At 66.4% G+C, this 55043-nt stretch carries 59 protein-coding genes, 1 tRNA gene and 3 pseudogenes (1 of these 63 running past the window's edge); 28 read left to right on the top strand and 35 right to left on the bottom strand.

The genetic code is table 11. The annotated features are described in order from the left end of the window. The 8 genes from Q0319_RS16405 to flhD form a co-directional block, all read right to left on the bottom strand. Positions 1–761, bottom strand: the 5' portion of a protein-coding gene (locus Q0319_RS16405) for a chemotaxis protein CheA (RefSeq protein ID WP_299454455.1). The gene continues 1093 nt to the left of window position 1, outside the view; only the first 761 of its 1854 coding nucleotides appear in the window; the start codon lies at positions 759–761; its stop codon lies beyond the left edge, outside the window. 13 nt (positions 762–774) lie between these two features. Beyond that, positions 775–1524: a protein phosphatase CheZ gene (gene cheZ / locus Q0319_RS16400; protein WP_296469003.1), complete on the bottom strand. Its 750-nt coding sequence runs from the start codon at positions 1522–1524 to the stop codon at positions 775–777. Further along, positions 1524–1919: a chemotaxis response regulator CheY gene (cheY, locus tag Q0319_RS16395; RefSeq protein ID WP_296469001.1), complete on the bottom strand. Its 396-nt coding sequence runs from the start codon at positions 1917–1919 to the stop codon at positions 1524–1526. Before cheY ends, cheZ begins: the two co-directional genes overlap by 1 nt. Next, entirely contained in the window at positions 1909–2871 is a 963-nt protein-coding gene (locus tag Q0319_RS16390) for a chemotaxis protein (protein WP_296468997.1), read from the bottom strand. Before Q0319_RS16390 ends, cheY begins: the two co-directional genes overlap by 11 nt. 40 nt (positions 2872–2911) lie before the next feature. Continuing rightward, positions 2912–3820: a flagellar motor protein MotB gene (gene motB, locus Q0319_RS16385; protein ID WP_299454450.1), complete on the bottom strand. Its 909-nt coding sequence runs from the start codon at positions 3818–3820 to the stop codon at positions 2912–2914. Between the two features lie 22 nt (positions 3821–3842). After that, a complete protein-coding gene (motA, locus tag Q0319_RS16380) occupies positions 3843–4703 on the bottom strand; it encodes a flagellar motor stator protein MotA (RefSeq protein WP_296468993.1) in 861 nt (286 codons plus the stop codon). Between the two features lie 229 nt (positions 4704–4932). Beyond that, positions 4933–5487, bottom strand: a complete 555-nt coding sequence (flhC, locus tag Q0319_RS16375) for a flagellar transcriptional regulator FlhC (protein ID WP_296468991.1) — start codon at positions 5485–5487, stop codon at positions 4933–4935. A 43-nt stretch (positions 5488–5530) separates the two neighbouring features. Then, the gene (gene flhD / locus Q0319_RS16370; protein ID WP_296469009.1) at positions 5531–5845 is read right to left on the bottom strand and encodes a flagellar transcriptional regulator FlhD; all 315 of its coding nucleotides are present in this window, start codon (positions 5843–5845) and stop codon (positions 5531–5533) included. A gap of 280 nt (positions 5846–6125) precedes the next feature. Here flhD and Q0319_RS16365 point away from each other — a divergent pair, with 280 nt between their 5' ends. The 8 genes from Q0319_RS16365 to Q0319_RS16330 all read left to right on the top strand — a co-directional run bounded on the left by Q0319_RS16365 (position 6126) and on the right by Q0319_RS16330 (position 13616). Continuing rightward, entirely contained in the window at positions 6126–7283 is a 1158-nt protein-coding gene (locus Q0319_RS16365; RefSeq protein WP_299454445.1) for an ATP-binding protein, read from the top strand. A gap of 386 nt (positions 7284–7669) precedes the next feature. Beyond that, positions 7670–9091: a flagellin gene (locus tag Q0319_RS16360; protein ID WP_299454441.1), complete on the top strand. Its 1422-nt coding sequence runs from the start codon at positions 7670–7672 to the stop codon at positions 9089–9091. Between the two features lie 173 nt (positions 9092–9264). Continuing rightward, positions 9265–9627, top strand: coding sequence for a flagellar protein FlaG (locus Q0319_RS16355; protein WP_296465065.1), 363 nt, complete (start codon positions 9265–9267; stop codon positions 9625–9627). Between the two features lie 31 nt (positions 9628–9658). After that, entirely contained in the window at positions 9659–11119 is a 1461-nt protein-coding gene (fliD, locus tag Q0319_RS16350) for a flagellar filament capping protein FliD (protein ID WP_299454439.1), read from the top strand. 17 nt (positions 11120–11136) lie between these two features. Beyond that, on the top strand, positions 11137–11544 hold the full coding sequence (gene fliS / locus Q0319_RS16345) for a flagellar export chaperone FliS (RefSeq protein ID WP_296465060.1): 408 nt from the start codon (positions 11137–11139) through the stop codon (positions 11542–11544). Positions 11545–11565: 21 nt separating this feature from the next. Beyond that, complete coding sequence (locus Q0319_RS16340) at positions 11566–11940, top strand: flagellar protein FliT (protein WP_296465055.1); 375 nt, start codon at positions 11566–11568, stop codon at positions 11938–11940. Positions 11941–12039: 99 nt separating this feature from the next. Then, the gene (locus Q0319_RS16335) at positions 12040–13290 is read left to right on the top strand and encodes a flagellar hook-length control protein FliK (protein WP_299454436.1); all 1251 of its coding nucleotides are present in this window, start codon (positions 12040–12042) and stop codon (positions 13288–13290) included. Beyond that, a complete protein-coding gene (locus Q0319_RS16330; RefSeq protein ID WP_299454434.1) occupies positions 13287–13616 on the top strand; it encodes an EscU/YscU/HrcU family type III secretion system export apparatus switch protein in 330 nt (109 codons plus the stop codon). Before Q0319_RS16335 ends, Q0319_RS16330 begins: the two co-directional genes overlap by 4 nt. An 86-nt stretch (positions 13617–13702) precedes the next feature. Here Q0319_RS16330 and fliE read toward each other — a convergent pair whose 3' ends face one another. After that, positions 13703–14050 (bottom strand): flagellar hook-basal body complex protein FliE, encoded by a 348-nt coding sequence (gene fliE, locus Q0319_RS16325; RefSeq protein WP_296465047.1) that lies wholly within the window; start codon positions 14048–14050, stop codon positions 13703–13705. A gap of 195 nt (positions 14051–14245) precedes the next feature. Here fliE and fliF point away from each other — a divergent pair, with 195 nt between their 5' ends. The 13 genes from fliF (at position 14246) to fliR (ending at position 25365) form a co-directional block, all read left to right on the top strand. Continuing rightward, entirely contained in the window at positions 14246–15895 is a 1650-nt protein-coding gene (fliF, locus tag Q0319_RS16320; protein WP_299454432.1) for a flagellar basal-body MS-ring/collar protein FliF, read from the top strand. Between the two features lie 96 nt (positions 15896–15991). Continuing rightward, a complete protein-coding gene (fliG, locus tag Q0319_RS16315) occupies positions 15992–16990 on the top strand; it encodes a flagellar motor switch protein FliG (RefSeq protein WP_299454430.1) in 999 nt (332 codons plus the stop codon). Beyond that, the gene (locus Q0319_RS16310) at positions 16983–17807 is read left to right on the top strand and encodes a flagellar assembly protein FliH (protein WP_296465037.1); all 825 of its coding nucleotides are present in this window, start codon (positions 16983–16985) and stop codon (positions 17805–17807) included. The genes fliG and Q0319_RS16310 overlap by 8 nt, the downstream gene beginning before the upstream one ends. Beyond that, complete coding sequence (fliI, locus tag Q0319_RS16305) at positions 17800–19215, top strand: flagellar protein export ATPase FliI (protein ID WP_296465034.1); 1416 nt, start codon at positions 17800–17802, stop codon at positions 19213–19215. Before Q0319_RS16310 ends, fliI begins: the two co-directional genes overlap by 8 nt. A gap of 19 nt (positions 19216–19234) precedes the next feature. Further along, a complete protein-coding gene (fliJ, locus tag Q0319_RS16300) occupies positions 19235–19690 on the top strand; it encodes a flagellar export protein FliJ (protein WP_296465032.1) in 456 nt (151 codons plus the stop codon). Further along, positions 19687–20874, top strand: coding sequence for a flagellar hook-length control protein FliK (locus tag Q0319_RS16295; protein WP_299454426.1), 1188 nt, complete (start codon positions 19687–19689; stop codon positions 20872–20874). Before fliJ ends, Q0319_RS16295 begins: the two co-directional genes overlap by 4 nt. A gap of 184 nt (positions 20875–21058) precedes the next feature. Further along, the gene (locus Q0319_RS16290) at positions 21059–21583 is read left to right on the top strand and encodes a flagellar basal body-associated FliL family protein (protein ID WP_296465025.1); all 525 of its coding nucleotides are present in this window, start codon (positions 21059–21061) and stop codon (positions 21581–21583) included. Positions 21584–21641: 58 nt separating this feature from the next. Next, positions 21642–22655: a flagellar motor switch protein FliM gene (gene fliM, locus Q0319_RS16285; RefSeq protein WP_296465022.1), complete on the top strand. Its 1014-nt coding sequence runs from the start codon at positions 21642–21644 to the stop codon at positions 22653–22655. Next, complete coding sequence (fliN, locus tag Q0319_RS16280; protein WP_296465019.1) at positions 22639–23067, top strand: flagellar motor switch protein FliN; 429 nt, start codon at positions 22639–22641, stop codon at positions 23065–23067. Before fliM ends, fliN begins: the two co-directional genes overlap by 17 nt. A 6-nt stretch (positions 23068–23073) precedes the next feature. Then, the gene (gene fliO, locus Q0319_RS16275) at positions 23074–23412 is read left to right on the top strand and encodes a flagellar biosynthetic protein FliO (RefSeq protein ID WP_296465016.1); all 339 of its coding nucleotides are present in this window, start codon (positions 23074–23076) and stop codon (positions 23410–23412) included. A gap of 83 nt (positions 23413–23495) precedes the next feature. Continuing rightward, entirely contained in the window at positions 23496–24248 is a 753-nt protein-coding gene (gene fliP / locus Q0319_RS16270) for a flagellar type III secretion system pore protein FliP (RefSeq protein ID WP_296465071.1), read from the top strand. Between the two features lie 49 nt (positions 24249–24297). After that, complete coding sequence (fliQ, locus tag Q0319_RS16265) at positions 24298–24570, top strand: flagellar biosynthesis protein FliQ (protein WP_296465013.1); 273 nt, start codon at positions 24298–24300, stop codon at positions 24568–24570. 21 nt (positions 24571–24591) lie between these two features. Beyond that, positions 24592–25365, top strand: a complete 774-nt coding sequence (gene fliR, locus Q0319_RS16260) for a flagellar biosynthetic protein FliR (protein ID WP_296465009.1) — start codon at positions 24592–24594, stop codon at positions 25363–25365. 16 nt (positions 25366–25381) lie between these two features. Here the strand turns inward: fliR and Q0319_RS16255 are convergent. From Q0319_RS16255 to Q0319_RS16205, 11 genes and pseudogenes are all read right to left on the bottom strand, one after another. After that, positions 25382–26320 (bottom strand): annotated as a pseudogene (locus Q0319_RS16255) (HAMP domain-containing sensor histidine kinase); the annotation flags it as partial. 21 nt (positions 26321–26341) lie between these two features. Continuing rightward, a pseudogene (locus tag Q0319_RS16250) lies at positions 26342–26899 on the bottom strand (sensor histidine kinase N-terminal domain-containing protein); the annotation flags it as partial. After that, on the bottom strand, positions 26883–27560 hold the full coding sequence (locus Q0319_RS16245; protein ID WP_296465007.1) for a response regulator transcription factor: 678 nt from the start codon (positions 27558–27560) through the stop codon (positions 26883–26885). The gene Q0319_RS16245 and the pseudogene Q0319_RS16250, both read right to left, overlap by 17 nt. A 157-nt stretch (positions 27561–27717) precedes the next feature. After that, on the bottom strand, positions 27718–28158 hold the full coding sequence (locus tag Q0319_RS16240; RefSeq protein WP_296465004.1) for a biopolymer transporter ExbD: 441 nt from the start codon (positions 28156–28158) through the stop codon (positions 27718–27720). A 12-nt stretch (positions 28159–28170) separates the two neighbouring features. Further along, positions 28171–28914 carry a MotA/TolQ/ExbB proton channel family protein gene (locus tag Q0319_RS16235; RefSeq protein ID WP_296465001.1) on the bottom strand — a complete coding sequence of 248 codons (744 nt, stop codon included), beginning with the start codon at positions 28912–28914 and terminating at the stop codon, positions 28171–28173. A gap of 1 nt (position 28915) precedes the next feature. After that, a complete protein-coding gene (locus Q0319_RS16230) occupies positions 28916–29725 on the bottom strand; it encodes an energy transducer TonB (protein WP_296464995.1) in 810 nt (269 codons plus the stop codon). A 95-nt stretch (positions 29726–29820) separates the two neighbouring features. Next, the gene (locus tag Q0319_RS16225; protein WP_299454417.1) at positions 29821–30678 is read right to left on the bottom strand and encodes a universal stress protein; all 858 of its coding nucleotides are present in this window, start codon (positions 30676–30678) and stop codon (positions 29821–29823) included. Between the two features lie 160 nt (positions 30679–30838). Then, positions 30839–30914: transfer RNA gene (locus Q0319_RS16220), tRNA-Thr, on the bottom strand. 112 nt (positions 30915–31026) lie between these two features. Next, positions 31027–31668 (bottom strand): maleylacetoacetate isomerase, encoded by a 642-nt coding sequence (gene maiA, locus Q0319_RS16215; protein ID WP_296471260.1) that lies wholly within the window; start codon positions 31666–31668, stop codon positions 31027–31029. A gap of 15 nt (positions 31669–31683) precedes the next feature. Continuing rightward, positions 31684–32634 (bottom strand): 4-hydroxy-3-methylbut-2-enyl diphosphate reductase, encoded by a 951-nt coding sequence (ispH, locus tag Q0319_RS16210; protein ID WP_296471257.1) that lies wholly within the window; start codon positions 32632–32634, stop codon positions 31684–31686. After that, a complete protein-coding gene (locus tag Q0319_RS16205; protein WP_296471255.1) occupies positions 32634–33107 on the bottom strand; it encodes an FKBP-type peptidyl-prolyl cis-trans isomerase in 474 nt (157 codons plus the stop codon). Before Q0319_RS16205 ends, ispH begins: the two co-directional genes overlap by 1 nt. Positions 33108–33165: 58 nt before the next feature. Between Q0319_RS16205 and radC the strand changes: the two genes are divergently transcribed. The 3 genes from radC (at position 33166) to rpmG (ending at position 34749) form a co-directional block, all read left to right on the top strand. Beyond that, a complete protein-coding gene (gene radC / locus Q0319_RS16200; protein WP_299454412.1) occupies positions 33166–33876 on the top strand; it encodes a DNA repair protein RadC in 711 nt (236 codons plus the stop codon). 444 nt (positions 33877–34320) lie between these two features. After that, positions 34321–34557 (top strand): 50S ribosomal protein L28, encoded by a 237-nt coding sequence (gene rpmB, locus Q0319_RS16195; protein WP_299454410.1) that lies wholly within the window; start codon positions 34321–34323, stop codon positions 34555–34557. A gap of 24 nt (positions 34558–34581) precedes the next feature. Next, positions 34582–34749: a 50S ribosomal protein L33 gene (gene rpmG, locus Q0319_RS16190; RefSeq protein WP_087783408.1), complete on the top strand. Its 168-nt coding sequence runs from the start codon at positions 34582–34584 to the stop codon at positions 34747–34749. A gap of 147 nt (positions 34750–34896) precedes the next feature. Here the strand turns inward: rpmG and Q0319_RS16185 are convergent, their stop codons facing one another. Next, positions 34897–35505 (bottom strand): OmpW family protein, encoded by a 609-nt coding sequence (locus Q0319_RS16185; RefSeq protein WP_299454405.1) that lies wholly within the window; start codon positions 35503–35505, stop codon positions 34897–34899. Between the two features lie 267 nt (positions 35506–35772). On the opposite strand from Q0319_RS16185, the gene Q0319_RS16180 reads away from it, so the two are divergent. The 3 genes from Q0319_RS16180 to Q0319_RS16170 all read left to right on the top strand — a co-directional run bounded on the left by Q0319_RS16180 (position 35773) and on the right by Q0319_RS16170 (position 38662). Beyond that, on the top strand, positions 35773–36510 hold the full coding sequence (locus Q0319_RS16180) for a FadR/GntR family transcriptional regulator (RefSeq protein ID WP_296468413.1): 738 nt from the start codon (positions 35773–35775) through the stop codon (positions 36508–36510). Between the two features lie 94 nt (positions 36511–36604). Next, on the top strand, positions 36605–37612 hold the full coding sequence (locus Q0319_RS16175) for an amidohydrolase family protein (RefSeq protein WP_296468411.1): 1008 nt from the start codon (positions 36605–36607) through the stop codon (positions 37610–37612). A 15-nt stretch (positions 37613–37627) separates the two neighbouring features. Next, on the top strand, positions 37628–38662 hold the full coding sequence (locus Q0319_RS16170; protein WP_299454400.1) for a GTP-binding protein: 1035 nt from the start codon (positions 37628–37630) through the stop codon (positions 38660–38662). A gap of 86 nt (positions 38663–38748) precedes the next feature. On the opposite strand, the gene Q0319_RS16165 is transcribed toward Q0319_RS16170, so the two are convergent. From Q0319_RS16165 to Q0319_RS16125, 9 genes and pseudogenes are all read right to left on the bottom strand, one after another. Next, positions 38749–39720, bottom strand: coding sequence for a tripartite tricarboxylate transporter substrate binding protein (locus tag Q0319_RS16165; RefSeq protein WP_296468407.1), 972 nt, complete (start codon positions 39718–39720; stop codon positions 38749–38751). A gap of 153 nt (positions 39721–39873) precedes the next feature. Further along, complete coding sequence (locus tag Q0319_RS16160) at positions 39874–40839, bottom strand: protocatechuate 3,4-dioxygenase (RefSeq protein WP_296468405.1); 966 nt, start codon at positions 40837–40839, stop codon at positions 39874–39876. Between the two features lie 53 nt (positions 40840–40892). After that, complete coding sequence (locus tag Q0319_RS16155) at positions 40893–42176, bottom strand: aromatic ring-hydroxylating dioxygenase subunit alpha (RefSeq protein WP_296468403.1); 1284 nt, start codon at positions 42174–42176, stop codon at positions 40893–40895. Between the two features lie 27 nt (positions 42177–42203). Continuing rightward, the gene (locus Q0319_RS16150; protein WP_296468401.1) at positions 42204–42872 is read right to left on the bottom strand and encodes a 4-carboxy-4-hydroxy-2-oxoadipate aldolase/oxaloacetate decarboxylase; all 669 of its coding nucleotides are present in this window, start codon (positions 42870–42872) and stop codon (positions 42204–42206) included. After that, complete coding sequence (locus Q0319_RS16145; protein ID WP_296468400.1) at positions 42869–43525, bottom strand: RraA family protein; 657 nt, start codon at positions 43523–43525, stop codon at positions 42869–42871. The genes Q0319_RS16150 and Q0319_RS16145 overlap by 4 nt, the downstream gene beginning before the upstream one ends. After that, complete coding sequence (locus tag Q0319_RS16140) at positions 43522–44205, bottom strand: RraA family protein (protein ID WP_299454393.1); 684 nt, start codon at positions 44203–44205, stop codon at positions 43522–43524. Before Q0319_RS16140 ends, Q0319_RS16145 begins: the two co-directional genes overlap by 4 nt. A 180-nt stretch (positions 44206–44385) precedes the next feature. Next, on the bottom strand, positions 44386–45561 hold the full coding sequence (locus Q0319_RS16135; RefSeq protein ID WP_299454390.1) for a CaiB/BaiF CoA-transferase family protein: 1176 nt from the start codon (positions 45559–45561) through the stop codon (positions 44386–44388). Next, positions 45539–46567 (bottom strand): annotated as a pseudogene (locus tag Q0319_RS16130) (acyl-CoA dehydrogenase family protein); the annotation flags it as partial. The gene Q0319_RS16135 and the pseudogene Q0319_RS16130, both read right to left, overlap by 23 nt. Positions 46568–46593: 26 nt before the next feature. Next, positions 46594–47436 carry a MaoC family dehydratase N-terminal domain-containing protein gene (locus Q0319_RS16125; RefSeq protein WP_296467705.1) on the bottom strand — a complete coding sequence of 281 codons (843 nt, stop codon included), beginning with the start codon at positions 47434–47436 and terminating at the stop codon, positions 46594–46596. 223 nt (positions 47437–47659) lie between these two features. Here Q0319_RS16125 and Q0319_RS16120 point away from each other — a divergent pair, with 223 nt between their 5' ends. Beyond that, entirely contained in the window at positions 47660–49087 is a 1428-nt protein-coding gene (locus Q0319_RS16120) for an MFS transporter (RefSeq protein WP_299454387.1), read from the top strand. A 92-nt stretch (positions 49088–49179) separates the two neighbouring features. On the opposite strand, the gene Q0319_RS16115 is transcribed toward Q0319_RS16120, so the two are convergent. From Q0319_RS16115 to Q0319_RS16095, 5 genes are all read right to left on the bottom strand, one after another. Continuing rightward, positions 49180–50382, bottom strand: coding sequence for an acyl-CoA desaturase (locus tag Q0319_RS16115; RefSeq protein WP_296467702.1), 1203 nt, complete (start codon positions 50380–50382; stop codon positions 49180–49182). A 276-nt stretch (positions 50383–50658) separates the two neighbouring features. Beyond that, positions 50659–51969 carry an RsmB/NOP family class I SAM-dependent RNA methyltransferase gene (locus Q0319_RS16110; protein WP_299454656.1) on the bottom strand — a complete coding sequence of 437 codons (1311 nt, stop codon included), beginning with the start codon at positions 51967–51969 and terminating at the stop codon, positions 50659–50661. Positions 51970–52058: 89 nt separating this feature from the next. Further along, positions 52059–52751, bottom strand: coding sequence for a phosphoribosylglycinamide formyltransferase (gene purN, locus Q0319_RS16105; protein ID WP_299454383.1), 693 nt, complete (start codon positions 52749–52751; stop codon positions 52059–52061). 21 nt (positions 52752–52772) lie between these two features. Continuing rightward, the gene (locus Q0319_RS16100; RefSeq protein ID WP_299454380.1) at positions 52773–54155 is read right to left on the bottom strand and encodes an MmgE/PrpD family protein; all 1383 of its coding nucleotides are present in this window, start codon (positions 54153–54155) and stop codon (positions 52773–52775) included. A 13-nt stretch (positions 54156–54168) separates the two neighbouring features. Then, positions 54169–55043 (bottom strand): MmgE/PrpD family protein (locus Q0319_RS16095; protein ID WP_299454377.1); only part of this gene is annotated, 875 nt, incomplete at its 5' end.

Raw genomic sequence — 55043 nt, 5'->3', positions numbered from 1 at the left:
GTCAGGCCGATTTCGCCCGAAAGATTCAGGATCTGGTCGAAGCGCGCGGTATCCACGCGTATGGTGGAGTCCTTGGCCGCTGCGCCCTGCGCGCCGCCGGACGGCGACAACATTTCGGGCCGATACGGCTTGGAAGCCGGAGCCCCGCTTTCCCGTGGTGCCTGCGCCTGCTCCTGCGCCGGGGCGGTGGTGGCGCTGGATAAGCCGGGCGGCTCGCCGAACGCCGCGCGGTAATAGCCCAGCCAATCGGGCTCGCCAGCGGCCTGCCCCGGCGGCTGCGGCTTGGCGGGTGCCGCCGTTTCGACTTCCGCGGTCCCCTCTTGCCCGCGGCCCGCCTCGGTGCCGCGCAGGCTCCGCGCGTCGAAGGATTCGCCCTTGGCCGCCGCCTCCAAGGCCCGCAGCAAAGCTTCGGGTGCCGGCTCCGGCATCGCGCCGCGCTCCATCTCCGCGAACATGCGGCGCACTTCGCCGGTCGCTGCAAGGATCACGTCCATGATCTCGGGCGTGACGCGCAGGGCGCCGCTGCGAAGCTGGTCCAGCAGGTTCTCGCCGCGATGGCACAGTTCCACGAGCGGCGTCGCCTCGAGGAATCCCGCGCCCCCCTTGACGGTGTGGAACCCGCGGAAGACCTGGTTCAGCAGGCCGGTGTCGTGGGGGCGCTGCTCCAACTCCACCAGGCCGATGTCGACGTCGTCGAGGAGATCCGCCGCCTCGGTCAGGAAGTCGGCCAGCAGATCCTGCATGTCGGAAAAGGCAGACACTCGTTATTCCCGCTCAAAAACCCAGACTCTCGAGCAAGTCGTCGACCTGCGCCTGACTGGTCACCACGTCGTCCCGGCTGGTGGGATCGATGACCGGCCCGTTCATCCACTCGGAATGCGCCGCGCTCCGCTTCTCGGGCGGCGTGCTTTCGATCAGCAGCTTGACCAGCTCATTTTCGAAGTCCTGCGCCAGCTTGACGACCTTCTGGATCACCTGCCCCGTCAAGTCGTGGAAGTCTTGGGCCATCATGATGTCGGTGAGCAAAGCCTGCGTGGCGCGCGCATCTTCCTGCGCGCGCTGCAGGAAAGCGTTGGTATCGGCGGCGACCTGCTTGAATTCCTCCACGCCCAGCTCGCAGGCGTAGAGCTGCTGCCACCGGGTGCTGAGCCGCGCACCCTCGCGCTCGACGGCTTCCTGGATGGCCTGGCCTTTCTCGACGTTGGACAGCGCGCGCTCGGCCGCCTGCCCGGTCAGCCGCGCGATGTAGTCGAGCCGCTGGCGCGTGTCGGGCAACGACTGCACGGCCATCTCGACTTTCTGGTGGTAGCCGAGCTCGCGCAGCGCATCGTGCAGCTGGCGCGTGAGCATGCCCACGCGTTGGTAGAACTCGGGCGATTCCTTCTTCTCTTCGCCGGCGCACGCCGCTTCCGGCGACGCCGGCGCGATCTCGGCATCCGGGGCAGCGTTGATACGCGCCAGCGTCTCGGAGGAGATCTGATCGAACAGCGCTTCGAGGTCTTCGGTATCGCCGGTATGGGCCATTACGTGCTCCCGCTCATTTTCTGGATGATCTTGGTCAGCTTTTCTTCCAGCGTCGCCTTGGTGAAGGGCTTGACGATGTAGCCGTTGGCGCCGATCTGCGCCGCCAGCACGATGTCTTCCTTCTTCGCCTCGGCGGTCACCAGCAGCACCGGCAGCTTCTTGAGCTGGGCGTCGGCGCGGATTTCGCGCAGCAGCTCGAAACCGTTCATGTTGGGCATGTTGATGTCGCTGACCACGAAGTTGAACAGGCCGCTGCGCAGCTTGCTGAGCGCGACCTGGCCGTCCTCGGCCTCGTCGGCGTTGTTGTAACCAAGTTCCTTCAGCAGGTTGCGGATGATCCGCCGCATGGTCGAGAAATCGTCGACGATAAGGAACTTCAAATCGTCAGGCTTCATTTGCTCCCTTTCTGGCCTTGATATGGGTAAGTTGAGCGGCGATCATACTAGCCAGTTCCGAGGGGTGGAATTTCGCGACATAGGCATCGACTCCCACCTGTTGTCCGAGCTTCTTGTTTGCAACCGACGACAGCGACGAATGCATCACGACCGGTATCTTGCTGAAACGTGGGTCAGCCTTAATGTGCCGGGTCAGCACGTAGCCGTCCATCTCCGGCATCTCGGCATCGACCAGGATCAGCCCCAACATCAGTTCGACCGGCAGCTTCTCGGCCTCGGCCCGCGCAGCGATGCCCTGCAGCTTCTGCCAGGCCTCCGCGCCATTGGTCGCATGCTGGTGCGGCAGGCCCATGCGGTCCAGCACTTCCGTGATCTTCTTGCGCGCGAGCGCGGAATCATCGGCAAAGAACACGTTGGCCTTGATGTCCGGATCGACCTGCTGGATCTCGGGCGGAATCTTGTCCTCGCCGATCACCGAGGCCAGGATCTGCTCGACGTCGAGGATGGACACCAGCTTGCCGTCGGGCAGTTCCGTCAGCGCCGTCATGAAGGACGTGTTGGACGAAGGCATGGACTGTGGCGACTTCACCTTGTCCCAGTCGATGCGCACGATGCGGTCGACATCGGCGACCAGGAAGGCCTGCGTGTGGCTCGAGAACTCGGTGATCAGCAGCTTGGTGCGCGGCGCGTCGGTCTTCATGTTGATGGTGGTTGCCAAGTCGATCACGGGCAGGATCGCCCCGCGCAGCGAGATGATGCCCTCCACGCCCCGCGGCACATTGGGCGTCCGCGTGATGGGTATGAGCTCGCACACCTCGCGCACCTTGAACACGTTGATGCCGAAGACCTCGCTGCCGCCGAGCGAAAACAGCAGCAGCTCCATCTTGTTGGAGCCGGCCAGCCGGGCCTTCTCGTCCACCATTTCCATCAACCGATTGTCACCGGCACCCATAAAGTCCTCCATACCAGCCGGACGATGCCGGCCCCGAAGTTCACTGCGATTCGAGCGCTGACACCCGCAGCGCATCGCCGCTCAGGTGTCCCGGAACGGCGGGTACATCGACATACACGCCGCCTTTCTTGAGAAATTCTTCGCTGCGCTTGTTCAGCACCACGATGCTGATGCGCCGGTTCTCCGGCGCGCGCAGGTCGTCGCGATTGAACGGCACGGAATCCGCGAGCCCCACGACGCGCAAGGCCTTGTCCGGCTTCATGCCGGCATTGAGCATTTCCCGGCGCGCGGCATTGGCGCGATCGGCCGAGAGCTCCCAATTGCTGTAGCCGGCGTCGCCGCCGGCGTACGGCGTCGAATCGGTATGCCCGGAGATCGAGATCTTGTTCTCCACCCCGTTGAGCACGCGCGCGAGCTCGTCCAGGATGGCGCGGCTGTAATCCTTGAGCACGGTCTTGCCGCTGTCGAACATGGGCCGGTTCTGCTCATCCACGATCTGGATGCGCAGGCCTTCGTCGGTGAAGTCGAGCAGGATCTGGTTCTTGAACTGCTTGAGCGTGGGCTGGGTGAAGATCAGGCTTTCCAGCTCCGACTTCAGCGCCTCGAGCTTGCGGCGCTCGCGGGCCTCCAGCTCTTCGTCGCTGGCGCGCCGCTGCGGCGTGATGCGCGGGCTCACGTGTTGCCCGCCCTGCAGCACGCTGACCGGATCGCCGGCCACGCTGCCCGCAGTCACGGCTACGCGCAGCGGGGTGCGGAAATATTCGGAAATGCCGTCCAGGTCGGCCTGCGCCGCGGTGGTCAGCAGCCACATCAACAGGAAAAAGGCCATCATGGCCGTGACGAAATCGGCATAGGCGATCTTCCACATGCCGGTGCCGTGCGCGCGCTGCCGCGAGCGGCGTGGGCGCCGGACGACGATGGGAGCGATGCCTTCCTTGCGTGGTGCCATGACTCGACCCTATGCCGCGCGCTCAGGCCGCGGACCTGCCCCGCACCGTGTCTTCGAGCTCGCCGAAGCTCGGGCGCTCGGTGGAGAACAGCACCTTGCGGCCGAACTCCACCGCCAGCGCCGGCGCGTAGCCGTTCAGGCTGGCCAGCAGCGCGACCTTGACGCATTCGAGCTGTTTGCAGCTCTCGCTCACTTTCTGCTCCAGCACCGAGGCCAACGGGCCCACGATGCCGTAGGCGAGCAGGATGCCGACGAAGGTGCCCACCAGCGCAGCCCCAATCTTGGCGCCCAGCACCGCGGGCGGATCGCCCACCGAGCCCATCACGTTGACCACGCCCATCACTGCCGCGACGATGCCGAAGGCGGGCAGCCCGTCGGCCACGCGCTGGACGGCCTGCGCGGGCACGCTGGCTTCCTGGTGGTGGGTATCGATTTCCTGGTCCATGAGCGCTTCGAGTTCGAGCGGGTTCAGGTTGCCGCTGACCATGAGGCGCAGGTAGTCGGTAACGAACTCCACCAGCTGCGCATCGGCCAGCAGCGCCGGATATTTCTGGAACAGGGGGCTGTCGTGCGGCTCTTCGACGTCTGCCTCGATGGACATCAGCCCCTCGCGCCGCACGCGGTTGAGGATTTCGTACAGCAGTGCGAGCAGGTCCAGGTAGCGCTGCTTGGTGAAGCGCGAGCCGCGCAACGTGGTAGGCAGGGCCTTGAACGTGGCCTTGAGCACCTTGGTGGAATTGCCGCACACGAAGGCGCCGAAGGCCGCCCCGGCGATGATTACGAGTTCGAACGGCTGGAACAGCGCGCCCAGCGAACCGCCGTGCATGGCATAACCGCCCAGCACCGACGCGACAACGATGATGTAGCCAATGATGACGAGCATATAGAGTCCCACCCCAAGCCGAAGCCACTCCCGTGGCGTCAGGCGCGCAGACCGGCGGGCCTGGCTCGCCGTGCCCAGCAGCATCGCTGGCGCCTTGCCGGACGGCGACGGGCCGGACCTCCGGGAATGCTCCTGCTTGGGGCATTTCGGCTCCGCGCACATTGCGCGCAGCCATGAACGGGTTTTCGGCCGCTGCGGGAAAAACTTGAGGCGGGAACGCGCGCCGCGCTCAACCCGCTTCGGCTTGGATGCCCGTGGCATCCCGGGCCGCACGGCGGGTCTTGCCCGCGCGTGAAGGCATGTTGCACAGCCCGCACACGTACCGCCGCGTCAGCTCGTAGGTATGGGTGACGAATTCGCCGCCACAGGTGGTACAGGCCGCCATGCCCAACATGCCCGCATCGAAAAAGCGCGTCAGACGCCAGGCCCGGGTGATGGAAAGCACCTCGGGCATGCCGAACTGCCCCACCTGCTCCCGGTACAGCCGATAGGCGCGGATCAGCGCCTCGACCGGGGCGTCGCCCATGCTCACTTGGTGGCGATGAATGTTCATGAACAACGACGAATGAATGTTCGGCTGCCAGGTCATGAACCAATCCGTGGAAAACGGCAGCATGCCCTTGGGAGGCGATTTGCCCTGGATCTCCCGGTACAGGCGCAGCAGCCGCTCGCGCGACAACTGCACTTCCGCCTCCAGCACCTGCAGGCGTGCGCCCAGCCGGATCAACTCGGATGCGATCTCGATCTGCCGGGCTTCAGACAACACGCTCTTAGCGCGAGCCATAGGGCCCCCCGATGCAAACTACCCACGATAGGAACCCGGCAAATCAGGCCGCGGCCTTGGCCGCCGTTTGGCCCGCCATCAGGATGGCAGCATGGATGCGAGGCGAGGGATCATCGCGCTTGGGAGAGGCAAGCAGGTTCCAGATGAGCGTGTCGTCGAAGCGGAAGCGCGCCAGCAACATGCCCGAGCTGGCAATCTTGAGGAGCTGTGCCGTGGTAAGCGAGAGTAAAATGTCGGCCACCTCGGCGGAAATGCCCAGGCGATACAAGGCTTCGCTGCGGTCCACGCGCAGCATTTGCTGGGCAAGCATCAAATAAGTCAGGTTCGCGTCGCGGATTTCCTCGCTCAATCGAGACATGGGAGAATGCTCGGCTTTCGAGGCCGGCAGCGCCGCTTCGACCTCGTCGCACACTTGACTCATCGTGATTCCTTTAGGAAGCGCCCCTGAGGGCGAAAACCACACTGATAACCCGACCAAATTTGGTGCGGAGTTCGGTTGCATTGCTTCAATATGTAAATTATCCGACAACCGTAACGACGGCCAGGTCGGAAGCGGGCTGGATTTCACGTCTACCTAAGCCCCCTCCACATGTAAGAATTTTTCTTACACCACGGACTGGATTGACTTGCACACACCGATGCAAAACGCGATTCCCTTCTTGCAACATGGCGCAGCCCTCGGCGACAAAGACCGCGACCTTCTCCAAGCCGCCCTGGAGTCGCTGCCGGCCGCGGTGTGGGTCGTAGACCGCGAAGGCCGCTACCGCTATGTGTCCCAGACCTACGCCCGGCTGCTGGACACTTCGGCCGAACATTGCCTCGGCAAGCCCATGGAAGACGTGATGCCCGCTTCGCTTGCCCGCATTTACCGGGTCCGCCACCAGCAAATGCTGGAGTCCAAGTCGCGCCGGCGCTTCGAGCAAATCTGGACGGTGAATGGCGAGCCCCGCTGGTTCGAAGTCCACATGAATTGCCTGTACAACGAGGAAGGCGAAGCCGTGGCCGTCTCGGGCTACGCGCGCGACGTCACGCAGCACATGGAGCAACAAGAAGCGGCGCGGCGCATCCAGGGCGAACTCGAGAAACGCGTGGCCGAGCGCACGCAGCAGCTGCGCGTCATCAATGAAGAACTCGAGGCCTTTTCGTATTCGGTCTCGCACGACCTGCGCGCGCCGCTGCGCCAGATCGCGGGCTTTGCGGAATTGCTGGGGTCGCGGCTCGCCGGCTGGCGGGACGAAACGGCCGCCAGCCACCTGCAGCACATCCTTGACACCACGCGCCACATGGACGGCTTGATCGCCGACCTATTGCAATTGGCCCGCATCAACCAGAGCGGGCTGCACAAGACCCGCGTGGACCTTGCCGCCCTCGCCCGTGACGTGGTGGCACAACTGCGCTGCGACCATCCCACGCGAACGGTCAAGGTAGACCTACCCGAAAGCCTCCACGCCGAATGCGACGCCGGCCTGATGCGCATCGCGCTCGACAACCTGCTCGGCAACGCCTGGAAATTCACGGGCAAGCAGCCCGACGCGCAGATACAGTTCGGCAGCTTCCCCCGCGGCGAACAGACGGTGTATTTCGTGCGCGACAACGGCGCGGGCTTTGACGCGAAAAACGCCGAACGCATCTTTGGCGCCTTCCAGCGCTTCCACCGCGCGAGCGACTTCCCCGGCACCGGCGTGGGGCTCGCCACGGTCCGCCGCATCATCAGCCGCCACGGCGGCCAGATCTGGGCAGAAAGCGCGGCCGGGCAAGGCGCCACGTTCTACTTCACGCTGGAAACATTGAACTGAGCTTGAACCGAGCGGGAAGGCCCGATGCCTTCGCGAGCATCCCATTCAAGGCGCCCGCCTCCCCTGCGTCCAGCACGACGCCCCTCCCGTTCACCGCATCCAGGGCTGCGAGCAGCGGCGCCATGTCGGACGGATTCGCCGAAACTTTAGCGGTATTTTTTTTCGTTTCCCCGCCCTTCCTGCCTAAAGTTTCGCTTCCCCTCCCCCGTTAACTGCCTCAACGCGGCCGCGCTTGCATGACGCAAGCGAGCGCCGGCGATGCGGCACCACCGTCCCCGTCCGCCGGCCAGGCCAAGAGGCAATTGCGGAAGGACCTCCGGCCGCAGATGCATTTGGCGGGCCCCGGCCCGGAACCTAGGAATGACTCACCCTCAGGGAGCTCAGTCATGGCACAAGTCATCAACACCAACATTGCTTCGCTCAACGCGCAGCGCAACCTGACCAGCTCGCAGAACGCGGTCAACACCGCACTGCAGCGCCTCTCCACCGGCCTGCGCATCAACAGCGCCAAGGACGACGCGGCCGGCCTCGCCATCTCCGAGCGCATGACCACCCAGATCAACGGCCTGAACCAGGCCATGCGCAACGCCAACGACGGCATCTCGTTGGCACAAACGGCCGAAGGCGCGCTCTCGCAGATCGGCAACAACCTGCAGCGCATCCGCGAGCTGGCCGTGCAGTCGGCCAACGCCACGAACTCGGCCGAAGACCGCGCCGCCCTGCAAAAGGAAGTCGCGCAGCTGATCTCCGAAATCGACCGCGTTGCCAAGGACACGGAATTCAACGGCACTAAGCTGTTGGATGGCACGTTCACTGCCAAGCAGTTCCAGGTCGGCGCCAACAAAGGGCAAACCATCTCGATCGAGAATATCGCGAACGCCAGCGCATCCGCGCTAGGCAAGTTCAACGGCATCATCACGACCGTGGATCTCTCGACCATCGCTGACGATACCGTGCGCTCTCAAACGTTCACCTTCGGCAGTGCAGGCTCCGTGACCGGCAACGTAGCCAAGGACGCCAAGGCCCTGGCCGACATGCTGAACAGCGGCGGCATTGCCGGCCTGACCGCGAAGGCCAACGCCACGAAGGTTGCGGCTGCGGACCAGAGCACGGACTTCAGCGCGTTCACCGCGGGTACCGTCTCGTTCGAATTGAACGGCTTGCAAATCAACGTTGCGGTTAGCGCGAATGCCACGGCCAACCGCGAGAACACCGTTGCGGCGATCAACGCCCAGTCTGCCGTCACCGGAGTGCGTGCAGTCGACACCGGCAACGGCGTCGCCCTTGAAGCTGCCGATGGGCGCAACATCACCATCGATAACTTTGCCAATGCAGGCACCGGAGCCACGCTCACCCATTTGGGGCTCGCGGCTGAAGACACGTATGGCGGAAAGCTGGACATTACGTACGTCGCCCCGACTGGAGTGACGGGTAATTTCTCCGCCACCGGCGCGCTCACCATCGCCGATACTGCCATCACACAAACCGGTACTGCACTGAGCGCCGTCGACATCTCTACGGCCGCAGGCGCCGAGAACGCGTTGACGGCCCTGGATGCAGCCTTGACGACGATCAACAACGCCCGCGCCGACCTCGGTGCCATCCAGAACCGCTTCAGCTCCGTCGTCTCCAGCCTGCAAACCACGTCCGAGAACCTCTCGGCCTCCCGCAGCCGCATCCTGGACGCCGACTTCGCCGCCGAGACCGCGGCGCTGACCCGCGCCCAGATCCTGCAGCAGGCCGGTACGGCAATGCTGGCCCAGGCCAACTCGCTGCCGAACAACGTCCTGACGCTGCTGCGCGGCTGATCGACGCCTCCCCAGGACGGCCGCCCGGCCGTCCGTCGGGCCCGCCTTGCCAAGGCGGGCTTTTTTTTCGCCGGCCGGCGCACGCCGCCCTCAAGTTCCGCCGCTTTCCCCCGATAACCCAGGCATAGTCATTGATTGCGCCGGCGCTTCGCCGCCTACGCCCCGGAGTCCTCATGAGCATTTCCGCCCTCGGCAACCCGGCAGATACCCGCCCCAGCATGGGCGCGGCGCTCTTGCCCGTCGCCCAGGTATCGCCGCGCGGCGCGGCCAAGGACGCTGATCCGACGCTGCCCGCCACCTCCCAGGTGCCAGACCTGGAATCCCTGCAGGCTGCCGTCGATCACTTCAACCAGTACATCCCGCTGGCCAGCCGCAACCTGACCTTCAGCATTGATGAAGACAGCGGTACCGTGGTCGTGAAGATCATCGACGGCGACACGCAAGACGTCATCCGCCAGATTCCCTCGGAAGAGGCCCTGGCCCTCGCCCGTTCGCTCGACAAACTGGAGGGCGTGCTGCTCAGCCGCAAGGCCTGAGCGTCGCCCCGTCGTTCCCTAGGAGTCCATCGTGGCAAGCGTAGGATCTGCCCTCGGCATCGGTTCAGGCCTCGACCTGACGACCCTGCTGTCCAACCTCATGGCGGCCGAATCGGTGCCGCTGGCCAAGCTGCAGACGCGGGAAGTCAGCATCCAGTCCAAGATTTCGGCCTACGGCCAGCTGCGCAGCGCCATTTCCTCGCTGCGCGACGCGGTCAAGGGCCTGACGCCAGACAAGTTCAACGGCGCGGGCGCAAGCTCCTCGGCCCCGGACGTCGCAACCGCCACGGCCACGAACGCCGCCACCAAGGGTACGTACGCGCTCGAGGTCGTTTCGCTCGCCCAGGCCGAGAAAGCCGTAAGCGCCGGGCTGGAAAGCAGCAAGGCGCAGGTGCAGGCCGGCACCATCACCTTCACCTTCGGCAGCGTGGAAAACGGCGAATTCATTCCCGGCGAAGGCGAGGCCAAGACCGTCACCATCGAAGCCGGCAAGAACACCCTGGAAGGCGTGCGCGACGCCATCAACGCGGCCGAGGCCGGCGTCACCGCCACGATCATCCATGACGGCACGGGCGCCCGGCTCGTGCTGACGGCCAAGGAAACGGGCGCCGGGCATGCCTTCAGGATCACGACCCAGGGCGATGCCGGCAGCGACGGGCAGGCCCTTTCCTTCCTCGATTACGATCCGGCCAGCGCGCCCGACTACAGCGCCGGCGCCGCGGCCCAGATGAGCCGGCTGCAGCACGCGGCCGACGCGGAATTCAAGATCGACGGCATCGTGATGACGAGCGCGCGCAACAGCGTCAGCACGGCGCTCGAAGGCGTCACGCTCACCCTGGCCAAGGAGGGCACCACCACCATCACGGTCAAGGACGACGCCGCCAAGGCCCGCAGCGCGCTGCAGTCCATGGTGGACGCCTATAACAAGCTGCTCTCCACGGTGAATGCGCTGGCCGTCAACACGCCGGGCGCCTCCAAGGGCGAGTCCGGCACTGCCGGGCCTCTCGCCGCCGATAGCCTGACGCGCGACGTGATGACCCGCATCCGGAACGAGATCTTCAGCCCGGTGCAGGGCGCCACGGGCGCGTACACGTCCCTGGCGTCGCTGGGCGTGAGCTTCCAGTCCGACGGCACGCTCAAGCTCGATGCCACCCGCTTCGAGAAGGCCATGGCCACCGATGCTGGCGCCGTCGCCCGGCTGTTCGACGACGAAGCCTATGGCGAAGGGCGCAGCATCACCGCGCGCTTCCAGGCCCAACTCGATGCCATGGTCGAATCCGACGGCCTGATCGATTCGCGCCTGGACGGCCTGAATGCCTCGACCAAGTCGCTGCAGACCCAACAGGAACAGCTCAGCAAGCGGCTCGAGCAGATCGAAGCCCGGTACCGCGCGCAGTTCTCGGCGCTCGACACCCTGCTCGCGCAGATGAACAGCACGGCCAGCTACCTGACGCAGCAGCTCGAAGCGCTCAAGAACCTGCGTTCGTCATGAAGGATTAGGAGAATGCCGTGTCTGGATTCGCAAGCTTCGGCGCCAGCGCCTATGTCAGCGTGGGCGTGGAAACCGGGGTCTCGACCTCGAGCCCGCACGCGCTCATACTGATGTTGTACGATGGCGCCCTCGCTGCACTGCGGCGCGCCCAGGGCTGCATCGAGTCCGGCGATGCCGTCGGCAAGGCGCAGGCCATGTCGCGCGCCACGCGCATCATCGACGAAGGCCTGCGTGCCAGCCTCGACCACAAGGCCGGCGGCGAGATCGCCGGCCAGCTCGACGCGCTGTACGATTACATGTTCCGACGCGCGCTGCAGGCCGGCATCGACAACGATGCCGCGGCCCTGGAAGAGATCGCCCGCTTGCTCGACGGCTTGCGCGAGGCCTGGGCATCCATCGAACCCAAGGCGCAGGCCGCTGCCTGAGCCCACACGGAGACTCCGAACATGGTCACTCCACCCGCGCCGCCCTGCTCCTCGGACGAATGTTCCGCCACGACCTGCTCCGCGCTGCGCCAAGCCTACATGGAACTGGCTGAGCTGAGCTCGGCCATGCTGGCGGCGGCACGGCGCGGGGATTGGGACGAAGTCGCGTCCTACGAAGCCGAGTGCGCGCGTCGCACGGACTACGTGCGGCAGCTGTCCACGCCCGGCACCGAGTCGCTGCCCAAGGCCGAGCGCGAGGGTTGCATTGCGCTGATCCAGCAGGTGCTGGCCGACGATGCCGCCATCCGCGACCTGGCCCAGCCTTGGATGAAGGAGCTGGAACAAATCCTGCGGCCGAACCGGCAGCGGCATTTCACGTACTCGCCCTTCCGTTGACCTGCGCGAGCATGTCGCCCGGCTCCCATCCCGCAGCTGCGCCGGCACACCGCCTCGCGCCCGATACGCCTCCCTTGCGGACGGCGGCGGGAGACCGGGTTGGTCGATAGCCGGCAAGTGCAAGCGATCACCGGCATCACGCCGGTGCAGAGCTGGGAGCATTACCGCGAGCAAGCGCGCGAAGCCATCCTGGCGCGGCTGCTCAACGTTTCCGGCGCGCGGCAGTCCGGCGGCAACCTGCCGCACGGCTTGGTGCGCGCCACCGTGCTCCAGGCCCACAGCGCCAGCGAGGCGCTGGTCGACATCGGCGGCAAGCCCTATCTCGTCAACACCCGCCAGCCCTTGCGCGCCGGCGCCAGCGTCATCCTGCGCCTGCTGGACGACGCTACCTTCCTGCAAGGAATGGACAAGGCCGGGCCGCGCGGCGCAGGCGAACGCGAAGCGCGCGGCGGCCGGGATGCGGGATCGAACGTTGCACCGGCCACGGGCAGCAAGGCCGACCGCCCCGGCACTGCCTCGGCCACGCGCGGCATCGCCCCCGTCCCGTTGCCGGCGCTGGCCGAGCTCAAGACCACGACCGGCGATGCACGCATCCAGTTGAGCGGCTCGGCCCGCCTGCTCTTCGCGCTGGTCAGCGAGGGCGGCGGCCTGCAGCGCGGCGTGCCGCTCGCCTCCTTGCACATCCCGGCCGGCACGCCACCCACCGCCGCGGCCCACCAGATGCAGCAGGCCGTCGAGCACTCGGGCCTGTTCTATGAGTCGCACCTGCAGGAATGGCGCGAAGGCCGGCGCTCGCTGGAAGCCTTGCGCGCCGAACCGCAGGCCGCGTTCTCGCCCGGCCCGCAACCCCGGCCCACGCTAGATGCAGCCGTCCCCGCGCCGGCGCCCCAGCCCGCGACGACGCCCGAACAGAACGCCGCCAAGGGCCTGCAGGCCGCCCTGGCGGCCATTCCGCCCGACGTGCGGCCGCTGGTCCAGGACCAGATCGCGCTGCTGGCGAGCGGCCGCCTGCTACTCGAAGGCGCGTGGGGCGAGCGCCCCTTCAAGCTCGAGATCGAACCCGACGCCGAAAGCCGCCACGACCCGGACCTGCCGCTCGCCTGGCGCGTGCGCGTTCAGGTGGAGACACCCCACCTGGGCAAGCTCGAGGTCGACGTGTCCCTGTCTGGCATCGATGCGCGCGTGACGATACGGCCCGACACCAAGTCGCTGCGCGGCCAGCGCCTGCGCGAGGTAGAGGCGCAGCTGACGGCGGGCGGGCTCGAGCTGCAGCAGGCGCTGGACAGCCAGGGGCTGCGCATGTCGGACCTGCGCATCGCTGCCACCTCCCGCTCCCCCGCACGCTCATGAGCACACCCGAAGACGCCACCCCTCGCCACGAAGAGGATCCCAAGCGCAGCCTCGCCGTCGCACTGCGCTATGAAAAGGAACGCAAGACGCCCGTGGTGGTGGCCAAGGGTAGCGGCTTGATCGCCGAGGAAATCCTCCGCCGCGCCAAGGAAGCGGGCGTGTTCGTCCATAGCTCGCGCGAACTGATCGACCTGCTGATGAAGGTGGACCTGGACGCCCGCATCCCGCCGTCGCTCTACGCGGCGGTGGCCGAAGTGCTGGCCTGGGTCTACAAGCAGGACGAAGCCGCCGCGCGGCGCATGAAACCGCCGGGAACGCCAGGTTGAGCGGGCGGCGTGCCGGCCGTGCGGAACCCGGTGCGACCGTAACTGGACGGCAGGCTGCCGGCGACGCTGCGCCAGGGGAGCGCGGCTCAGACCGGCATGTTCATGATTTCGTTATAGGCGGCGATGACGCGATTGCGTGCCTGCGCCAGCATCTGGAAGGACAGGCTGGCCTGGTTCATCGCGATCATGGTGGCTTCGAGGCCGACCTCGGGATCGCCCTGTTGGTAGGCCTTCTGCAAGGCCGTGGCTTCGCTCTGGGCACGGTGCACGCTCTGGATGGCGTCGACCAGCACATTGGAGAACGAACCCGTGGCCGGCGCCGCCGAACCGCCCGCCATGAGCGAGTCGGGCCTCGCCAGCATCTGCGCAGCGCGCGCCATGCCTGGCTGTTCCTGGGCCGCGGTGGCGGCCGGCACGAGGGGAATCCGGTCCATCTGCATATCCATGGTGGCTGACTGCCGGATGATAGCCCCGGCCGCCATTTCCCAGCCCGCGAAGTACCGGGGCAAATGCCGCCTATTCTCCCCTTGGCGGTGACACTCTCCACCAAATAATACAAGCCGGAGAATGGGCGGGCGCCCGCCAGGGCGGCCCGGCTTCTTTTTTTGCATTCGAATCCGCTTCACTCAATGTCCGACGACACGCAGAACCCGCCCGCCGCCGAGGCGCCCCACAACAGGCTCCTGGAGGCGTATGGCAGATTGCCCACGCGCCATAGGCTGGCCCTGCTCGCGGGCATTCCAATGCTCGTCGCGATCGTCATCGCCGCGCTGCTGTGGAACCGCGCGCCCGAGTACCGCGTCCTCTTCAGCGGCCTTTCCGACCAAGACGGCGGCGCCATCATCGCCGCCCTGCAGCAGCAGAAAATCCCCTACCGCGTTGCCGACGGCGGCAGCGCCATCCTAGTGCCGCCAGACCAAGTGCACGAAGTGCGGCTGCGGCTGGCCTCGCAAGGCCTGCCGCGCGCGGGCAACGTCGGCTTCGAGCTGATGGACAACGGCCGGCTGGGCCTGACCCAGTTCCAGGAGCAGGTCAATTACCAGCGCGCGCTCGAAGGCGAGCTGGCGCGCTCCATTCAAAGCCTGGGCACGGTCAAGAGCGCCCGCGTCCACCTGGCCATCCCCAAGCCCAGCATCTTCGTGCGCGAACAGAATCGACCCTCCGCCTCGGTACTGGTGCAGATGCTGCCCGGCCGCGTGCTCGAACGCCACCAGGTGGCCGGCATCGTGCACCTGGTGTCTTCCTCGGTGCCCGACCTCGCGCCGGGCGCGGTCAGCGTGGTCGACCAGACCGGCACGCTGCTGTCGGCCAACGACGCCGACCCGAACGGACTGGATGCCACGCAGCTCGAATACCTGCGCACCCTGGAGCGGCAGTACACGCGTCGCATCGCCGAGCTGATCTCGCCCATCGTCGGCGCGCAGAACGTGCGCGCGCAGGTAGCGATCGACCTCGATTTCAGCCGCCAGGAGCAAACCGACGAAATCTACCGCCCGAACGGTGGCTCGCCGGACCAGGCCGCGATCCGCAGCCGCCAGAGCTCGGAGTCGCGCGAGCCGGCACCCGGCCTCGACGGCGGCGTGCCGGGCTCGCTCAGCAACACGCCGCCCGGCGTGGCCGTCGCCCCGACCACGGGCGGTGCGCCCACCAACCCGCCAGCGCCGGGCGCGCCTCCGCAGTCGGCGCAACACCTCAAGCGCGCCGACACCACGAATTACGAGCTGGACAAGACCGTGCGCTACGTGCGCGAACCGGTAGGCCGCATCAAGCGCCTCTCGGCGGCCGTGGTGGTCAACCACCGCACCAGCGTGGTCAAGGGCGAGGCCGTCGCGACGCCCCTCAGCGAGGCGGAGCTGGCGCAAATCAAGGCCTTGGTAAGCGAAGCCGTGGGCTTCGATCCGCAGCGCCGCGACTCCATCTCCGTCATCAACATTCCCTTCAACGAGGCGGCCGGCGAGCCCGCCCCCGAACCGGCGTTCTGGCAACAGGCCGAATTCATCGACCTGACGCGCGACATCGGCGTGGCGCTGGTGCTGGCACTCGCGGTGCTCTACCTCATCATCGGCGTGATCCGCCCGGCCATCAAGCAGCTCACGGCGCCGGCCGAGCCGGCGGCCCCGGCCTTCGCGGGCCTCGACCCCACCGCTGCCGGGCCGACCGCGCCGGCCGAGGACGACCAGCCCGAAGACCCGCTCGAGCGCGTGCGCCGCTTTGCGCGCGAGAACCCTCAGATCGTCGCCAACGTCATCCGCCAGTGGGTCAATGATGCACAAGCCTGATCGCCGCGGGAGCCCGGATGCAGCCGCCCCCTTCATACCGATCGCGAGCCGGCGCGCCTTCGCCGCGCGCATGCTGACATGACGAACGCAGTCACTATGGATACCGAAACAGGCGTCAACGACGGCGCCATCCTGCTCCTGAGCCTGGGCGAGGAAGAGGCGGCGGAGGTGCTCAAGTATTTGTCGCCGCGCGAAGTGCAGAAGCTGGGCACGGCCATGGCCGGCATGCAGGGCATCGCCCGCGAGGCCATGGACAAGGTGATCCAGCGCTTCGAGGAAGACATCAGCGCGCACACGGGCCTGGGCGCCGATGCCGACGCCTACCTGCGCAGCGTGCTGACCAAGGCCCTGGGTGCCGACAAGGCGGGCTTCCTGCTCGACCGCATCCTGCACACCGGCGACACCTCTGGCATCGAAAGCCTCAAGTGGATGGATCCGGCCAGCGTCGCTGACCTCATCCGGCACGAGCATCCGCAGATCATCGCCTCCATATTGGTCCACCTCGAAGCCGACCAGTCGGCTGCAGTGGTCAACCACCTGCCCGAGCGCGTGCGGGCCGACGTGCTGCTGCGGGTGGCGACGCTGGACGGCATCCAGCCCTCGGCCCTGCGCGAGCTGAACGACGTACTGCTCAAGATGCTCTCCGGCAATGAGCAGATCAAGCGCCGCAAGCTGGGCGGCATCAAGACCGCGGCGGAAATCCTGAACTACGTCGGCTCGACGTCGGAGCACCAGATTCTCTCCGTCGTCAAGCAGGTCGATGCGGACCTCGCCCAGCGCATCATCGACGAGATGTTCACGTTCGAGAACCTCATCGATGCCGACGACCGCGGCATGCAGCTGCTGCTGCGCGAAGTCACGCCCGAATCGCTCGTGCTTGCGCTCAAGGGCGCGAGCACCGAGCTGCGTGCCAAGGTGTTCCGCTGCATGCCCTCGCGCGCCGCGCAGCAGTTGCGCGAAGACCTGGAGGCGCGCGGCCCCGTCAAGCTGTCCGAAGTCGAAGCCCAACAAAAAGAGATCCTCAAGATTGCACGTCGGCTGGCCGAGTCCGGCGACTTGGCGGTGAACGGCATTGGCGAGGATCAATATGTCTGAAACCATGGCGCCGCCCCGACGCATTCTCCGCGCAGAAGAGGCCCGCCACCTGCCGGTCTGGCGGCCGCAGCCCTTCCCCAGCGACTCGCTGCAGGCCGGTGCCCGGCGCCGCCCCCAGACCGCCGAGGAAAAGCTCGCCATCCAGCGCGCGCTGCTCGCCGCGCAGCAGGAAGCCGAGCGCCGCGAACGCGAAGCAGCAGCGGCTGCTGCGGCCGACGCCGCACGCGCAGCCGCTGCGCAGCCCGAGCCCGCCTCAGAGGCTCCCGTGCAGGCGCCCGCCGAGCCGCTGGCGCCTGCCGTAGACCCGGCCGAGATCGAGCGCATCAAGACCGCCGCCTTCGACGAAGGCTATGCAGCCGGTTACGACCACGGCACGGCCGCCGCCAGGAAAGAAGCCGACAGGCTGCAGGCCATCGCGCAGTCTGCGTCGGAGGTCTTCGCGCGCTTCGAGCACGAGCTCGCCCCGCGCCTCGTGACGCTGGCCGTGGATATCGCGCGCCAGGTGGTCAAGCACGAACTCTCGGTGGACAACACCGTGGTACTGGCCGTGGTGCGCGACGCCTTCAACCAGCTCGTGGGCGGCGAAACCGGCAAGCAGTTGCTGCTACACCCTTCGGACGTGCAGCTGGTGCGCGCCCATTTGGGCGAAGAGCTCGAGCTCGGACAATGGAAGATCCTCGAAGACGCTGGCATCGAGGCCGGCGGCTGCCGCGTCGTCACGCACCAGTCCGACATCGACGCCACCCTGCCCACCCGCTGGAAACGCACGCTCGCGGCCCTGGGCCAGGATGCACCCTGGAGCGGTCACGATGCATGATCGGGCCGCCCGCCTCGCCAGGTTCCTCGACCGCTGCACCGCACGCGTGCGCACGGCCGCGCCCATCGCGGCGGCCGGCCGCCTGACCCGCGTGGCCGGGCTGGTCATGGAAGCCACGGGACTGAAGCTGCCGGTCGGCAGCACCTGCCGGATCGTCCAGGGAGAAGAACGCGCCGTGGAGGCCGAAGTCGTCGGCTTCAACGGCGAGCGCCTGTTCCTCATGCCCTCCACCGAAATCCATGGACTGACGGCGGGCTCGCTCGTCATGCCGCTCGAGCTCAGGCGTCCCGCGCCGGCGTATCCCGCCAACGAAGACCTCGACGAGGGCGCACCCGAGGAGCTCACCAAGCACCTGCCCGTGGGCGACGCGCTGCTCGGGCGCGTGGTCGACGGCGCCGGCCGGCCGCTAGACCGCCTCGGCCCCATCGCCTCAGTCCAGCGCGCACCGCTTGCCGCGCGCCCGGTCAACCCCATCGAGCGCCAGCCCATCGAACGGCCGCTGGACGTGGGCGTGCGCGCCATCAACGCGATGCTCACCGTCGGGCGAGGGCAGCGCATGGGCCTGTTCGCCGGATCGGGCGTGGGAAAGAGCGTGCTGCTCGGCATGATGGCCCGCTATACCGAAGCCGACGTGACCGTGGTGGGGCTGATCGGCGAACGCGGGCGCGAGGTCAAGGAATTCATCGACCAGATCCTGGGCCCAGAGGGCCTGGCACGCTCCGTGGTGGTTGCCGCGCCGGCTGACGCCGCACCGCTGATGCGGCTGCAAGGCGCGGCCTACGCCACGGTGCTGGCCGAACATTTCCGGGACCAGGGCAAGAACGTGCTGCTGATCATGGACTCGCTCACCCGCTATGCCATGGCGCAGCGGGAGATCGCGCTTGCCATCGGGGAGCCGCCGGCCACCAAGGGGTATCCGCCCTCCGTGTTCGCCAAGCTGCCGGCGCTGGTGGAACGCGCCGGCAACGGCACGCACGGATCGGGATCCATCACGGCCTTCTACACGGTCCTCACCGAGGGCGACGACCAGCAAGACCCGATCGCCGATTCGGCCCGCGCCATCCTGGACGGCCACATCGTGCTCAACCGCGCGCTGGCCGACACCGGCCATTACCCGGCCATCGACGTGGAACAGTCGATCTCGCGCGCCATGCACAACATCGTCAGCGCGGAGCAGCAGCGCCACGCGCGCACGCTCAAGAAACTCTTCTCGCGCTACCAGCGCTCGCGCGACCTCATCCAGGTCGGTGCCTACGTTCCCGGCACCGACCCAGAACTCGACCAGGCCATCGCTGCGTACGACAGCATCAGCCGCTTCCTGCAGCAGGACATGCAGGCGCGCGCCACGTTCGCCGAAAGCCTGACCCTGATGACCGCCATCGCCGAACAATTCGGCGGCGGCGCCTGACCCGCCCCAGGGGCCCGACATGACGTCACCGACCACTCTCTCTACGCTGATCGAACTGGCCGAAGCCCGCAAGAACCGCGCCGCCCAGGAGTTCGCCCAAGCTGCCGCGGCGCACTCCCGCGCCCGCGAGCGCCTGGTGTTGATCGAAAACTACCGGGCCGATTATGAGTCGCGCATGCGCAACCAGGCGGGCATAGGCCTGGATGGAACACTGGTCGGCAACTATGCGCGCTTCATCCAGCAACTGACCGACGCGGTCGAGCAGCAGGCGCGCGAAGTCGCGCGCTGCGCCGAGCACATGAACGCCGCCCGCGCAGCTTTCTTCGAAGAAGAGCGCAAGTGCAAGTCCCTGGAAATCCTCGCCCAGCGCGAAGCACAGCGCCAGCAGGCGACGGAAGCCAAGCGCATACAGAAGCAGATCGACGAATTCGCCAACCGCCGCAGTTTCGGCTCGCCCACGGGATACGCCCTATGAACGCCCTGCCCGTCGCCACCTCGGCCCTGCCGGTCGCCACCTCGGCCCTGCCGGTCGCCCTGCCTTCGCCCGCCCCGGCCTCCGCGCGCGGCGAAGAGCATTTCAGCCGCCAGCTCGAAGCGGCCGAAGCGTCGCTGGAACGCCCCTTGGGCGACGGCGCGATGCATCCCGGCGCGCCCGCTGCGGGCGACGCGGGCGAAACCGAGGCCGCGGAAGAGATCGCCCTCGTGGCACAGAATCCGGGGCCGGGCCTGCCCTGGCCCACGCCGTGGGCGGCCTACGTCAACCCGCCCGCGGCGCCGGTCGCCCCACCCAGGCCCGGCACGGCCTTGCCTCCCGACGAGGCCGGCCCCGGGCTTGCCGTCGATGCGGCCGCGGACGCCATGCAGGCCACCGCGGGCGGCAAGGCACCACAGGCCGAAGCCGGACCTGCCCAGCCCGGTGCCGCTGCGGGCGTCGCCATGAGACCGTCCCGGCTTGTCTTGCCCGCGGCGGCCGACGATGCGCCCGGCCCCGGCATGGCACGCGCCGAGGCGGGCGCGGGGGCCTCCGGCCGAGCGACGCCGGCTGCCGCCCCGGTCCTGCCTGCGCAAGAGGGGGTGCCCGCCCCGGCCGCGCCCAAGGCAGAGGTGCTGCAGGAAACGGCCACGGTGCCTGTAGCGGGCAACACCCACCCGTCCGCGCAGCACGTTGCGCCGCGCGGCGAGGCACCGACGGTGCCGGGTGCGCCGGCACCGCTGCACCCCGGCGCACTGCAGGAGCGCATCGACACCGCGCTGCGCTGGATGGCCGGGGGCGGCCTACAAACCGCGCAGCTGCGCGTCGATCCCGAAGCGCTCGGCCCCATCACCATCCATCTGCGGCTGGACGGAGACGTGGCCAACGTCGTGTTCGGCAGCAATCACGAATCGACCCGCCAGGCGCTGGAGAATTCGATCGCTGGCCTAAAAGAGGCGCTGGCCGCGGGCGGCCTGAGCCTGGGCCAGGCGTCGGTGGGCAGCGAGCGGCAGAGCGGCTTCATGGCAGCGCAACAGTTCGGCGAGCGCGGCGCGGATGCGCGAGCGTCCCATGACACCTCGGCCACAGAGGCGCACGAAACATCCGCTTCCGGCGCGCCACCGGCCGGCCCGGCGCGCAGCGGGCATATCGCGTCGACAAACCGCATGGTGGATCTCTACGCGTAGGCCCATGCGGCCAGGGGCGGGGGCCCGCCGCGATTTCGTGCCCGGACCGAAGCGCCAGCGCCACGTCCATCCATTAAACGCGCGATTTCCCCTGCTGTTCCACGGATAGCCGTTTTTTCTTTTCTAGATAATCCAGCTTGGGGCAGCCTGCTGCCCTTCACCCAGACATCCGGAGATGTAGTTCATGGCCGAGGCCGTCGCCCCTGTCAAACGCACCAGAACCTGGCCCTTCGTGCTGGCAGGACTCATTCTGCTGATCGTCATCGCGAGCATGGTCGCGGTGCTGCTGATCCACAACAAGCAGCTGGCCGATTTCGAAACCTACGCCTACGCGGGCCCGCGTCCGGCCGCCCAGGATCCAACCATCGAGCGGGCCGTGGCATCGTCGAATCCATCCAAGCACGTGTTCGTGCCGCTGGAAATGTTCACGGCCAACCTGAACGAGCGCGACCACGACCGCTTCGCGCAGGTCGGCGTCATCATCGAAGTGGGCGATGCCAAGGCGGGCGCCGCGCTCTCGGCCGTCGTCCCGCCCGTGCGCAGCGAGATCCTGATGCTGCTCACGTCCAAGGGCGCGGCCGAGCTGCTCACGCTCAAAGGCAAGCAGGCGCTGGCAGCCCAGATCGTGGACATCGCCCGCAAGTACATCGCACCGGAGTTCCGCAACAGCGTCTACGCTGCGCATTTCTCCAACTTCGTGATCCAGTAACCGCATCGCGCCGTGATGCCGATGACGCCTATTTCCGACGCCGCCCGGAGCGCCCACGATGGCCGGTGAGTTTCTATCGCAAGACGAAGTCGATGCGCTGCTGCGGGGCGTGACGGGCGAGCCGGACGATCTGCCGCAGGAAGAAGAGCCTGCGGGCGGCATACGCCCCTACAACCTCGCCAAGCAGGAGCGCATCGTCCGCGGCCGCATGCCGTCGCTGGAAATCATCCACGACCGCTTCGGGCGCCTGCTGCGCGTAGGGCTGTTCAATTTCCTGCGCCGCAATCCCGAGGTCTCCGTGGGGCCGGTGCGCCTGGTCAAGTACAGCGAGTTCCTGCGCAACATCGTCGTCCCGACCAACCTGAACATCGTCTCGCTCAAGCCCTTGCGGGGCAATGCGCTCTTCATCTTCGAACCGCGCCTGGTGTTTTCGGTCATCGACAACCTGTTCGGCGGAGACGGACGTTTCCACACGCGCGTCGAAGGGCGCGACTTCACGCCCACCGAGCAGCGCATCATCCAGCGCATGCTGGCCGTGGTGCTCGACGAGTATGCCCGGGCCTGGGCCGCGGTCCATCCCATGCATTTCGAGTACCAGCGGGCCGAAATGCACACGCAGTTCGCCAATATCGCCACGCCGTCCGAGATCGTCGTGTGTTCCACGTTCTCCATCGAGTTCGGCAACTCGGGCGGCGACCTGCACATCTGTTTTCCGTACGCATCGGTGGAACCGATCCGCGATGCGCTGTACAGCCCCGTCCAAGGCGACCAGATGGAGCCGGACAAGCGCTGGCTGCGCATGCTGTCCAAGCAGATCCAGCTGGCCGACGTCGAGATGGTGGTCAACCTGGCGCAGACCGAGCTGACGCTGCGCGACATCCTGAACATGCAGAAAGGGGACGTGATCCCGATCGACATCGCCCCCACGCTGCCGGCCTATGTAGACGGCATACCCATCTTCGACTGCAAGATCGGCGTCAGCAACGGACAGTACGCGATCCGCATCGGCAAGGTGCTGGCCACCCTGCAATCGGAAAACAATCTAGGAGATGAACATGGAAGCGGATCCTGAACACATCCCCGAGCCGTCGTCCGCCAGTGTCGACGACGACTGGGCGGCTGCGCTGGCCGAGCAGTCCCAGGCCGGCGCGAGCGGCACGGTGCGGCCGGCGGATGAATTGTTCGAACAGTTCACCGACGCGGGCAGCTCGCCCAAGACGGTCAACGACATCGAAATCATCATGGACATCCCGGTCACCCTGACCGTGGAACTGGGACGCACCCGCATACCGATCAAGCAAATCCTGCAACTGGCGCAGGGGTCCGTGGTGGAGCTCGACGGCCTGGCCGGCGAGCCCATGGACGTGCTCGTCAACGGCTGCCTGATCGCCCAAGGCGAAGTGGTGGTCGTCAATGACAAGTTCGGCATCCGGCTGACGGACATCGTCACGCCTTCCGAACGGCTCCGCCGCCTCAACCGCTGATACGCCATGCCCTCTACCGGCTCCGCGCTGCAAACGCTGCTGGCCCTGGTCGCGGTCCTGGGGTTGATCCTCGCCTGCGCGTGGCTGCTGCGGCGCCTGCAGCGTCCGCACGCGGGCGCCGCTGCGCACCTGAAGCTGCGTGGCCAGCTCATGGTGGGCCCGCGCGAGCGCGTGGTCCTGATCGAAGTGGGCGACCAATGGATCGTGGCAGGCGTCTCCTCCGGTCACGTGCGTCCGCTTGCCGTCTTGCCGCGCGCCGACGAAGCCGCGCCGCCCGCCCCCAGCGCGGCGCCGCCCTCGGTGCCGGATTTCCGCGCCCTCCTCGCCCGCTTCGGCAAGCCATGACCCGCATTTCCGACTTCTGCTGGCTTTCGGCACATGCGCCTTGCGCGCGCCTGCTACGCACGCGGGCGTGCAGCCCGGCATGGATGCGCGCGCCGGCCGTGCTGGGCGCGCTTGCCCTGATGTGCCTGCTCGGCATGGCCGGCCCGGCCTTCGCGCAAGAGGCCGGCATTCCCGCCTTGACCAGCAGCCCTGCGCCCGGGGGCGGCACGACGTGGTCCTTGTCGCTGCAAACGCTGATCGTGCTGTCGGCGTTGAGCTTCTTGCCCGCCGTCCTGCTGATGATGACCGGCTTCACGCGCATCATCATCGTGCTGTCGTTGTTGCGCAGCGCGCTCGGCCTGCAGGGCTCGCCACCCAACATGGTGCTGATCGGCCTGGCGCTATTCACGACCTTCTTCATCATGACGCCCACGTTCGACCGCGTCTATGAAGAAGCCTACCTGCCCTTCGACCGCAAAGAGATCGATTTCCCCCAGGCCCTCGACCGGGCGCAGGCACCTCTGAAGGACTTCATGCTCAAGCAGACGCGCGAATCCGACCTGGCCCTCTTCATGCGCCTGGCCGATGCCAAGCCTGTCTCGGACGCCTCCGAGATTCCGCTGCGCATCGTGGTGCCGGCCTTCGTCACCAGTGAGCTCAAGACGGCCTTCCAGATCGGGTTCATGATCTTCCTGCCCTTTCTCGTCATCGACTTGGTGGTCTCCAGCGTGCTGATGTCCATGGGGATGATGATGCTGTCGCCCGTGCTGATCTCGCTGCCCTTCAAGCTGATGCTGTTCGTGCTCGCCGATGGCTGGAATTTGCTGATCGGCAGCCTGGTGGGAAGTTTCGGATGATGCGCCGCCCCGGGTGCGATGCCCACGCCCCATCCCCAGGAGATCCGTCTTGAACGACACCGCCGGAATTCTGACCTTGGCCCAGGAAGCGGTGCAAATCGCCATTTACCTCGCGGCGCCGCTCTTGCTGTCGGCGCTGGTGGTAGGCCTTGTCATCAGCGTGCTGCAGGCCGCCACCCAGATCAACGAGATGACGCTGTCATTCGTGCCCAAGCTGGTCGCGATCTTCGCGGCGGCCTTGATCGCCGGCCCTTGGATGCTGTCCATGATGACCGACTACATCCGCCGCCTGTTCGAAAACATCCCCTTCATGCTGGGCTAGCGCGCGCCCGGGCCAACCCGCATGATCAGTTTCACCGAAGCCGAGGTCCATGCCGCCATCGCCGCGCTGCTGTGGCCATTCGTGCGCACGCTGGCGCTCGTCCAGACGGCGCCTGTATTTGGTCATCGCGCCGTGCCGCAACGCGTGAAGATCGGCCTCGCCTTCCTCATCTCGCTGCTGGTCGCGCCCGCCACGCCCGCGGCGGCGGTGGACGCCTTCTCGGGCACGGGCATGCTGCTGCTCCTGCAGCAAATCATCGTCGGCGCCGCCATGGGGTTCGGCCTGCGAGCCGTGTTCGCGGCGTTCGAACTGGCGGGGGACCTGATCGGACTGCAGATGGGCTTGGGGTTCGCGTCCTTCCTGGATCCGCAGCGCGGCGCGCCCTCGCCCCTGCTGGCGACGTTCCTGATGATGGTGGCCATGCTGGCCTTCCTCGCCACGGACGGCCATTTGACGCTGCTGCTCACGCTCGGCGAGAGCTTCCGCATCATCCCGGTCACGCCCCATCCCCTCGACAACCTGGACTGGCTGCGCCTGGCGAACCTGGGCGCCATCGTGTTTGCCGGAGGCGTACAGATCGCGTTGCCCGTGCTGGCAGCGGTGCTGTCCATCAACATCGCGCTGGGCTTCGTCTCTCGCAGCGCGCCGCAGCTCAATATCTTCAATCTCGGGTTCGCCGTCACCCTGCTGGCGGGCCTGTTGCTGCTCGCGCTCACGCTCGGCGTGCTGGCAGGCCCGATGGAGCGCCTGGTCGGCATCGCCGTGCCCTATTTCAAGACCGCCGTCATCCGCTGACTGCGCCCAGCGCGCGTCACCAGTCGGGCGCGGCCGGGCGCTTGCGCATGCGGCTTAGGTGCGCGCCGATGCGGGGCCCCGGGAACACGAGGCTGATGCGCGTCCCGGCGAAATCGGGCCGGCTGCGCAAATCCCAATGCGCGCCATGGGCCTCTGCAATCTCTTTCACGATGGCCAGCCCCAGTCCGGAACCGCCCGCGATCGCATTCTTGGCCCGATAAAACGCGTCGAACACGCGCTTGCGGTCTTCCGGCGCGATCCCCGGGCCATCGTCTTCCACGATCAGGGTCGGGGGTGCATCGTTCACACGCAATACGATCTGCCCCGGGCCGCGGCCATGGTAGCGAATGGCATTGTCGATCAGATTGCCCAGCATCTGCTCCAGCAGCACGGCATCGCCGTCCACCCACACCGGTTCGTCCGGCGCGATCAGCACGATGTCGATCTGCGCCTGGCGCGCGGCCGGGATCCAGTAGGCGCCGCATTCGCGCGTGATCTCGGTCAGGTCCAGCCGCGTGAACGCATCGCGCGGACGCGCGCTGGCATCGATGCGCGCCAGCACCAGCAATTGCTCTCCCACCCGTATCATGCGGTTCGCGACGCCCTTGATGCGCTCGGCGCGCTGGCGCACGTCGTCCGGCAGCGGGCGCGAGAGCATCAGCTCGCATTCCAGCTTCAGCCCGCTCAGCGGCGTGCGCAGCTGGTGTGCCGCATGGCCGATGAAGCGGCGCTGCGCCGCCACGGCTTCGTCCAGCCGCGCCAGGAGCGAGTTGATCTTGGCGATCAGCGGTGTCAACTCGGCGGGGACGTCTTCGCCGGCGATGGGTTGCAGGTCATCGATGCTGCGACTCTCGATTTCGTCGGACAGCTTGCTCACCGACTCCAGGCCCGAGCGTACGGCCGTCACGATCACGAAGCCGAGCAAGGTGATCAGCAGCAACTGCCCGGCCACCAGTGCAGAGATGATCTCCTCAATGAAACGGGTGCGCGTGTTGAGCGTCTCGGCCATGGTGACTTCCACCAAGTAACCGTCGGCCGTGAAATGCAGCGCCGCCGCGCGCACGGGCAACCCCTCCACCACGGAATCGTAGAGCGTCGGCACCGCCCGGTCGATGGCGTCCGCCAGGGACAGCAGCGCCCCGGGCTCGGCCTCCGCACTCTCCCGCTCCTCGAAGCTCGGCGCGGCAGGCAATGCCGCGGTGCCGGCGATGACTGCGCCGTCGACGCTGATGCGGAAATACGTGCGCTCGTCCGGGTCTGGGGTCAGAAAGCGCGTGCTGTTCCAGGATGGGTCAAGTTGCGGTCCGTGGGGCGTCAGGACCACCTGGCGCGCCAGGGCCCGGGTGGTGTTGATCAGCGCGCGGTCGTGCGACTGGGTGTTGAGCTTGTGCGTCAGGGCAAAGGTGACGACGATGTCCACTGTTGCCAGCGCGAGCACCGCGGGCAAGAGCCGCACCAGCAAGTGCCAGGCCAGCGAACGCCGGTGCAGGGCAGGCTTGCGGACTGCGGGCTGGGCTTCAACGCGCTGCGGCATCGGGTTCGAGCAGGTATCCGAACCCGCGCACTGTCTGAATGCTCACGCCCGATTTCTCGAGGCGTTTGCGCAGGCGATAGATGTAGACCTCGACCGCATTTTCGCTGAAGTCCGCATCCCAGGCCGACAGCGAGTTGACGATCTGGCGTTTGGTCACGACCCGCCCGGCGCGCGCCATGAGCATCTCGAGCACGGACAGCTCGCGCACCGACAGGGCAATCCTTTCGCCATTGACGCGCAGCTCCCGGCCCACGGTGTCGAAACTCAGCGGACCGACCTCCATGACGGGGTTGGCGAGCCCGGTCCGGCGCCGGATCTGCGCCCGCACCCGGGCCGCCAGCTCTGGCAGCTCGAAAGGCTTGGTGACGTAGTCGTCCGCGCCCGCATCCAGGCCAGCCACCCGGTCTTCCAGGGCATCGCGCGCCGTCAGGATGAGTACCGGGACAGGATTTTCGTTCGCGCGCAGGCGGCGCAGGACGGTCAGGCCGTCTTCGCCGGGGAGGTTCAAATCGAGCAGTACGAGGTCGTAGGCTTGGCTGGCGAGCGCCGCCGAGCCACGCTCCCCGCTGGAAACGAGATCGACGGCATACCCCTGGTCGCCCAGGAACTCAGACAGCGCACCGCCGAGGGTGGCGTCGTCTTCGATGACCAATACACGCATGAGGGAAAAGCGCCGGCACGGGTGCGGCGCAATGAAGCGGAAAAATCGCTAGCGTAAACCCATGCGCGGGCGAATGCCAGCGAGGGCCCGCCAGCGTGCCGGCAGCCGCAGTGCGCCGCGGCCGGCGGCAGGGGACCGGGCCGGCCCCGGAACGGCCCTAACGGGCCGGGCTGGGAGCCGCCGCTTCGGGCGTGCTAACAAAACCGATGCGCTTTAGCCCGGCGCGCGACGCATCGGCCATGACCTGCGCCAAGACTTCATAGCGCGTGGCCTTGTCCGCGCGCAGGTGCAGCTCGGGCTGGGGTTCGTCCTTCGCGACGGTGGCAAAGCGCGCGGCCAGGTCCTCCAGGGCGATCGGTGAGTCGTTCCAGTAAACCTTGCCCTCGGCGTCGATCGCCAGGTCGATCTTGGCCGGATCGGCATCGACGGGGGAGGAAGTCGCCTGCGGCACATCGATGCGCACCGCATGCGAAAGCAGCGGCGCCGTAATGATGAAGATCACCAGCAGCACCAGCATCACGTCGATGAGCGGCACCATGTTGATCTCGGACTGCGGCGCCCCGCTGCCCGCGCCGCCGTTGAAACTGCCAAAAGCCATGGATGACTCCCTTTACCCGTGCACGGTCTCGGCGGCCTTGCCCTTGAGCGCACGCACGTTGCTGTCGGTCACGATCTGCTGGCCGGTGGTCAGGAACGCGAACAAGTCGTGGGCGAACGCATCCAGGCGGGCCAGCAGCACGCGATTGCTGCGCGTGAAGAAGTTGTAGGCCAGCACCGCGGGAATGGCCACCGCCAGGCCCAGGCCGGTCATGATCAGCGCTTCGCCCACGGGGCCCGCGATCCGGTCGATCGTGGCGCTGCCGCCCTGGCCGATGGCCACCAGCGCGTGATAGACGCCCCAGACCGTGCCAAACAGGCCGACGAACGGCGCGGTCGATCCGACCGATGCGAGCAGGGTCAGGCCGTTCTCGAGCTTGGCCGTTTCCTCGTCGATGACCTTGCGCATGGTGCGCGTGACGAAATCCGCCTGCGAACCCGCCTCCTCGAGCTTGGCGGCGCCGAACTTGGCGTGATGCTGGCGGGCATAGATTGCGTGGCTGGTCAGGTGCGAGAACGGATCGTTCGCCCCGTGCGTCGTGATTTCGCGATCCACGGCCTCGAGCGAAGTCGCGTTCCAGAAATGCTCGAGGAACTTTTCGCCGCGTCGCCGCGAGCGCATGTTCGAAACGGCCTTGACGATGATCAGGTACCAAGTCGCGAGGGACATCAGCACCAGAATGATGAACAGCGCCTTGCCCAGGCCATCGGTCTGGGAGATGAAGTGCGCAAAGCCCAGGCTAGGGGTCTCGGTCATGTCAGTTCCTGAGTGTGAAATCGAACGGCACGATGGCGATGGCAGCCATCGCTACGCCATTCTCCGTATAGGGTTTGAAACGTCCACGCTTGGCGGCCTCCAGCGCGGCATCGTCCAGCCGGCGAAAGCCCGAGGATTTCTCCAGCGTGGCCTGATCCACCAGGCCGCGCGCATTGATCAGCAGGCGCACCAGCACCTTGCCTTCCTCGCCCAGGCGGCGGGACGCGCGCGGATACTCCGGCATCGGCGGTGGCCCGAGGTACTCGATGCGGCCGACGAGCTTGGGTTCGTTGGAAACCGGCGCCTGCGGCGACGCCGAGCGGTCGGAAGCCTCTGGCTTGCCGGAAGGCGGCTCGGAGGAAGCCACCGGCGCGGGTGCCGGATCCGCCACGGGCGCCGGCTCTGCGGCCGGAGTCGGCTCGGGCTCGGGCGCCGGCTGCGTCGTCAACGCGGTTTCGGACGGAGGCAGCGGCTCTGGGGGCGGCTGCTTGATCTCCTGCTTCGGAACCGGCTTCGCAGGCTTGGGCTTAGGCTTGGGTTTGGGCTTGGGCGGTTCGGGCACGGGCCGGGGCGCCGGCTCGGGTTCGGGAGCAGGAGGCGTGGGTGCGGGCGGCGCCGTCGCCACCTGCACCTGGGGAGCGATTTCGACGAACCGTACCTCTATTGTTTCGACCGGCTCGACCACGTGCTGATCGGGCTGCGCCGCGAAGATCGCGCCGACCACCGCAGCGTGCAAGAGGACCACCGCGGCGCCTGCTCCAACGCGCAGCCCGGTCGAGGCTGGCGCATTCCAATGCAAGGTGGCACTCATTCGAAGGAATCGTGTGGCGAGACTGAGAGATCGCTACGATATCACAAATGCGACTTATTCGCAGTTGCAATACCGCCCCCCTTCCCGCCGCGGCGCTAGGCAAGCGGCTCGACCGGCACCGTCCTGACGACCAAGGCGTCGCAAGGCGAGAGCTGGATGAGCCGTTCGGCCACGCTGCCCATCGCCGTGCGCAGCAGCCCCGTCAGGCCGTGCGTGCCCACCACCAGCAGGTCCGTCGGATGGCGGGCGACGTAATCCGGCACCACGCGCTCGGGCAACCCGCGCTCCAGGACCAGCTTCGGCGCCGCGCCGCCCCGCGCGAAATGACGCGACACGAACGCGTCTCCGGCGCGCTGCGCCTCCCCCTGCGCGGCCTCGATCTCCGCCGGGTCCGGATCGGCCTTGAGCATCGGATAGGCATGGAGCAGCGTCAGCTGCGCATCCGGGAAAAACACGCGGGCCGCGTTCAGGGCCTGGCGCGACCCTTCGGAAAAATCGGTCGCGCCGAGCACGCGCTGGTATGGGCGGTGCGGGCGCTTTCTCACGATCAGGATGGGCAGCGCCGCCGTGCGCGCCAACCGCTCGGCCGTGGAACCCAACAGCAGCCGGCCCAGCCCGCCATTGCGGCCCGAACCCGTCACGATCAAGTCACATTGGCGCAAGCGAGCCGTGCGCTCGATCACCTCGACCGGGTGACCGGTCTCGACGATCAGCTCCATCGGCACGTCGACCTCGCCCACGGTATCCAGCAACAGCCGTTCCGCGGCCTGCAGCTCGGCATCCCGGCTCTCGGGCGACCGGAGCCGCTCGGCAAAGGACGGCTCCTCGACCACGTGCAGCACGATCAGCTTACATCGGCGCCGGCGCGCAATGTCGATGGCCCGATCCAGGGCTCGGTCGCCACATGCGCTCAGGTCGCTGGCAAGCAGGATGCTGCAGGTGTCACGTCCCATGCCGACACACTCCGGGTAGTTGAAAATATTTATTATTTTTATCCTGCCACGGATGAAGCGCGCTGCGCCATGGTGCGTTCCTGGGCGGTTGATGCAGATCAAGCGCCGGCAGCCAAGCCCCAACGCAAAAAGGGCAGCCCAACGGGCTGCCCTTTTCAACTGGTGCCGGCAATAGGAGTCGAACCTACGACCTTCGCATTACGAATGCGCTGCTCTACCAACTGAGCTATGCCGGCGCAAAACCTTCACGCCTTGCCTTCCGCGCAAATCGCGGCAAAAGCAAAGCTAGCCCGCTATTCTAGCAGAATTTTTTCGAAGCTTTCAAACCGTGCTCGCAGAAGCCGCCTCTCATTCCGCATCAGGCTGCCGGTCGGGATGCGCGGCCTCGAAGGCCGGCAGCGCCGCGCAATAGTCGGCCACGCGCACCACGGTGGGCATGGCGCTCAGGTCGGCCTTCAGGCGCCGGGCGTTGTAGACCTGCGGGATGAGGCAGATGTCCGCCAGCGTGGGCTGGTCGCCGTGGCAGCAGCGCCCGGTATGGGGAGAGTCGGCGAGCATGCGCTCGAACGCGGTAAGGCCGTTCTCGACCCAATGGCGGTACCACTGGTCGCGCCCTTCCTGTTCGATGCCGAGCTGCTTCAGGTACTTCAGCACGCGCAGGTTGTTCAGCGGATGGATGTCGCACGCGACGGTCATCGCCAGGGCACGCACTCGGGCCCGCCCGATCGGGTCCGACGGCAGCAGCGCGGGCTCGGGGTGCGTCTCTTCCAGGTATTCGATGATGGCGAGCGACTGCGTCAGCACCGCGCCGCCGTCCTCGAGTACCGGCACGAGGGCATCCGGGCTGAGCTTGCGAAACTCGGGCCGTTTCTGCTGGCCGCCATCCTTGAGCAGGTGGACGGCCTGGTATTCGTAATCCAGCTTCTTCAGGGCCAGCGCGATGCGGACGCGATACGCGGCGGAACTGCGGAAATAGCTATAGAGACGCATGCTTGCTCCGTTCGGCTACGGATGGACGTTCCTCGACAAACCTTTGGGCAGCGGAAAGGCCACGCCCTCCTCGGCACCGGCCAGCTTGCGCACGGACACCGCGCCCAGCTCCTTCAAGCGGGCGATGACCTGCTGCACCAGGACGTCGGGGGCGGACGCACCCGCGGTGACGCCCACGCGCCGGCAGCCCGTCAGCCAGGCCGGGTCGATGTCCTCGGCGCCGTCGATGAGGTAGGCGGGCACGCCCTTGCGCTCGGCCACCTCGCGCAGGCGGTTGGAGTTGGAGCTGTTCACGCTTCCCACCACCAGCACGAGGTCGCATTCGGGCGCCATGATCTTGACGGCGTCCTGGCGGTTCTGGGTGGCATAACAGATGTCGCTCTTCTTGGGTTCGGCAATGTTCGGAAAACGCGCCTTGAGCGCCGCGGCAACCTCCGCGGCGTCGTCCACGGACAGCGTGGTCTGCGTGACGTAGGCGAGCTGGTCCGGGTCCGCCACCTGCAGCGCCGCGACGTCTTCGACCGTCTCGACCAGGTACATGCCGCTGTCGGCCTGCCCCAGCGTGCCCTCGACTTCCGGGTGCCCCTTGTGGCCGATCATCACGATTTCTTTGCCGGCCGCGCGCATCTTCGCGACCTCCACGTGCACCTTGGTCACGAGCGGGCACGTCGCATCGAACACGCGCAAGCCGCGTTGCTCGGCCTCCTTCCTCACGGACTTGGGCACACCGTGGGCCGAGAACACCACGGTCGCCCCGCTCGGGGCCTGGTCCAATTCCTGGATGAAGATGGCGCCCTTGCTACGCAGGTCCTCCACCACGTAGCGGTTGTGGACGATTTCGTGCCGCACGTAGATCGGCGCGCCGAACAGTTCCAAGGCGCGCTCGACGATCTCGATGGCGCGATCGACCCCCGCGCAAAACCCGCGCGGCTGGGCGAGGACCACTTCCATGGGCGCCTGCGTCATCACATGACTCCGAGCAAAGATACGTCCACCTTCAGGGTCGCGCCGGCAAGCGGGTGATTGAAGTCGAACAACGCATAGTCCTCGCCCTGCTCCTTGAACACGCCCGAATACCGTCCGCCGTTGGGCGCCGCGAATTCGACCAAATCGCCTGGCTCGAACGTTTCGTCGCCCGCGTGCTCGCGCAGCATGGCGAGCGTGACGCGCTGGATGAGCTCGGGATTGCGCTCGCCATAGGCCTGGGCGGGTTCGAGGGTGAAGCTGAAGCTTTCGCCTTCGTGGTGGCCGAGCAGCGCCGCCTCCATGCCGGGCGCCCATTGGCCTACGCCCATCTGGAGCGTGGCGGGGCGGCCGCTGAAAGTATCGACGAAGACTTTCCCCGCGCCTTCGCCCGAAGCGAGCGTGATGCGGTAGTGCAGGGTTACGTAGGAATCCTCACGGACAACCGGGAGCGATGCGGGGGAATGGGAATCCAAAATATGTCACCGTGTCGATGCTATGCGCCAAACCCTGGATTTTACCCGCCTTGCCGCCATGTCCACCGCCACCCCGCCCCAGGTCGCCACCCCACCCCTGAACGCGGCCCTGCCGCCCGAAGAGCGACCCCGCGAACGCCTGCTTCGGCACGGCCCCGAAGTCCTGACAGACGCCGAGCTCCTCGCCGTGCTGTTGCGCACCGGCACGCCCGGATGCAATGCGATCGAGCTGGGGCGCCGGTTGCTCGCCGAGTTCGGTGGCCTGCGCGGCCTGCTGGCCGCTTCGGGCGACGAACTGCGGCGGGTGCGCGGCCTGGGTGCCGTCAAAGTCGGCCAGCTGCAGGCCGTGCTCGAGCTCGCGCGCCGCGAGCTGGCCGAAACCCTGGCCCGAGGCGACGCCATGACCCGTCCCGACGACGTACGCCGCTATTGCGCGACCACGCTGGCCCACCGCCAAGTCGAATGCTGCATGGCCCTCTACCTGGACGCACGCCACCGCCTCATCGTCAGCGAGCTGCTCAGCCAGGGCACGCTGGCCCAGGCCACGGTCTACCCGCGCGAGATCGTCCGCGCGGCCCTGCGGCACCACGCCGCCGCGGTCATCCTCGCGCACAACCATCCCTCCGGCAACCCGGAGCCAAGCCGCGCCGACGAACACCTGACCCAACACGTGCGCAATGCGCTCGCCCTGGTTGACGTACGGCTGCTCGATCACATCATTGTTGCGGGACGCCAAACCCTCTCGCTGGCTGAACGCGGGCTGCTGTAATCCTATCCCGTCCCTGCCCTGGGCCAGCCTCGCCTGGCAGCGCCGCGCACCGAAACCCGCTTCAAGGCCACGTAGCAGGAGACACTGCCCGCGTGGAGGGCGCCGGGTTAAAATGGCGCAAGGGCGAAACGGCTGCCCGGGGCTTCCGGGCGTGGGCATTGCAACAACGCCTTGAAAAGAAAGCCGATTTCGTGCTATTCTTACGAGCTTTACGGCGCTACCCCTGGCCGCGAGATCGCGCGCCCCGGCGAGAGTCCTGCAGCTTTCCTGCAAGGCTTTCACGCACGTTCTCCATGCACTCTGGTCGTTTCCGGGTTGCCTTGAGAACAGCGCGAACCGGGAGCCGAGCCCTCCACCTTGCCGGGCGCGCCCAAGTTCGGGGCACCATCCGGCATTGCCGATCCCCGGATCCCATCCCGAATTCACGAAAGAAGAGGTGTCGCCGTGGCACGAGTATGTCAAGTTACCGGTAAAGGTCCGATCGTGGGCAACAACGTTTCCCACGCCAACAACAAGACCAAGCGCCGCTTCCTCCCGAACCTGCAATACCGCAAGTTCTGGGTCGAAAGCGAAAACCGCTGGGTTCGCCTGCGCGTGAGCACGAGCGCGCTGCGCACCATCGACAAGAACGGCATCGAGGCCGTGCTGGCGGACCTGCGCGCCCGCGGCGAAGCCGTTTAACCACCGGGTCCACAGGAGCACACCATGGCCAAGGGTATACGTGAAAAGATCAAGCTCGAGTCCACCGCGGGCACCGGGCACTTCTACACCACGACCAAGAACAAGCGCACGACGCCGGAAAAGATGCTGATCAAGAAGTTCGATCCGGTCGCGCGCAAGCACGTCGAATACAAGGAAACCAAGCTGAAGTAATCCGGCTTGCGCGTTTCCGCCGGCCTTCAGAACCGGCGCCGGCGCTGCCAGAAACTTCTTGCGGAATGAAAAACGGGACTTCATGTCCCGTTTTTTTATTGCCCAGGCCCATCTGGCAGCCCGCCCCCGGGCAGGCGGGGCGCTTCCCTAGAAGCGGTATCCCAGCCCGATGCCGATCAACCAAGGATTCACCTTGAAGTTGCCGAGCGACGCGCCGTTTTTCACCTTCACGTCGGTGTCGATGTACACCTTCTTGACGTCGACGTTCAACGACCAATTTTTGTCCAGCGCATAATCGAAGCCGATTTGCAGGGCGGCGCCAAAGCTGCTGCGCTTGACATCCAGCGCTGCCCCCGGAATCGCGAGGTCCACGCTGGAAAAGCGCGTGTAGTTCACCCCGGCGCCGACGTAGGGCTTGAAGGCGCCGAAGTCCGTGAAGTGATACTGGAGCAGCAGCGTGGGCGGGAGGTGTTTCAACGTGCCGATCTTGTCGCCATTCAGCCTCACCGTATGTTTTTGCGGGTAGGTCAGGACCAACTCCGCCGCGATGTTGGGCGTGAAGTAATAGCTAACGTCGACTTCCGGCATCCACTTGTCGTTGATGCCGACGTCCAGGCCGGGGGCAACGCCTTTGTTCTCGCTGTCCAAGTGGACGGCGCGCGCGCGGAATTGCCACTTGCCATCCTGGTGCTGCGCCATCGCAGGACCAGAAGTCATGACACACAAGGCGGCTACAGCCAGCAGAATCTTTCTCATAGCGGTACTTCAATCAAAACCGGGACATCCCGTCATTGCATTGAAGCACCCGTCCCTCCCCTGCCTCTTGCCTTAGATCAAGAGACCGACTCGCAGCGATCGCCCGCATGCAGCGCTGTGGCGGGACCGCAACGCGGCAGCCGGCCTGGCGCGCCCGCGCCGGCATGGCTGCACTCGTGCACAATGCAGGCATTGCGTTTAAGCTCTTGGACTTGCGGCAGCGCGCCGTTCGCCCCCTGCCCCCTGGTTTCCTTTTCGCAGACCTCGATGACCACCAAAGCCAGCACAAGAAAAGCCACCTGGACCCCAGAAAAACCGGAATCGACTGCCGCACGCATCGAACGCCAGATTAAGGAAGCCGTGCTCAACGGCAAGCTCAAGCCCGGCGAGGTGCTCGGATCGGAAAATGAACTGGCAGCGCAATTCGGCGTCAGCCGCCTGCCCATACGCGAAGCGCTGAACCGGCTTTCGGCCCTCGGCATCATCGAGATCCGCACCGGCGCGGGCGGCGGTGCACGCATCGCCGAGGCGGCGGACCCGAGCGCCGCCATCGAGGCGCTGGCGCTGCAGTTTCAACTGGCCGGCGTAACGGTCGACGAGGTCTTCGTCGCGCAATACACGCTGGAAACCGCCGCCATCCCGCTGGCGGCCACCCTCGCCACCAACGAAGAGCTCGACGAAATCGAGGCAGCCATCGACCGCGCAGAGGCGGCGGTGAAAGGCGGAGAGCGATTCACCCGCGCCTCGCTCAACGTCCACCAGCTGATGGTCGATGCGGCGCACAACCACGTGCTGTCCGCCGTGATGCAGGCCGTCACGGCCATCCTGTACCGCGCCCTGGTCAAGGGCACGAACGAGCAGACCGCGCGGGGCGTCGTCAAATACCACCGGCAAGTCCTGCAAGCCCTGCGGCAGCGCGATCCCGAAGCCGTCCGGCAGGCCGTCATTCCGCACCTCGAGCGCGTCCGCCGCCACACCAACGAGCTGCTCCGCAGCGAAGGCTGAACCGCCCGCCACGGATCGCGAAAGCGTCCTTCGAGGTGCGTTGACAACCTTCGTATTTACGCATACTGTATGCGCGAATAACGAAGGAGACACCATGATCATCGACTGCCATGCCCACGTCAGCGCCCCAGCCGAACTCTGGGCGTACAAAGCGACTCTCCTTGCCTCCCGGGGCACGCACGGAAGGGGCGGCGTCAAAGTCACGGACGACGAAATCCGTGCCGCTGCCAACAAAGCCGAAACCTGGCCCAAGGGGCACCTGGATTACATCCGCGATCACGGCACCAATCTCCAGCTGGTCTCTCCCCGGCCCTTCCACTCCATGCACTCGGAGTCGCCGGCGCGCATCATCGATTGGTACACCGAAGAGTGCAACAACATCATCTACCGGCAGACCCAGCTCTTTCCGGACACGTTCGTCGGCGTGGCGGGCCTGCCCCAGGTCGCAGGCGAGAAGATCGAACGCGTCCTGCCCGAACTCGAGCGCTGCATCAAGGAGCTCGGCTTTGCCGGCTGCCTCTTGAATCCGGATCCTTACGAAAACGGGGCGGGCGAAGCGCCTCCGCTGGGCGACCGTTACTGGTACCCGCTCTACGAGAAGCTGTGCGAGCTCGACGTCCCGGCCCACATCCACGCCACGGGCTCCCGCTCCGAGCGCGTGCCGTACTCCCTGCACTTCGTCAATGAGGAAACGATCGCCGTCGTCGGCCTGGTTAACTCATCGGTGTTCACCGATTTCCCCGACTTGAAGATCGTGGTCAGCCATGGCGGCGGCGCCGCGCCCTATCAGTTCGGCCGCTTCCAGGCCCCCACCGTGCGCCGTGGTACCGGCAAATTGTTCTCCGACGGGTTCCGCAAGCTGTACTTCGACACCGTGCTCTACACGGAAGAAGCGCTGCGCCTGTTGATCAAGACGGCCGGCGTCGACCGCTGCCTGTTCGGCACCGAGTGCCCGGGCGTCGGATCGGCCGTCGATCCGGAAACGGGCCGCTCGTTCGACGACGTCAAGTCCATGATCGACAACCTGGATTTCCTGACCGAAGAAGACCGCCGGAAGATCTACGAGGGCAACGCCAGGAAAGTCTTCAAGCTCAAGCAGTAACGCGCGGCACGGGCCATGGCGCAATCTCCGGACGCTTCGCCGGGCTTTCCCGTAACCGTCCTGACGGGTTTCCTGGGCAGCGGCAAGACCACGCTGCTCAAGGAATACCTCGCAAATGCCGCGAACCGCGACACTGCCGTCATCATCAACGAATTCGGCGAAGTCGGGCTGGACCATCACCTCGTCGAAGCCATTTCCGATGACATGGTGGTGCTCTCGGGAGGCTGCATCTGCTGCAGCATCAACGGGGACCTCCCTGCGACGCTGCAGCGGCTGCGCGAATCGGCGCAGGCGGGCCGGATTCCGCCCTTTAAGCGCGTGCTGATCGAAACCACCGGACTGGCCGACCCGGCCCCGGTGATCCAAGGCCTGCTCCTCGACCCGCAAACGGCGCGCCTCTTCCGCTTCGACCAGCTGGTTTCGACGGTCGACGCCACGCAAATCGAGCAGCAACTCGCCCGCCATCCGGAGACCGAACAGCAGCTCATGCTGGCAGACGTCTTGCTGCTGACCAAGGCCGACTGCATCACCGAAGCCGAAAAAGCACGCCTCGTCCACGAGCTGGCGGCCCTGCAGCCGAACGCTCCGCTGCTGTGCAAGCAGGACGGCGCGACGTTGGCCGATGCGCTCGCCATCCGCACGGCGGAAGGCGAACCGCACTCAGTGGCCGCTACTCGCGCGGCGACCTGGGCGCGACGCCTCAGCGGCTCGTATTGCACCGACCCGAACTGCGGCGATGAACGACATGGCCACTTCGCCCACGGGCGGCGCTACCGGAGCACCCAGTTCAGCTTCGACCGACCTCTCTCTTGGGAGGAAGTCAGCGATTGGATCGCCAGCCTATGCTTCTTCCACGGCGAACGCATCCTGCGCATGAAGGGCATCCTGCAGCTGCAGGACGAAACACGGCCGGTCGTCATTCATGGCGTCCACCGGACCTTGTATCCCGCCGAAACCCTCGCGTCCTGGAACGGCCTGCCGCGCCGCTCGAGCATCGTCTTCATCACGGAACAGCTCGACGCAAGCCTGCTGGCCCCGCCCTTTGGCTGACCAAACCCCAGCGCGCATGATGGCAAGCGAGACGGCCCGGCGCGCCGCAATGCGGCGTGCGGGCCGTTTGCGCCGGCGGGCTGCCCTTACTTGTCCAGCATCAGGCCGTGCTTTTGCACCACAGACTTCCAGTATTCGAACTCTTTGCGATTGAGCTCGGCAAACTCCTCGGGCGTGCTGGTGATCACGTCATAACCCTTGTTTTCCACCGCTGCGCGCAGCTCGGGCGAGGCCATGACCTTTTGCAGGGCCGCATGCACTTTCCGGATGATGGCGGGCGAGGTCTTGGCCGGCGCATACATGCCGACCCAGACGCCGAAGTCGAACTCGGGATAACCGTACTGCGCCACGCTCTTGACACCGGGCAGGAGTTTGCTCGGCTGCTTGCCGGTCTGCGCCATGGGCTTGAGCTTGCCGGATTGAATATTGGCCATTGCCTGGTCCAGGCCGCCGATCACCATGTTGGTGTGCCCTTGCATGACATCCATCATCGCCGAGCCCATGCCGCTGCCCGGGATGTGGCGCATGTTCGTTCCGAGCATGTCTTGCAGGACGATGGAATACAGCTGCGTGGTCGAGCCCATGCCGGGCGAGCTGTAGGTGGCGTTGTCACCCAGCTGCTTGAGCTCCTCCACGAGCTCCGGGAAGTTCTTCGCCTTGGTGGAAGGCCCCGTCAAGATCGCCAATTGACCAAAAGCGATCTGGCCGATGAAGGCGAAATCCTTGATCGGATCGTAGGGCGTCTTGCGCGTGGCTGGCGTGATGACATGCGAATTGATCGACACCATGAGGGTGTAGCCGTCGGGCTCAGCCTTGGCCACCGAATTCGTGCCGATGGCGGTCGCCGCGCCGGGACGGTTCTCGACGAAGGCGCTCTGCCCCAGCTCCGCCCCGAGCCTGTCGACGATCAGGCGGGCCATGGTGTCGGGCGAGGTGCCCGGCGTATACGGAACGACAAGGCGAATCGGACGTTCGGGATAGTTGTCATCCGCCGCGGCGGCAACGAACGGGACGCAAAGACAAGCCGCCGCCAGGCAGCCGAGTTTCCATGTTTTCATGTTTTGTCTCCTTGCACAGGTCAGGACCTGCAGACGAAGCACGCCCGCACGCGAGCCGGGCGCGTCACCCTCCAACTCTCATACCTTATGCGACTTTGAAAGCGCGCATGGAGCCTCCCATATCAAAGGACTTCAGTCCGTTTTCACTCTCCTTCAGGCCTTCCAGACCACAAAGCCCATGGCGTTGCCGGTCCCCGCTTCGGTGCGGTAGCACGGCACGTAATCGAGCAGCCGCATGGAAAAGCCGACGTCGTTCATGATCGCCAACAGGGGATACCAGCTCTTGAGTTCGGCCGTATTCCCATTGAGCATGGCCTCCGGGATCTCGACCAGCCGCTGTTCGTCGCCTGCCGCCAGCGCATCCAGCACCTGCCTGTCCAGTGCTTCGTCTATGCAGAAGTGCGTCATGCCCCCCGAGGCGATCACGGCCACCGTCATGGACTCGGGCAAGTCGTCGATCGCTTTTTTCAGGGCATGGCCGAACGCCATGCAGCGAGCCAGCCGAGGACGGTTCAGGCCCACGCCCACGTTGGTGAAGATGGGAATCGAAGGAGGCGGATCGTCGCGCATGATCTGCCTGTAGATGAACCCGAAGGCATGCGGGATGCCTGCCTGCGCCTCCCCGCCCGGCATGCGGGCCGACGTGGCCACGTCGAAATGCTGGTCCACTAGGCTGCGCACGAGCGTGGCGGCGCTCTCGGGCGCGCCTGGGTATTGCGCTCCATCCTCCGGGCAATGGCTCGGCTCGGCGATGGCGATGCCGGGCGGCAGCGCCGCCATCTGCTCCGGGGTCAGGGGCACGTTGTGTATCGTGTCGCCGGTATAGACCGTAAAGCCCGGGACCAGGCAGTCGAGGAACACTTCGCTCTGGTCATTGCCCAGGATCACGACCAGGTCCGGGCGATGCGCCGCGAAGATGTCCGCCATTTCTTTCAAGGCCAGCTGGCAGCGCTGGTAATAGGCGTTCTTGACCTCGGGCGTGAGGTGCTCGCCGAACCCCGGCGCGCGTTCGGCAAGCAGGGACTCGTAATCCCACGTCCGCCCCCGATACCAATGCTGCTTGTTCTGCCTGTCGGCACCCGCCCGCAAAGACCACAGCTCGGGAGGAGTCGCGAGCATGGGCCCATGAGAGCACGCCATTCCCAACACAATCCTGGCCATCCTGGCTCCTATCAAATGTTCACCACGTCCACGGCCTCGGTCTTGATGCCCATGGCAGCCTCGTAGGCGCGCTTGACCTCCTCGGGCTGGCCGTAGTGGAAGGGGAAGTGCTTCAAGTGATGCTTCCAAACCGGGTGCTGGGCATACTCGGCGAGCGGCAGCCCTTTCTCGATCAGCACCTCGTCTATGGTCGGCAGCTTGATGCGGTGGTTCTTCGCCGGGTCACGGATCAGCGCGCTCGGATCCAGTCCTTTTTCGACCCGCTCGATGTCGTCGAACAGGCGCTTCCTGAACAAACTGACGCCGCGATCGCTGGCGCCGAGGTTTTCGCGTGAACGGTCGGTGATGCGCCCCTGGCCGACCCAGGCGATGATGTCCTGGTTGATGACGTGGCTGGAGATCCAGCGTCCCGAGACCGGATCCTTGATGGGGCTCACCCACGACGGAATCACCTCCTGCCGGAAGGGCTCCGACTCCCGGGGCACCCGGATGTAAGACCAGGTCACGCTCAGGGTGTTCTCGTCGTCCACCGGCACGCGCCACTCGAAGTGGTCGCCGAGATAAAAGGCGTTGGGCCACAAGCACACCCGCCCCACGGTCCACAAGGGATGCTGCTCCGAGGTGTCTTCCCGGATGCGCCGGTAGACGAAGCCGTATTCGAATTCGTCGAACTGCAGCTTCAAGTGCCTGGGCGCCTCGTTGCGCTTGGCGCCCTTCATGCGCCGGCTCCAATTCGAATGCATCCATTCGAAATGCACCGGGTCGATGGAATTCTCCTGGGCCTGCACCCAATTGCAGGGCACGTCGGCGAAGACGATCTGGACGAAGCCGTTGGGCCAGGAGAAGGCCTCCCAATCGGGCAGCTCGGGCGCCGGCTCCGGCCCCATGTACGCCCAGAGCAAGCCGGCCTTCTCCCGCACCGGATACGCCTTCAGGCGACCGTTCTTGCGCAGGGACTTGGCGGGATTGACCGTGTCCTCATAGGGCTGCTCGATGCACGCGCCGGTGGCGTCGAACAGCCAGCCGTGATAATTGCAACGCAGCCCCTCCTCTTCCACGAAGCCGTAGCTCAGGTCCGCGCTGCGATGCGAGCAATGCCGCTCCAGCATGCCGTAGCGACCGGATGCGTCCCGGTACAGCACCAGGTCTTCGCCCAGCAGGCGCACGGACTTGGTCGGTTCGCGCATCAGCTCGTCGACGGCGGCGACCGGATGCCAATAGCGCCTGAGCAACTTGCCTCCCGGCGTGTCGGGACCGACCTGCGTCAACCTCATGTTTTTCTCTTTCGTCAGCATGGTCTCCTCTCCTCCTGTCGAGTGGGGCTAGCTCCAGCCGTACCAATCGAGCGTGCGTTGCCCTTTGGCGAGCGCCTCCATCAGGGCCTGCTCGTCTTCCACCCGCCGCTGAGCGGCATCGAGCACAGTGGCGACCTGCGCGGCGGGCAGCACCACGACGCCGTCCTCGTCGCCGAACACCAAGTCTCCGGGATGAATGGTGCGGCCGCCGATGCGGATGGGCGCATTGATCCAGCCGCGTGCGCCGAAATCCTTGCCCGTCCCGCGTATGCAGGCGCCGCGCGCAAAAACCGGAAACCCTGCCTCGCGCAGGAGCGGCACGTCGCGCACACAGCCATCGATGACGAGGCCGCCGAGTTTCCTGGCCAGCGCCGCGCGGGCCATGATCTCTCCCCAGTACCCGTGCTCGAAGCGCTCCTCGACGTAGACCACCAGGACGTCGCCGGGCTCGGCTTCATAAATGGCGCGGTGCAGCCACAGGTTGTCGCCGGGCGGCGAGTGCACGGTCACGGCGGGGCCGCAGACGCGGAAAGACGGGTCCACGGGCTTGATCTGGGGCGGAAGGTCGCCGATCTTGCCCGCCGCTTCATGCAAGGTGGCCGAGTCGAACGCCAGGCAGCGCTCGAGCAGGGACGCGTCGATGCGCGCGGGCTTGGGCCCCACCCAAGCGGAATAATCCCGGCTCCCGGTGCTCATGACGCCTCCTTGCTCTGCAGCTGGTGGTAGCGATGCAGCCGGCGCGCCTCGTCCAGGCGCATGCCGCCGCGTACCGCTTCACGGATTTTGTCTTCCGCCGCCTGGATGGCCTCGGCCAATTGCAGCACGCGCTCTTCGTGCGCCTGGGGAATCACCACGACGCCGTCGGCGTCGCCACGTAGCAGGTCACCCTGCGCGACGCGCGCATCGCCGATGTTGACCGGCTGGCCGCTCACGTCCAGCTGCACGCGGTCCTTGCCAGTGCGCATGGAATGGCTGCGGCTGAACACCGGATAGTTCAGCTTGCGGCACAGCGCCGTATCGCGGCAGGCACCGTCGATGACAGTGCCCGCTATCCCTTTCCTGGCCGCCACCTCGGTCAGGATGTCGCCCCATACCGTGGCGTCCTCCCGCCCGCCGTTGTCCAATACGATGACCGCGCCGGGCGGCACGTCGTCGATGTAGTCACCCACGGTGCCAGGGGGATTGCCCGCCGGCACGTATTGGAAGGTCATGGCGCGTCCGGTCAGGCGAAACTCTGGGTCCAGCGGCTTGATGCCCAGGCACTGTCCGGCGATGCCGAGCCGGTCCAGTGCATCGCTTAGCGTGGCGGTATCGAGCACGGAGGCTCGCTCAACATTGCGATCGCTCACTTCGTCCCCTCCTTGGCTTTCGCTGCGAGCATGTGTTCGTAGTTGGCGCCCATCACTTCGGTGACGGCGGCGCCGGCAAGCAAATCCTTGGCCATCAAGGCCTCTTTCTGCGCGATGTTTTCGGCCGCCTCCAGCACCGCCGCGGCATGGGCCCCGGAGATGAACACCACGCCGCTGCCGTCCGCGATCACGTAGTCGCCGGGCTGCACGTGCACCCCGCCCACGACGATCTCGACCTGGTTGGCCAATTCGACGATGCGGCCGCGGGCCGTTCTGACCGTCGCGCCGCGCGCATAGATCGGGAATTGATGTTGCACGGCTTCGTCGACGTCCCGCACCAGGCCTTCCGAAATGACGCCTTCCACCCCCTTGAGCTTGGCGGCGAGCGTCAGGATGCCGCCCCAGCTTCCGGCTTCGACGCCGGACGACTGCTCGATGACGATGACTTCACCGGGCCCGGATGCCGTGATGGCCGTCGTGCCCAGGTGCCTGGGTTTTTCCGCCGCGGGCCGGCCTACCCCCAACCGGACGGTGCGGACCTTCCCGCAGACCTTGGCCCGGATGGATACCGCGCCCAGGCCCCGGGCGGCGCCGGCCAGGCCGAGCTGGTCCATGGCGTCGGACACTGCGCAGGCGTCCAGCCGCCGCAGCCGCGCGACGGCTTCATCATGGGTACTCATGTTCTTGCGTCTCCTGTCTCCACCGCTTTAAAGACGCATACTATATGCGCCTTTAAAGCGGTGTCAAGAAAGGCGCCGGCCAGCAGTCCGGCCGCTACTCGGCCCCGAGCCCGGCCGCTCCCCGCTACCATCCTCCGCGGCGCGGCCCATGCCAACGGCAGCCGCGTACCGCGGCGCCCGTCATCCGATCACGCCGCCGGCGCGCAAGGCCTCCACTTGTGCTTCGTCGTAACCGAGCTCGGCCAGGATCGCCGCCGTATGCTGGCCCAGTGCCGGGATCGGCCCCAGGCGCGGCGCGAACGCCGTGCTCACCCCTGGGGGAAGCAGCGCCGGCAGCTCGCCGGCCGGGCTGTCGACCGTCGCCCACCGCGCGCGTGCCTGCAATTGGGGATGGGCCCAAAGGCCGGCCATGTCATTGACGCGCGCATTGGCAATCTGCGCCTCGTCCAAGGCCCGGACGACGTCATCCGTGCCCATGCGCGCAAACGCCGCCACGATGATCTCGCGCAATTCGGCGCGATGGGCGGTGCGGTGCGAATTAACGTCGAAGCGCGGGTCGTCTGCGAGTTCGGGACGATGCAGCACGCGCTCGCAGAAGATCCTCCATTCGCGCTCGTTTTGCAGGCCGAGCATGATGGTCCCGTCCCCCGTCGGGAAGGGGCCATAGGGGTAAATCGTGGCGTGCGCGGCGCCCGCCCGGGCCGGGGGAAGCGCGCCATCGAAGGCGTAGTACATGGGGTAGCCCATCCATTCCGCCATGCTTTCGAGCATGGACACGTCGATGCGGCTGCCCCGGCCGGTCGTCGCCCGCAGCAGCAGGGCGGCCAGGATATGCGCGTAGGCATACATGCCGGCGGCGATGTCGGCCACCGAGGCGCCGGCCTTGCAAGGCTCCTCCGACGTGCCGGTCACCGACACGAATCCGGATTCGCTCTGGATCAGCAGGTCGTAGGCCTTCTTGTCGCGATAAGGACCGCTATCGCCATAGCCGGATATGTCGCAGACGACCAGCCGTGGATAGCGCGCGTGCAGTGCATCGAAAGACAGGCCCAAGCGGGCCGCCGCGCCGGGGGCAAGGTTCTGCACCAGGACATCGGCCTTCTCCAGCAGGCGCTCGAGCACGTCGCGCGCGCCTTGCTGCTTGACGTCCAGTGCAAGGCTCTCCTTCGATCGATTGGTCCATACGAAATGGGACGAGAGGCCGCGCACGCGTTCGTCGTAACGGCGTGCGAAATCCCCCGTCCCCGGCCGTTCGATCTTGATCACCCGCGCACCGAGCTCGGCCAGCTGGCGCGTGCAGAAGGGCGCGGCAATCGCGTGCTCCAAGCTCAGGACAAGCAAAGCCGAAGCCCCCATGCGTCTGCAGGCAGACGTTGGCCGCCTCCCAGGAAGCCTTGGCCGCCAGGTACTTGGCCATGTTCGCGCTCGCGCCCGCATTCGCGCCCTCGTCGTACTCGCGGCATGCCCGCCAGCGCATGAGATCCGCGGCCTCGACCTCGATGTGGACCTCGGCGATCGGAAACTGCACGCCCTGATTCTGGCCGATGGGGCGCCCGAATACCACGCGCTCGCGCGCGTAATTGCGCGCCCGCTCGACGAACCATCGACCGTCGCCGATGCATTCGGCGGCGATGAGCGTACGCTCGGCGTTCAGGCCATCGAGGATGTAGCGAAAGCCTTTTCCCTCTTCGCCGATCAGGCTCTCTGCAGGCACCTCGAGATTGTCGAAAAAGAGTTCGTTGGTCTCGTGATTGACCATATTGGGGATCGGCCGCACGGTCATGCCCTTGCCGATGGCCTCGCGCAGGTCGACGAGGAAAATGGACATGCCATCGGTTTTCCGGGCGACCTCCGACAACGGTGTGGTGCGCGCCAGCAAGATCATCAGGTCGGAGTGCCGGACCCGTGAAATCCAGACCTTCTGCCCGTTGATGACGTAGCGGTCCCCCCGCCGCACCGCCGTGGTCTTGATTTTCGTGGTGTCGGTTCCCGTGGTGGGCTCGGTCACCCCCATCGACTGCAGGCGCAGCTCGCCGCTGGCCAATCGCGGCAGGAAATACGCCTTCTGGGCCGGCGAGCCGTGCCGCACCAGCGTAAAGAGGTTGTACATCTGGCCGTGCACGGCGCCGGAATTACCGCCGCTGCGATTGATTTCCTCCAAGATGACGGAGGCTTCCGACAGGCCCAGGCCCGAACCTCCGTATTCGGCGGGAATCATGGCGCTCAGCCACCCCGCCTGCGTCAACGCCTGCACGAACGCATCGGGAAAATCCCGCGCCTCGTCCACCTTGCGCCAATATGCCGCGTCGTAGCGGGCGCAGAGCGCGCGCACGCCCTCCCGGATCGCCTCGAAGTTCTCCATGCCGACTCCTTATCTGGGCGCCACCCTCACGGCGCGACGAAACGCACTTCGCCGTGCTGCACGGCGCCGTCGTCATTGGCTGCCCAGCACTGCGCCGTGCCCTCCCCTATCATGCGTCCGGCCACGACGAAGGGCATGGGCGCGATCAAGGGACGCACGCCGCGATACGAGAAATGCGTCGGCTGCAGGTGCGGGTGGGCGCGCCGGAAGGCGGCGAGCAACAAGGTAGCGATCAAGGGGCCATGCACGACGAGCCCCGCGTAGCCTTCTTCCTGCGTGGCATAAGGCCAATCGTAGTGAATGCGATGGCCGTTGAATGTCGCGGCCGAATACCGGAACAGCAACGTGGATGTCGGCACGACGGCCTCGGACCACTCGGCCTGGGGCAGCGGCGCAGGATCGGCCGTGCGTGGCGGGGAGGGTTCGCGGTAGACGATATCCTGCTCCTCGCGCACCGCGAGCCGGCCACGCTGCTCGTAGTCATGCCGCACGGTGACGAACAACAGCGCCCCGCTGCGGCCGGTTTTCTCCTCCACCGAGACGATGGTGGAAACACATCGGGCATCTTCCCCGACGACCAGGGGATGGAGAAACTGCAACCGCCCTCCTGCCCACATGCGGTTGCGTCCCTCGGCAGGCGGCAGGAAACGTCCGCGCGCCGGATGGCCGTCGGCGCCCAGGGCCGACGGCGCCACGGGATCCTGAAAGTAGGCCCAATGCCACAACGGCGGCAGCGCCGCACCGGGTTCGGGGGCCGCCTCGCCAAGCGTGGCGGCCATGCGGCGCGCGAGGTTGTGGCTGACCTGGTCGAAGATGGTTTGCGTGTGCCCGACCCACTCGCGGGGGGCAACGGCGGTGTCTCGGTTCATTCTTGCTTCCATGCTGCGGCGCGCCGGGGGCGGGCCTCTCCAGCCTCCAGCATGCGACACGGCGGACGCTTTGTGAACCCTCGTTTTCGCAAGCCCTGGAGCCGCCCTGCCGGCCGGGCGGCGATGTTCGGGGGCGCGCGCCGTCGCAAGCGACTAAAATCGCGCCCTATCGTCGGCGCGCCGCCCCGTGCGCGCTCCCGCCCACCTTTGCACAGACAACCCCATGGGTAATGCGACGCCGGCACGCGGCGGCTATCGGATCATCGCGCTCATCATCGCCAGCGCGTTCTTCATGGAACAGCTGGATTCCACCATTATCGCCACCGCGCTGCCGGCCATGGCGGAATCCCTGGGCGCCGATCCCGTCCGGATGAACTTCGCCATGACGGCCTACCTGCTCGCGCTGGCCGTCTTCATTCCCATCAGCGGCAGGATCGCGGATCGCCTGGGTACGCGCAATACCTTCCGCGGCGCCATTGCCCTGTTCGTGTTGAGCTCGGTGCTGTGCGGAATGGCGCAGAACCTGCCATGGCTGATCGGAGCGCGCCTGTTGCAAGGAGCAAGCGGCGCCATGATGGTGCCCGTGGGCCGCCTGGTACTACTGCGCTCGGTGGAAAAGTCGCAACTAGTCGCCGCGATGTCCTGGGTGCTGATCCCGGCCATGGTCGGCCCGGCCGTGGGCCCCTTGATCGGCGGCGTCCTGACCACCTACCTCTCCTGGCACTGGGTCTTTTACATCAACGTGCCCATCGGACTGGCCGGCATCGCGCTCGCCACCCTCTACATCCCGGACATCCGCAGCGATGCACCGAGCGCGCCTTTCGACTACGTGGGCTTCGCGCTCACGGGTGGGACCCTGGCGGCCCTGCTCGTGGGCCTGGAAGGCCTGGGCCACGGCGGCCCGGGCACGACCACGCTCGCACTGCTGGCCGTGGCCGGGACGTGCGCCCTGCTCTACGTCCGTCACTGCAAGCACCATCCCCAGCCGGTGCTCGATTTCAGCCTATTGCGCATCCCGACCTTCCAGGTGGCGATCCGGGGCGGGGTCTTGTATCGCGTGGCGTACGGCAGTTTCCCGTTCTTGATGCCGCTCATGCTGCAGCTCGGCTTTGGCCTTTCGGCCGCAGAGAGCGGGACGGTCACGTTCGCCCAGGCTGTCGGCGGCCTGGTCATGAAGGCCATCTCGGAACGCTTCCTGCGCGCTTTCGGTTACCGCAAGGTGATGATTTGGAACGGCTTGCTGTGTGCCGTGCTGCTCGGCCTGTGCGGTGCATTCCGGCCGGAATGGCCGCTGGTCGCCATCTACCTGCTGCTCCTGGTGGCGGGCTTGGCCCGCTCGCTGCAGTTCAACGCCTATGGCACCCTCATCTACGCCGACGTGCCGCCTGCCCGCATGAGCGCCGCGACCAGCCTGGCCAGCACCCACCAACAGACGACCGCGGCCCTCGGCATAGGCGTGGCGGCGCTGACGCTGGATTGCTCCCGGTGGATACTGGGGCACGAGAGCGTGCAACTGTCAGACTTCACCGTGGCCTTTGCCGTCGTCGGGCTGCTCGCGGCTGCCGCAGTCACGCAATGCCTGGCGCTCTCCCCCGATGCCGGCGCGGAGCTGAGCGGCCACCAAAGCAAACCCCAAACATCGAAAACCTGAGGCGGCGCTCGCCGGTAACGAAAAAAGGAGCCGATCGGCTCCTTTTTGCGGACGGGGGTGCGCCGCGATCTCTCGCGGCGGTGCGCCTCGGCTTAGGTCGCGTAGCTGCGCAGCCGGGCCGAGAACTCTTCGAGGCGGGCAATGCCGCTTTGCTGTGCGCGGTTGCACCAATCCTGCAGGTCCCGCAGCAACTGCTCGCTCGACGCGCTGGAGCGCTCCCAGATGGCCGCGAGCTCGCGCCGCATCTCCACCAAGATGGCGAGCGAGCGGTGATCCGCCAGCACCGTGTTCAATTCGGAACGGCGCGACGGAGGCAGGGACTCGTCGTCCGCGCGATGCAGCCAGGACCGGGCACGGCGCAGCAGCTGGGATTGCGGACGCGAATCCTTGGCCGCCTTCAGGCGCTGGATTTCGTCGCGGCACGCCTGCTTGAGCAGGTCCGCATAGCGCGCCATGATCTCGTAGCGATGCGTGATCACGGCTTGCAGGGTTTCGAGGTCGACCACCGGCTTGCCGTGCGCCAGCCTGACCTTGGGCGCGACCTTCTTCACCTTGGCCAGCCGCAACATCTCGAGCGCGCGGATGTAGCACCAGCCGATGTCGAACTCGTACCACTTGGTCGAGAAACGCGCCGACGACGCATAGGCATGGTGGTTGTTGTGCAGCTCCTCGCCACCGATCACGATGCCCAACGGAAAGACGTTGCGGCTGGCGTCGGGGCTGGCGTAATTGCGATAGCCCCAGAAGTGGCCGATGCCGTTGACCACGCCGGCCGCCCAGAACGGAATCCAGATCATCTGCACCGCCCAGACCGTCAGCCCGATCGCGCCGAACAGGGCGATGTCGATCAGCATCATGAGGCCCACCCCCTGCCAGGTGAAACGCGAATAAACATTGCGCTCGACCCAGTCGTTGGGCGTTCCATGGCCGAACTTCTCCATGGTCTCGCGGTTCTTGGCCTCGTCCCGATACAGCTCCGCGCCTTGGAAGAAGACCTTCCCGATGCCGTAGACCATCGGGGAATGGGGATCGCCCTCACGCTCGCAGCGCGCATGGTGCTTGCGGTGGATGGCCACCCATTCCTTGGTGACCATGCCGGTGGTCAGCCACAGCCAGAAGCGGAAGAAATGCGCGACGGCGGGGTGGAGGTCCAGCCCGCGGTGGGCTTGGCTGCGGTGCAGATAAATGGTGACAGCGAGGATGGTGATATGGGTGACGACCAGGGTAAAAACGACGATCTGCCACCATGACGCATCAAGCAGGCCGTCGGACAAAAAAGAAAGCAAAAAATCCATAACACCTCACAGGCTGGCCGGCTCTAGGCCGACGCACGAGACGCCGGGCGCCTCGGGAAAAACAGGGTATCTCAACAAGCGGCCGCCCGGCATGGCAGCCGGCAAGGCAGGGTTTAGAGACAGGGAAAGCGCCGCAGTTCCCAAGGAAACTCCGGCGCCGTGCAGGGAACGGCTCGTGGGATTCGAGCGCCTCATTGCTCCTGACACGATAACGCGAATATGCGCAGGGCGTGACGTTTTTTCAACGAAGGGATATCCCTAGTAATACTAGGGTCATCAGGCCCCGCCCTCGGCTTGCGGAGTGGTCGCTCCGGGGTCCCGACGACGCTCGAGCACGGCGGCGAAGAACCCATCCGTGCCGTGTATGTCTGGCCGCAGCTTCAAATACGGTCCCGGCATGGCGAGCGCCCCGGCCCGCCCGGCCAAGGCCCCGGACGCGGGCAACAGCTCGAATTCGGGGTGCGCGGCCAGGAAGCCCTCGACCTGGTCTTCATTCTCCGCCTGCAGGATGCTGCAGGTCGCATAGACCAGCCGCCCGCCGGGTGCCACGCAGCGTGCGGCAGAGGCGAGGATGCTACGCTGGAGCGCGCAGAGTTCCGACACGCTCTCGGGCGACTGCCGCCATTTGAGGTCGGGATTGCGCCGCAGCGTGCCGGTGCCGCTGCAGGGCGCATCGACGAGGACCCGGTGCGCCTTGCGCGCCAGGCGCTTGACGCGGACGTCGTTCTCGTTCGCGATCGCCACCGGCACGACGTTGGACAAACCGCTGCGGGCCAGGCGGGGCTTGAAACGCGCCAGGCGGGCCTGCGACACATCGAACGCGTACAAGCGCCCCGTGGAGCGCATCAAGGCCCCCAGCAGCAAAGTCTTGCCACCGGCGCCCGCGCAGAAATCGATCACCATTTCGCCGCGACGGGGCGCCACGAGCAGCGCCAGCAACTGGCTGCCTTCATCCTGGACCTCGATGCTGCCGTCCTCGAATCGGGACCAGCGCGTCAGCGCCGGCCGTCCCTGCAGCCGTATGCCGAACGGCGAATACGGCGTGGGCTCAGCCATGGATGGCGCCACGCCCGCGCGAAGCTCCTCGAGAATGACGTCCCGCTCCGCCTTCATGGGATTGATGCGGATGTCCAGCGGCGCGGCGCGGTTCAAGGCCGCAAGCAGCCTGTCGCTGTCCGGCTCGCCCTCGATCGCCTCCGACAGCCAGTCCGGGATGCTGAAACGGATCTCACGGGCGAGGGATGCCTCGTCGATGGCTGAGACGCGCTGCAGCCACTCCTTCTCGACATCGTCGAGGGCGGGCAGCAGCCCGTCGGCGCCCTGCGTCGCGGCCAGCCCCAGGATCGCGAGACGGCGCGTGGCCGAGCCGCGGCCGCCTTCGCCCACGTGGCGATACCGCCGCAGGTTGCGGAGGATGTCGTACACCGCTTCGGCCACAACGCCGCGATCGCGCGCGCCGAGCTTGGGATGGTCGCGGAACCAGCGCGACAGCACCTGGTCGGCCGGGCCGGACCATTGCAGGATTTCTCCTACCGCGGCCTGCACCTGCTCGATGCGGGCGGCCGCGAGCTGCGCGCCCGGAGCCATGTTTTTTTCGGCGCACGCCTTGCGGCCGTCCGGACGCTTGGCGCGCCCGCCGGGCTTGGCGGAACGGGGAGAAGCGGAACGCTCGAACTTCACGCGCACTTTTCCAAGGAAACAGCGGGGGCGCTCCAGAGGAACGCACGGTCGGCCACGTCCCGCACCACGACTTTGCCCGCCTCCAGGCTCACCTTGCCGTGCGCAAGCCAGGACGCGACCGTGGGATACACCACGTGTTCGATGCCGAGCACCCGCTCGGCCAACGCCTCTTCGGTATCGCCCGGCATGACAGGTACCACCCCCTGCGCAATGATGGGGCCATGGTCGAGCACGGGCGTCACGAAATGGACGGTGCACCCATGTACCGCCACCCCCGCCTCGAGGGCCTGCCTGTGCGTGCCCAGGCCGGGGAACAGCGGCAGCAGCGAAGGATGGATATTGATGAGGCGGTCCGCATAGTGCCGGACGAAATCTTCGGTCAGGATGCGCATGAATCCGGCCAGCAGCACGAAATCGGGCTCAAACGCATCGATCTCCCGCGCGAGCGCGGCATCGAACGCGACGCGATCGGCGTAATCGCGATGCGGAACCACGCGCGTCGGAATGCCTTGGGACGCCGCCCACTGGAGCCCGGACGCGTCTTCGCGGTTGGAGATCACCGCGGCCACCTCGGCAGGCCAGCCCTGCTCGCGGCAGGCCCGCACGATGGATTGCATGTTGCTGCCGCGCCCGGAAATCAGGATGACGAACCTGCACCGGCGGGCCGAAGAAAATAAAGGTGCTTTCACCGACCCATTGTACCACCCGCCTTACCCCAGCAGCGCTGCCAGGACGCCCGAGTCGTCGGCCTGGGGCAAGGTGCGCACCGCATCAATCAGCACTTCCACCTCGGCCGGAGCGTAGCGCCGCGTTAGCTCCGCGCGGGCCCGGGCAACGTGATCGGCCTGGGAATACGGCCGGGACGCCGACCCTTTGGGTGCGGCCACGAAGCGGCTCACCTGCCTGCCGTCGTGTAGCGTGAACGTCAATCGCGCGCCGACAGACTCGGCCGTGCTGACCCGCTCAACGTCCTCGTCGACCACGCACTCGACCAAGGCGGCCAGCCGCATCACGGCTGGGTCTGCGAGTCCGGCTTCGAAATCGTCCACGTTTAAGGCGTAGGCCTCGCCGCGGATGCGCTTGCTGATCGCGAGCGCGACGCTAAACGGCGCGCTCATCTGGGCACTTTGCAGGCTCGCGGGCGCATTGCCGGTCAATCGCCCCTGGATGACACGCGGAATGCCCAGGGAGATGGCCTCGATGTCGTCCGCCGTGAGGTCATATTCACGGCACAGGTCCACCGCCGCCTCGAGCGCAGCGAGAACGCGGGCGCTGCAGGCGTGCGGCTTGATCGATACCTCCGCCGTCCGGTAGGTCGAGCCAAGCCCCGCGAAAAGGGGAGCGAAGTCCACTTGATCGGAATAGGCCCGGGCAAAGCCGTCTTGCCCTTCCAGGATATCGACCGGCCCCGAAAAGCCCGCCTCGGCCAGCAAGGCCGCCTGGACACCCGAGCGCGCCGCCTGCGCGGCATGGATGCGCTTGACGGTCGATCCCGAATGGAAGAACTGCACCAGGCCGCCGCTAAACGACGCCGCCAAGCCCAAGGTTTCGGCGATGCGACGCGCGTCCCCAGGAAACAGCAGCGCGGCAGCCGCGGCCGCGGCGCCAAACACGCCGCACGTGGCGGTGCTCTGAAAGCCGCGCCTGAAATGGCTAGGCTGGATGCACAGCGCGATGCGGATCATCGCCTCATAACCGGCCGCGACCGCCGCCAACACCCTGGCTCCCGAAATGCCTCGGCTCTGGCCGATAGCCAGAGCCGAAGAAAACACGATGCAGCCGGGATGCAGCATTGCGCCGACGTGCGTGTCGTCAGCGTCGATGCTGCCCGCATAAACCGTATTCAGAAAAGCGGCGCTCGCCGGATCCGAACGCTGGCTCGAAAACAGCAGCGGCGAAACGCGGCGTCCGCTGGTTTCCTGCACGTACTCGCCGGCCCAGCGGCTCCACGGCATGCGTTCACCGAGTGAAGCCACGCGCAAGTAGTCGAGCATCAGCTCGAACAGGGTCGATTGCAACGAAGGCGGCAGGCGCTCGTAGGTCAGCGATGCGGCGAACGAGGCCAATTCCATCGTCGGAGTCGATTTCACCATGATCCCTCCGGGTTTAGGCGCACAACGAGAGCAGTGGCGTCACGGACGCCAGCCTTTCAGGCTCGCGCGCATGCGCGAGCCACGCCTCCACCGGCCCGGCACCGAACAGCGGCGCGGCGATGGCCGAAAACCGCTGCACCACTTCGTCGACGCTCATGGGATTTTGGGGGCAACCTTTGGGGTGCTCGACGAATTGCTCGAAGCGGCGACCGTCTTTCGTCACCACCGTCACGCGGGCGGGTACGGCCTCGGCCGTGGTCAGCGCTTCAACCTCGGCATCGACCACGCACCGGGTCCTGGCGGCCAAGTCGCGGATTTGCGGATCGTGCAGATACTGCTTGAAATCGTCCACCGACAGCGTCAGCGGGCCTTCGCGCCGGGGTGCGAGTGCGATCGCCATGGCCGCGGCGAACGGCGTGCTCAATTGGGCCTGCTGGAAGTCCACGGGGCGGTTGGAGGCCAATTTGCTCATCATCGCGCCATGCACCCCAAGCTCCATCGACGCTACCGCCTCCAGCCGGACACCCGAGCGCGCCAACATGGCCGCGCCTTCGATCGCGGCCTGCATGCGCACGCTGCCGGCGTGCGGCTTGAGTGACACCCATTCCGTCGGAAAGTGGCGGCCCAGGTCTTTGACCGCAGTGGCGGGATCGAAACGGTCGGAGAATGCTTTTCCGAACCCCTGGCTTCCCTCTATGGCATCCCGCGGCCCAGTCAGGCCCGCACGCGCGAGCAAAGCAGCCTCGTAGCCGTTGGCAGCCGCCTTGCCCGCATGGAAGCGCTTGATGTCGGACCCCGACACGAAGAACTGGGACAAGCCGCACGCGAACGTCGCGGCGATGCCCAAGGCGTCGCGCACGCCCTGTGCTGGCAAGCGAAAGAGGCGGG

This window comes from uncultured Pigmentiphaga sp. (genome assembly GCF_937950555.1).
GTDB lineage: Bacteria > Pseudomonadota > Gammaproteobacteria > Burkholderiales > Burkholderiaceae_B > Pigmentiphaga.
Note: the sequence above shows the minus strand (reverse complement) of the source record. Positions and strands in the feature narration are given on the sequence as shown.

What these genes read in the sequence shown, in the direction of transcription:
- cheZ (WP_296469003.1), bottom strand. Translation starts at nt 1,524, where the DNA reads ATGGCCCATACCGGCGATACCGAAGACCTCGAAGCGCTGTTCGATCAG.
- cheY (WP_296469001.1), bottom strand. Translation starts at nt 1,919, where the DNA reads ATGAAGCCTGACGATTTGAAGTTCCTTATCGTCGACGATTTCTCGACC.
- Q0319_RS16390 (WP_296468997.1), bottom strand. Translation starts at nt 2,871, where the DNA reads ATGGGTGCCGGTGACAATCGGTTGATGGAAATGGTGGACGAGAAGGCC.
- motB (WP_299454450.1), bottom strand. Translation starts at nt 3,820, where the DNA reads ATGGCACCACGCAAGGAAGGCATCGCTCCCATCGTCGTCCGGCGCCCA.
- motA (WP_296468993.1), bottom strand. Translation starts at nt 4,703, where the DNA reads ATGCTCGTCATCATTGGCTACATCATCGTTGTCGCGTCGGTGCTGGGC.
- flhC (WP_296468991.1), bottom strand. Translation starts at nt 5,487, where the DNA reads ATGGCTCGCGCTAAGAGCGTGTTGTCTGAAGCCCGGCAGATCGAGATC.
- flhD (WP_296469009.1), bottom strand. Translation starts at nt 5,845, where the DNA reads ATGTCTCGATTGAGCGAGGAAATCCGCGACGCGAACCTGACTTATTTG.
- Q0319_RS16365 (WP_299454445.1), top strand. Translation starts at nt 6,126, where the DNA reads ATGCAAAACGCGATTCCCTTCTTGCAACATGGCGCAGCCCTCGGCGAC.
- Q0319_RS16360 (WP_299454441.1), top strand. Translation starts at nt 7,670, where the DNA reads ATGGCACAAGTCATCAACACCAACATTGCTTCGCTCAACGCGCAGCGC.
- Q0319_RS16355 (WP_296465065.1), top strand. Translation starts at nt 9,265, where the DNA reads ATGAGCATTTCCGCCCTCGGCAACCCGGCAGATACCCGCCCCAGCATG.
- Q0319_RS16340 (WP_296465055.1), top strand. Translation starts at nt 11,566, where the DNA reads ATGGTCACTCCACCCGCGCCGCCCTGCTCCTCGGACGAATGTTCCGCC.
- Q0319_RS16330 (WP_299454434.1), top strand. Translation starts at nt 13,287, where the DNA reads ATGAGCACACCCGAAGACGCCACCCCTCGCCACGAAGAGGATCCCAAG.
- fliE (WP_296465047.1), bottom strand. Translation starts at nt 14,050, where the DNA reads ATGGACCGGATTCCCCTCGTGCCGGCCGCCACCGCGGCCCAGGAACAG.
- fliF (WP_299454432.1), top strand. Translation starts at nt 14,246, where the DNA reads ATGTCCGACGACACGCAGAACCCGCCCGCCGCCGAGGCGCCCCACAAC.
- fliG (WP_299454430.1), top strand. Translation starts at nt 15,992, where the DNA reads ATGGATACCGAAACAGGCGTCAACGACGGCGCCATCCTGCTCCTGAGC.
- Q0319_RS16310 (WP_296465037.1), top strand. Translation starts at nt 16,983, where the DNA reads ATGTCTGAAACCATGGCGCCGCCCCGACGCATTCTCCGCGCAGAAGAG.
- fliI (WP_296465034.1), top strand. Translation starts at nt 17,800, where the DNA reads ATGCATGATCGGGCCGCCCGCCTCGCCAGGTTCCTCGACCGCTGCACC.
- fliJ (WP_296465032.1), top strand. Translation starts at nt 19,235, where the DNA reads ATGACGTCACCGACCACTCTCTCTACGCTGATCGAACTGGCCGAAGCC.
- Q0319_RS16295 (WP_299454426.1), top strand. Translation starts at nt 19,687, where the DNA reads ATGAACGCCCTGCCCGTCGCCACCTCGGCCCTGCCGGTCGCCACCTCG.
- Q0319_RS16290 (WP_296465025.1), top strand. Translation starts at nt 21,059, where the DNA reads ATGGCCGAGGCCGTCGCCCCTGTCAAACGCACCAGAACCTGGCCCTTC.
- fliM (WP_296465022.1), top strand. Translation starts at nt 21,642, where the DNA reads ATGGCCGGTGAGTTTCTATCGCAAGACGAAGTCGATGCGCTGCTGCGG.
- fliN (WP_296465019.1), top strand. Translation starts at nt 22,639, where the DNA reads ATGGAAGCGGATCCTGAACACATCCCCGAGCCGTCGTCCGCCAGTGTC.
- fliO (WP_296465016.1), top strand. Translation starts at nt 23,074, where the DNA reads ATGCCCTCTACCGGCTCCGCGCTGCAAACGCTGCTGGCCCTGGTCGCG.
- fliP (WP_296465071.1), top strand. Translation starts at nt 23,496, where the DNA reads ATGCGCGCGCCGGCCGTGCTGGGCGCGCTTGCCCTGATGTGCCTGCTC.
- fliR (WP_296465009.1), top strand. Translation starts at nt 24,592, where the DNA reads ATGATCAGTTTCACCGAAGCCGAGGTCCATGCCGCCATCGCCGCGCTG.
- Q0319_RS16245 (WP_296465007.1), bottom strand. Translation starts at nt 27,560, where the DNA reads ATGCGTGTATTGGTCATCGAAGACGACGCCACCCTCGGCGGTGCGCTG.
- Q0319_RS16240 (WP_296465004.1), bottom strand. Translation starts at nt 28,158, where the DNA reads ATGGCTTTTGGCAGTTTCAACGGCGGCGCGGGCAGCGGGGCGCCGCAG.
- Q0319_RS16235 (WP_296465001.1), bottom strand. Translation starts at nt 28,914, where the DNA reads ATGACCGAGACCCCTAGCCTGGGCTTTGCGCACTTCATCTCCCAGACC.
- Q0319_RS16230 (WP_296464995.1), bottom strand. Translation starts at nt 29,725, where the DNA reads ATGAGTGCCACCTTGCATTGGAATGCGCCAGCCTCGACCGGGCTGCGC.
- Q0319_RS16225 (WP_299454417.1), bottom strand. Translation starts at nt 30,678, where the DNA reads ATGGGACGTGACACCTGCAGCATCCTGCTTGCCAGCGACCTGAGCGCA.
- maiA (WP_296471260.1), bottom strand. Translation starts at nt 31,668, where the DNA reads ATGCGTCTCTATAGCTATTTCCGCAGTTCCGCCGCGTATCGCGTCCGC.
- ispH (WP_296471257.1), bottom strand. Translation starts at nt 32,634, where the DNA reads ATGACGCAGGCGCCCATGGAAGTGGTCCTCGCCCAGCCGCGCGGGTTT.
- radC (WP_299454412.1), top strand. Translation starts at nt 33,166, where the DNA reads ATGTCCACCGCCACCCCGCCCCAGGTCGCCACCCCACCCCTGAACGCG.
- rpmG (WP_087783408.1), top strand. Translation starts at nt 34,582, where the DNA reads ATGGCCAAGGGTATACGTGAAAAGATCAAGCTCGAGTCCACCGCGGGC.
- Q0319_RS16185 (WP_299454405.1), bottom strand. Translation starts at nt 35,505, where the DNA reads ATGAGAAAGATTCTGCTGGCTGTAGCCGCCTTGTGTGTCATGACTTCT.
- Q0319_RS16180 (WP_296468413.1), top strand. Translation starts at nt 35,773, where the DNA reads ATGACCACCAAAGCCAGCACAAGAAAAGCCACCTGGACCCCAGAAAAA.
- Q0319_RS16175 (WP_296468411.1), top strand. Translation starts at nt 36,605, where the DNA reads ATGATCATCGACTGCCATGCCCACGTCAGCGCCCCAGCCGAACTCTGG.
- Q0319_RS16170 (WP_299454400.1), top strand. Translation starts at nt 37,628, where the DNA reads ATGGCGCAATCTCCGGACGCTTCGCCGGGCTTTCCCGTAACCGTCCTG.
- Q0319_RS16165 (WP_296468407.1), bottom strand. Translation starts at nt 39,720, where the DNA reads ATGAAAACATGGAAACTCGGCTGCCTGGCGGCGGCTTGTCTTTGCGTC.
- Q0319_RS16160 (WP_296468405.1), bottom strand. Translation starts at nt 40,839, where the DNA reads ATGCTCGCGACTCCTCCCGAGCTGTGGTCTTTGCGGGCGGGTGCCGAC.
- Q0319_RS16155 (WP_296468403.1), bottom strand. Translation starts at nt 42,176, where the DNA reads ATGCTGACGAAAGAGAAAAACATGAGGTTGACGCAGGTCGGTCCCGAC.
- Q0319_RS16150 (WP_296468401.1), bottom strand. Translation starts at nt 42,872, where the DNA reads ATGAGCACCGGGAGCCGGGATTATTCCGCTTGGGTGGGGCCCAAGCCC.
- Q0319_RS16140 (WP_299454393.1), bottom strand. Translation starts at nt 44,205, where the DNA reads ATGAGTACCCATGATGAAGCCGTCGCGCGGCTGCGGCGGCTGGACGCC.
- Q0319_RS16135 (WP_299454390.1), bottom strand. Translation starts at nt 45,561, where the DNA reads ATGGGGGCTTCGGCTTTGCTTGTCCTGAGCTTGGAGCACGCGATTGCC.
- Q0319_RS16125 (WP_296467705.1), bottom strand. Translation starts at nt 47,436, where the DNA reads ATGAACCGAGACACCGCCGTTGCCCCCCGCGAGTGGGTCGGGCACACG.
- Q0319_RS16120 (WP_299454387.1), top strand. Translation starts at nt 47,660, where the DNA reads ATGGGTAATGCGACGCCGGCACGCGGCGGCTATCGGATCATCGCGCTC.
- Q0319_RS16115 (WP_296467702.1), bottom strand. Translation starts at nt 50,382, where the DNA reads ATGGATTTTTTGCTTTCTTTTTTGTCCGACGGCCTGCTTGATGCGTCA.
- Q0319_RS16110 (WP_299454656.1), bottom strand. Translation starts at nt 51,969, where the DNA reads ATGGCTCCGGGCGCGCAGCTCGCGGCCGCCCGCATCGAGCAGGTGCAG.
- Q0319_RS16100 (WP_299454380.1), bottom strand. Translation starts at nt 54,155, where the DNA reads ATGGTGAAATCGACTCCGACGATGGAATTGGCCTCGTTCGCCGCATCG.